The sequence below is a fragment of the Stenotrophomonas sp. C3(2023) genome (assembly GCF_032911385.1).
Classification (GTDB): Bacteria; Pseudomonadota; Gammaproteobacteria; order Xanthomonadales; family Xanthomonadaceae; genus Stenotrophomonas.
On sequence record NZ_JAWJLO010000001.1, the window covers coordinates 1,595,830 to 1,646,278 of the forward strand.

Annotated in this window: 41 protein-coding genes and 2 tRNA genes; 19 read left to right on the plus strand and 24 right to left on the minus strand. The window is 66.9% G+C overall.

What is annotated here, in order from left to right:
* Positions 1-152: 152 nt before the first annotated feature.
* From RZA67_RS06935 to yidD, 3 genes are read right to left on the minus strand one after another with little or no spacing between them, the layout of a single operon-like run.
* The gene (locus RZA67_RS06935; RefSeq protein WP_317211962.1) at positions 153-1,001 is read right to left on the minus strand and encodes a peptidoglycan DD-metalloendopeptidase family protein; all 849 of its coding nucleotides are present in this window, start codon (positions 999-1,001) and stop codon (positions 153-155) included.
* The gene (locus RZA67_RS06940; RefSeq protein ID WP_317211963.1) at positions 1,001-2,347 is read right to left on the minus strand and encodes a dihydroorotase; all 1,347 of its coding nucleotides are present in this window, start codon (positions 2,345-2,347) and stop codon (positions 1,001-1,003) included. Before RZA67_RS06940 ends, RZA67_RS06935 begins: the two co-directional genes overlap by 1 nt.
* 1 nt (position 2,348) lies before the next feature.
* Complete coding sequence (gene yidD, locus RZA67_RS06945; protein WP_317211965.1) at positions 2,349-2,603, minus strand: membrane protein insertion efficiency factor YidD; 255 nt, start codon at positions 2,601-2,603, stop codon at positions 2,349-2,351.
* A 348-nt stretch (positions 2,604-2,951) separates the two neighbouring features.
* Between yidD and dksA the strand changes: the two genes are divergently transcribed.
* Positions 2,952-4,253: an RNA polymerase-binding protein DksA gene (dksA, locus tag RZA67_RS06950; RefSeq protein WP_317211966.1), complete on the plus strand. Its 1,302-nt coding sequence runs from the start codon at positions 2,952-2,954 to the stop codon at positions 4,251-4,253.
* A gap of 120 nt (positions 4,254-4,373) precedes the next feature.
* Here the strand turns inward: dksA and RZA67_RS06955 are convergent, their stop codons facing one another.
* From RZA67_RS06955 to cysS, 3 genes are read right to left on the minus strand one after another with little or no spacing between them, the layout of a single operon-like run.
* Complete coding sequence (locus tag RZA67_RS06955) at positions 4,374-5,621, minus strand: MFS transporter (protein ID WP_317211967.1); 1,248 nt, start codon at positions 5,619-5,621, stop codon at positions 4,374-4,376.
* Positions 5,618-6,070, minus strand: coding sequence for a SufE family protein (locus RZA67_RS06960; RefSeq protein ID WP_317211968.1), 453 nt, complete (start codon positions 6,068-6,070; stop codon positions 5,618-5,620). Before RZA67_RS06960 ends, RZA67_RS06955 begins: the two co-directional genes overlap by 4 nt.
* 55 nt (positions 6,071-6,125) lie before the next feature.
* Positions 6,126-7,502: a cysteine--tRNA ligase gene (gene cysS, locus RZA67_RS06965; RefSeq protein WP_317211969.1), complete on the minus strand. Its 1,377-nt coding sequence runs from the start codon at positions 7,500-7,502 to the stop codon at positions 6,126-6,128.
* Between the two features lie 173 nt (positions 7,503-7,675).
* On the opposite strand from cysS, the gene RZA67_RS06970 reads away from it, so the two are divergent.
* Entirely contained in the window at positions 7,676-8,230 is a 555-nt protein-coding gene (locus RZA67_RS06970) for a hypothetical protein (RefSeq protein WP_317211970.1), read from the plus strand.
* Positions 8,231-8,275: 45 nt separating this feature from the next.
* Here RZA67_RS06970 and RZA67_RS06975 read toward each other — a convergent pair whose 3' ends face one another.
* Entirely contained in the window at positions 8,276-8,548 is a 273-nt protein-coding gene (locus tag RZA67_RS06975; protein WP_317211971.1) for a hypothetical protein, read from the minus strand.
* Between RZA67_RS06975 and RZA67_RS06980 the strand changes: the two genes are divergently transcribed.
* From RZA67_RS06980 to RZA67_RS07020, 9 genes are all read left to right on the plus strand, one after another.
* On the plus strand, positions 8,538-9,548 hold the full coding sequence (locus RZA67_RS06980; RefSeq protein WP_317211972.1) for an N-acetylornithine carbamoyltransferase: 1,011 nt from the start codon (positions 8,538-8,540) through the stop codon (positions 9,546-9,548). The two genes, RZA67_RS06975 and RZA67_RS06980, sit on opposite strands and share 11 nt — an antisense overlap.
* 65 nt (positions 9,549-9,613) lie before the next feature.
* The gene (locus RZA67_RS06985) at positions 9,614-10,807 is read left to right on the plus strand and encodes an argininosuccinate synthase (RefSeq protein ID WP_317211974.1); all 1,194 of its coding nucleotides are present in this window, start codon (positions 9,614-9,616) and stop codon (positions 10,805-10,807) included.
* Between the two features lie 73 nt (positions 10,808-10,880).
* Complete coding sequence (locus RZA67_RS06990; RefSeq protein ID WP_317211975.1) at positions 10,881-11,969, plus strand: acetylornithine deacetylase; 1,089 nt, start codon at positions 10,881-10,883, stop codon at positions 11,967-11,969.
* Between the two features lie 70 nt (positions 11,970-12,039).
* Entirely contained in the window at positions 12,040-13,377 is a 1,338-nt protein-coding gene (locus RZA67_RS06995) for an acetylglutamate kinase (RefSeq protein WP_317211976.1), read from the plus strand.
* Positions 13,374-14,327: an N-acetyl-gamma-glutamyl-phosphate reductase gene (gene argC / locus RZA67_RS07000; RefSeq protein WP_317211978.1), complete on the plus strand. Its 954-nt coding sequence runs from the start codon at positions 13,374-13,376 to the stop codon at positions 14,325-14,327. Before RZA67_RS06995 ends, argC begins: the two co-directional genes overlap by 4 nt.
* A gap of 41 nt (positions 14,328-14,368) precedes the next feature.
* Positions 14,369-15,664, plus strand: a complete 1,296-nt coding sequence (locus RZA67_RS07005; RefSeq protein ID WP_317211979.1) for an argininosuccinate lyase — start codon at positions 14,369-14,371, stop codon at positions 15,662-15,664.
* Entirely contained in the window at positions 15,664-15,927 is a 264-nt protein-coding gene (locus RZA67_RS07010; RefSeq protein ID WP_317211980.1) for a YciI family protein, read from the plus strand. The genes RZA67_RS07005 and RZA67_RS07010 overlap by 1 nt, the downstream gene beginning before the upstream one ends.
* 10 nt (positions 15,928-15,937) lie before the next feature.
* Positions 15,938-17,089 (plus strand): glutamate 5-kinase, encoded by a 1,152-nt coding sequence (proB, locus tag RZA67_RS07015; RefSeq protein ID WP_317211981.1) that lies wholly within the window; start codon positions 15,938-15,940, stop codon positions 17,087-17,089.
* Positions 17,090-17,100: 11 nt separating this feature from the next.
* Positions 17,101-18,348, plus strand: coding sequence for a glutamate-5-semialdehyde dehydrogenase (locus RZA67_RS07020; RefSeq protein ID WP_317211982.1), 1,248 nt, complete (start codon positions 17,101-17,103; stop codon positions 18,346-18,348).
* A gap of 29 nt (positions 18,349-18,377) precedes the next feature.
* Here RZA67_RS07020 and RZA67_RS07025 read toward each other — a convergent pair whose 3' ends face one another.
* Positions 18,378-19,595, minus strand: coding sequence for an MFS transporter (locus RZA67_RS07025; RefSeq protein WP_317211983.1), 1,218 nt, complete (start codon positions 19,593-19,595; stop codon positions 18,378-18,380).
* Positions 19,596-20,009: 414 nt separating this feature from the next.
* Here RZA67_RS07025 and RZA67_RS07030 point away from each other — a divergent pair, with 414 nt between their 5' ends.
* The 5 genes from RZA67_RS07030 to RZA67_RS07050 all read left to right on the plus strand — a co-directional run bounded on the left by RZA67_RS07030 (position 20,010) and on the right by RZA67_RS07050 (position 32,868).
* Complete coding sequence (locus tag RZA67_RS07030; RefSeq protein ID WP_317211984.1) at positions 20,010-21,743, plus strand: ShlB/FhaC/HecB family hemolysin secretion/activation protein; 1,734 nt, start codon at positions 20,010-20,012, stop codon at positions 21,741-21,743.
* 55 nt (positions 21,744-21,798) lie between these two features.
* On the plus strand, positions 21,799-30,159 hold the full coding sequence (locus RZA67_RS07035) for a hemagglutinin repeat-containing protein (RefSeq protein WP_317211985.1): 8,361 nt from the start codon (positions 21,799-21,801) through the stop codon (positions 30,157-30,159).
* Between the two features lie 539 nt (positions 30,160-30,698).
* Entirely contained in the window at positions 30,699-31,202 is a 504-nt protein-coding gene (locus tag RZA67_RS07040) for a hemagglutinin repeat-containing protein (protein WP_317211986.1), read from the plus strand.
* A gap of 46 nt (positions 31,203-31,248) precedes the next feature.
* A protein-coding gene (locus tag RZA67_RS07045) for an IS3 family transposase (RefSeq protein ID WP_317211987.1) occupies positions 31,249-32,381 on the plus strand; the annotation gives its coding sequence in 2 pieces (ribosomal slippage) (positions 31,249-31,504 and positions 31,504-32,381; 1,134 coding nt in all).
* 91 nt (positions 32,382-32,472) lie between these two features.
* A complete protein-coding gene (locus RZA67_RS07050) occupies positions 32,473-32,868 on the plus strand; it encodes a hypothetical protein (protein WP_317211988.1) in 396 nt (131 codons plus the stop codon).
* A 381-nt stretch (positions 32,869-33,249) separates the two neighbouring features.
* On the opposite strand, the gene RZA67_RS07055 is transcribed toward RZA67_RS07050, so the two are convergent.
* From RZA67_RS07055 to RZA67_RS07075, 5 genes are all read right to left on the minus strand, one after another.
* Positions 33,250-33,326, minus strand: a tRNA-Pro gene (locus tag RZA67_RS07055).
* Between the two features lie 140 nt (positions 33,327-33,466).
* Positions 33,467-33,543 (minus strand) — tRNA-Pro (locus tag RZA67_RS07060).
* Positions 33,544-33,604: 61 nt separating this feature from the next.
* On the minus strand, positions 33,605-33,721 hold the full coding sequence (cydX, locus tag RZA67_RS07065; RefSeq protein WP_317211989.1) for a cytochrome bd-I oxidase subunit CydX: 117 nt from the start codon (positions 33,719-33,721) through the stop codon (positions 33,605-33,607).
* 61 nt (positions 33,722-33,782) lie between these two features.
* Positions 33,783-34,937, minus strand: a complete 1,155-nt coding sequence (gene cydB / locus RZA67_RS07070; protein WP_317211990.1) for a cytochrome d ubiquinol oxidase subunit II — start codon at positions 34,935-34,937, stop codon at positions 33,783-33,785.
* A 15-nt stretch (positions 34,938-34,952) separates the two neighbouring features.
* Positions 34,953-36,542, minus strand: coding sequence for a cytochrome ubiquinol oxidase subunit I (locus RZA67_RS07075; RefSeq protein WP_317211991.1), 1,590 nt, complete (start codon positions 36,540-36,542; stop codon positions 34,953-34,955).
* A 227-nt stretch (positions 36,543-36,769) separates the two neighbouring features.
* Between RZA67_RS07075 and cydD the strand changes: the two genes are divergently transcribed.
* The 3 genes from cydD to RZA67_RS07090 all read left to right on the plus strand — a co-directional run bounded on the left by cydD (position 36,770) and on the right by RZA67_RS07090 (position 41,883).
* On the plus strand, positions 36,770-38,494 hold the full coding sequence (cydD, locus tag RZA67_RS07080) for a thiol reductant ABC exporter subunit CydD (protein WP_317211992.1): 1,725 nt from the start codon (positions 36,770-36,772) through the stop codon (positions 38,492-38,494).
* The gene (gene cydC / locus RZA67_RS07085; protein WP_317211993.1) at positions 38,491-40,200 is read left to right on the plus strand and encodes a thiol reductant ABC exporter subunit CydC; all 1,710 of its coding nucleotides are present in this window, start codon (positions 38,491-38,493) and stop codon (positions 40,198-40,200) included. Before cydD ends, cydC begins: the two co-directional genes overlap by 4 nt.
* Before the next feature lie 168 nt (positions 40,201-40,368).
* Entirely contained in the window at positions 40,369-41,883 is a 1,515-nt protein-coding gene (locus tag RZA67_RS07090; RefSeq protein WP_317211995.1) for a S8 family serine peptidase, read from the plus strand.
* 8 nt (positions 41,884-41,891) lie between these two features.
* Here RZA67_RS07090 and RZA67_RS07095 read toward each other — a convergent pair whose 3' ends face one another.
* From RZA67_RS07095 to ccmA, 11 genes are all read right to left on the minus strand, one after another.
* Positions 41,892-42,230 carry a DUF1294 domain-containing protein gene (locus tag RZA67_RS07095; protein WP_317213932.1) on the minus strand — a complete coding sequence of 113 codons (339 nt, stop codon included), beginning with the start codon at positions 42,228-42,230 and terminating at the stop codon, positions 41,892-41,894.
* Between the two features lie 74 nt (positions 42,231-42,304).
* Positions 42,305-43,417 carry a homoserine O-acetyltransferase gene (locus RZA67_RS07100; RefSeq protein ID WP_317211996.1) on the minus strand — a complete coding sequence of 371 codons (1,113 nt, stop codon included), beginning with the start codon at positions 43,415-43,417 and terminating at the stop codon, positions 42,305-42,307.
* A 76-nt stretch (positions 43,418-43,493) separates the two neighbouring features.
* On the minus strand, positions 43,494-44,462 hold the full coding sequence (locus RZA67_RS07105) for a tetratricopeptide repeat protein (RefSeq protein ID WP_317211997.1): 969 nt from the start codon (positions 44,460-44,462) through the stop codon (positions 43,494-43,496).
* The gene (locus RZA67_RS07110) at positions 44,459-44,953 is read right to left on the minus strand and encodes a cytochrome c-type biogenesis protein (RefSeq protein ID WP_317211998.1); all 495 of its coding nucleotides are present in this window, start codon (positions 44,951-44,953) and stop codon (positions 44,459-44,461) included. Before RZA67_RS07110 ends, RZA67_RS07105 begins: the two co-directional genes overlap by 4 nt.
* Positions 44,934-45,551 carry a DsbE family thiol:disulfide interchange protein gene (locus tag RZA67_RS07115; RefSeq protein WP_317211999.1) on the minus strand — a complete coding sequence of 206 codons (618 nt, stop codon included), beginning with the start codon at positions 45,549-45,551 and terminating at the stop codon, positions 44,934-44,936. Before RZA67_RS07115 ends, RZA67_RS07110 begins: the two co-directional genes overlap by 20 nt.
* On the minus strand, positions 45,544-47,481 hold the full coding sequence (locus RZA67_RS07120; RefSeq protein WP_317212000.1) for a heme lyase CcmF/NrfE family subunit: 1,938 nt from the start codon (positions 47,479-47,481) through the stop codon (positions 45,544-45,546). Before RZA67_RS07120 ends, RZA67_RS07115 begins: the two co-directional genes overlap by 8 nt.
* Positions 47,482-47,943 (minus strand): cytochrome c maturation protein CcmE, encoded by a 462-nt coding sequence (ccmE, locus tag RZA67_RS07125; protein ID WP_317212001.1) that lies wholly within the window; start codon positions 47,941-47,943, stop codon positions 47,482-47,484.
* On the minus strand, positions 47,940-48,122 hold the full coding sequence (locus tag RZA67_RS07130; protein WP_317212002.1) for a heme exporter protein CcmD: 183 nt from the start codon (positions 48,120-48,122) through the stop codon (positions 47,940-47,942). The genes ccmE and RZA67_RS07130 overlap by 4 nt, the downstream gene beginning before the upstream one ends.
* A complete protein-coding gene (ccmC, locus tag RZA67_RS07135; RefSeq protein WP_317212003.1) occupies positions 48,119-48,868 on the minus strand; it encodes a heme ABC transporter permease CcmC in 750 nt (249 codons plus the stop codon). Before ccmC ends, RZA67_RS07130 begins: the two co-directional genes overlap by 4 nt.
* A 65-nt stretch (positions 48,869-48,933) precedes the next feature.
* Entirely contained in the window at positions 48,934-49,629 is a 696-nt protein-coding gene (gene ccmB / locus RZA67_RS07140) for a heme exporter protein CcmB (protein WP_317212004.1), read from the minus strand.
* Positions 49,626-50,255: a heme ABC exporter ATP-binding protein CcmA gene (gene ccmA, locus RZA67_RS07145; protein WP_317212005.1), complete on the minus strand. Its 630-nt coding sequence runs from the start codon at positions 50,253-50,255 to the stop codon at positions 49,626-49,628. Before ccmA ends, ccmB begins: the two co-directional genes overlap by 4 nt.
* Between the last annotated feature and the right edge of the window lie 194 nt (positions 50,256-50,449).

Below are 50,449 nucleotides of genomic sequence, written 5' to 3' on the forward strand. Positions count from 1 at the left end.
CTGACCGGAGAGCTGCCATGTAGCGCCGGGCTCTGCCCGGCGAGCGCGTAGCGCGGCTTTACCGCGATCTGACCGGAGAGCTGCCGGGCAGAGCCCGGCACTACGGGGTTGGCCTGATCGGATGCGGCCAACCAGCCCTGGCATCCCGCGCGTCAGCGCGGGCGCTCGAGCACCAGCAGCGGGTCGATGCGGGTACCGAACCAGTTCATGCCCCAATGCAGGTGCGGGCCGGTCGCGCGGCCGGTGGCGCCGACCGCTGCGATCACCTGACCCTGCTCGACACGGTCGCCGACCTTTACGTCGATCCGCGACAGGTGCAGGAAGTTGGAGCTGATCCCGAAACCATGGTCCAGCAGCACGGTGCCGCCGGTCAGGTACAGGTCGGGGTTGGCGAAGGTCACCACGCCGGCCGCAGGGGCTTTGACCGGCGTGCCGGCAGGTACGGCAATGTCCATGCCCGAATGCCCGGCACCCGGCTGACCGTTATACACGCGCGCATTGCCGAACCGGCCACTGATACGGCCCTGAACCGGCCAGATGAAAGCCTGTGCGAAGTCCGCGCGGTTGTCGTCGCGCTCGCGCGCCGCAGTCACCTGGGCCTGTTCGCGCTTGATGCGCTCGGCAATGGCTGCTGGCGGATTGACCGTCTTCGGCGGCACGCCGTTGACCCGCTCGGTGGGCCAGTCGCGCGGCGTGACCGCGATGGTCGCGGTCTCAGCGCCACCGTCCGGACGCTGTACCTGGACCTGCAGAGGTCCGGTCTCGTCGCGACCGATGCCGAACACCACGCTGCCATAGCTGCTCACCCGCAGCTGCCGGCCTGCATAGCGCACGCTGCTGCCCGCCGGTACCTTGCCAACCACCATCGCGCCCTGCGAGGCGCTGGCGGGAAACACGATCCGGGTGTCGGCAGCCTGCGCCACGGCCGACGGCGCAGGCAGCAGCGTGCTGCCGGTGCCGGCAAGGGCCAGCACCATGCACATCACACCGGCGGTGCGCATCAGCGGTTGAAGCCCAGGCGCTGACCGTTGGCGGGGCCGACGATCTGATTGCCGTCCCACGCCAGCTGTCCGTTGATCCAGGTCGAGGCGATGCGCGAATGGAAGGTCGCGCCCTCGAATGGCGACCAGCCACACCTGGACAGCACGTCCTCGCGCTTGACCGTGAACGGCTTGTCCTCGACCAGCACCAGGTCGGCGAAGTAGCCCTCGCGCAGGAAGCCGCGCTCGGCCACATCGAACAGCTGCGCCGGGGCATGGGCGAATTTCTGCACGATGCGGGTGATGTCCATCTTCCCTTCGTGCACCAGTTCCAGGGCTGCGGTGAGCGCGTACTGCACCAGCGGCAGGCCTGACGGTGCCTGTGCATAGGGCTTCTGCTTTTCTTCCCAGGTGTGCGGCGCATGGTCGGTGGCCAGCACGTCGATGATGTCCTCCACCAGCGCGGCCGTCAGCGCCTCGCGGTCAGCCACGTCCTTGATCGCCGGGTTGCACTTGATCAGATTGCCCAGCCGCGCGTAGTCGGTGCGGTCAAAGCGCAGGAAGTGGATGCAGGTTTCGGCGGTGATCTGCTTGCGGCTGCCATCGGCGCGGATCAGCGGCCCCCGCTCGAACAGTGCCATCTCGTCGGCGGTGGAGATATGCAGAACGTGCAGCCGGGTGCCGTGCTTTTTCGCCAGCGAAACAGCCAGCTCCGACGACTTCAGGCAGGCCGCGCGCGAGCGGATGTCCGGATGCTGCTCGGCGCTGAGGGTGTCGCCATACTGGGCCTGGTACTGCTGCATCAACGCGTCGATCATCGGCGTGTCTTCGCAGTGGGTGATGATCGGCGTCGGCGCGTCGCGGAAGATGGCGTCCAGGGTTTCGGGATTGTCCACCAGCATGTTGCCTGTCGAGGCGCCCATGAACACCTTGATGCCTGGCGCGGTCTTCGGGTCCAGGCGCTGGATGTGTTCCAGATTGTCGTTGCTTGCGCCCATGTAGAAGCCGTAGTTGGCGCGCGCACGGCCAGCGGCGGCATCGTACTTGGCCTGCAGCGCCTCGGCATTGAGCGTGGGCGGATTGGTGTTGGGCATGTCCATGAAGGTGGTCAGGCCACCGGCCACCGCCGCGGCCGACTCGGTGGCGATGTCACCTTTGTGGGTCAGGCCCGGCTCGCGGAAATGCACCTGGTCATCGATCATCCCGGGCAGCAGCCAGCGTCCGCCGGCATCGACCACGTGCTCGCCGCCGCGTGCGGCCAACCCGGCGTCGATCCGCGCGATGCGACCGTCTTCGATGCGCAGGTCGGCTTCGGTGACCTTGCCTTCGTTGACGAGGCGCGCGTTGGTGATCAGTGTCGATGACATTTCAGTGTTTTCCTGTGCAGCGGCAAGAAGGATTCGCGGCGCGCGGAGGAACAAGGTCCACGCCGCCGGGGTGGAAGGGGTGACAGCGTCCCAGGCGTCGCGCGGCCAGCCAGCTGCCGCGCAGCGCGCCATGGACGGAGATGGCCTCCATGGCGTATTCCGAGCAGCTGGGCACGAAACGGCAGCGCGGCCCGAGCAACGGGCTGATGAAGCGCTTGTAGAAGCGCAGCAGGGCAATGAGCAGGCGGGGAATCACGGCTCAATAGTAGTGTGTGGCTGTGCCGTTGGGGTGAACCGCGACGCGCCTGCGGTGTCACGGCTGGCGCGCTCAGGCCTGGGCCCCTGCCCGCATGGTTGGCAGCGGCCGATATTTGTCGCAGGATGGGGCACTGACTTTCCTGCAGCGCTCCTGCAGCGGGTCACGTCGGCGCCGACCGGTGCCGGCCAGGTTCCCTGCCGTGCGGGCAGCGCGGCGCGTCCGGCGTAGTGCTGGACCGTCGTTGATGGCCTCTGCACATGGCCGTCACCAGGTTGCCGCTGCAGGTCGGGTAGGCTATAAAGGCCCGCTTTCCCGGGCCCCGGGGAAACCAAGGAAGAGCGTTTCGTGGCTGCTAAAAAAACTGCAAAAAAGGCCGTCAAGGCCGCCAAGAAAACCGCCAAGCCTGTTGTTGAGAAAAAGGCGGCCAGCACCGTAGCCAGGAAGGTGGCCAAGACGGCACCGAAGGCTCCGGCCAAGAAGGCTCCGGCCCCGAAGGCTGCCGCGACCAGGTCGGTGGCCGCGAAGAGCTCGGCTGGCAAGAGCGCTGCGAAGAAGTCCGCAGCGGTCAAGCCGGCTGCCAAAAAGGCCGCGCCGGCCAGGCCGGTTGCGAAAAAGCCGGCGGCCACGACGGCTGCGACCAAGGTGGCCAAGGCCGCGGCGGTCAAATCGGCGCCGAAAGTGACCAGGACGGCGAAGCCGACCAAGGCCACGAAGGTAGCAACAAAGACGCCGGCGTCCAAGCCGGTGACCAGATCGTCCAAGGCCGCTCCGGCGGTCAAGGTTGCCAAGCCATCAACGGGCAAGGCAACCGCAAGCAAGGCGCCGGCAACGCCGTCGCCCAGCAAAGCAGCACCGGCAAAGCCAGTGCTGGCAAAGACCGCAGCCAAGCCGGCATCCCGGCCGGCCGCGGTACCCGTAGTGAAGTCCGCACCGAAGCCGGCCAAGCCGGCGCCGGCCAAGCCTGTCCCGGCTGGCAAGGCAACCGCTGCAGCAGCTGCCCCGGCCTCCGTGCCGGCCAAGCCCGCCGCAGTGAGCGCCAAGCTGGCCCCGCAATCCAAGAATCCCGTGCCCGTTTCGAAATCGCCTGCGAAAAACGTCGTGAAATCCGAATCCGCCCCGAAGACCGTCTCGCGTCCTGTCGGCAAGGTGGCCGTGGCCGTCACCGCCCGCTCGACGGCTCCGGCCCCGCGCAGCAAGTACAAGGTGGTCGAGTACAAGACCGATGAGACCACCGGTCGCCCGATCCTGCCGGAAGGCTACAAGCCGGCCAGCGATGAGGAGTACATGAGCCCGCTGCAGCAGGAGTATTTCCGCCAGCGCCTGCAGAACTGGCGTGCGGACCTGGTCGAGGAGTCCAAGCAGACCATCGAGAATCTGCGTGAGGAAGTGCGTGACATCGGCGATGAAGCCGAACGTGCGACCCGCGAAACCGAGAACTCGCTGGAGCTGCGTACCCGTGACCGCTACCGCAAGCTGATCGGCAAGATCGACAGCACCCTCAAGCGACTGGAAGCCGGCGACTACGGCTACTGTGTCGACACCGGTGAGGAGATCGGTCTGGAGCGTCTGGAGGCGCGCCTGACCGCCGAACGCACCATTGATGCGCAGGAGCGCTGGGAGCACCTGCAGAAGCAGCAGGGCGACTGACCGCCACACCAGCGGCAACAAAAAACCCGGCGTTGGCCGGGTTTTTTGTTATCTGAAGTCGGGCGCTGCCCTGCGCTGCGGGAGGAGCCGGCGCATCGCGCACCCCATCATCCCGCGGCGCTACTGCAGGTCGCGCAGGTTGAGCCGGCGCAGGGTGGGATTCTTCCAGGCGGTGATGCCCGCCACGCTCAGCACGGCGAACCCGCCCAGCACGACCGCCGGTACCAGCCCGAGCAGCCGGGCCATGGTGCCGGCATAGAACGCGCCCAGTTCGTTGGACGAACTGATGAAAATGCCGTTGATCGAGGAGACCCGCCCGCGCATTTCCTCCGGCGTGGCCAGCTGAAGGATGGTCGAGCGGACCACCACCGAGACCCCGTCGAACGCACCATAGAACAGCAGGATCGCGGCCGAAAGCCAGAAGTGGTGTGAGAGCCCGAAACCGATCACGCACAGGCCGAAACCGGCCACCGCAGCCAGAAGCACGGCGCCTGCATGCTGCTGCAGCGGGTGCCGCGCCAGCCACAGCCCGACTACGATGGACCCGACCGCCGGCGCCGCGCGCAACACGCCCAGACCCTCCGGACCGTGGTGCAGGATCTCCTGCAGGAAGGCCGGCAGCATCGCCACCACGCCGCCCAGCAGCACCGAGAACATGTCCAGCGCCATCGCGCCGACCATGATCCGGTTGCCGACCACGAAGCGTGCTCCTTCAGCGATGCTGCGGAAGATCGGCGCCGCCGGCCCCTGATGCACCGGCTCGCTGACCTTGAGCGTGGCCAGGCAGCCGAGGGCCACCAGCGCGAACAGGGTCGCCACCGCGTAGGCCACGCCCTTGCCGCCCCAGCCGACCAGTACGCCGCCCAGGGCAGGGCCGACTACCATGCCGGCCTGGAAGAAAACGCTGCCCAGGCCGGCACCGCGTGCGTATTCTCCGCGCTCCAGCACGCGGGCGAACAACGCGTTGTAGATCGGCGAGAGAAACGCGCGGACCATGCCGGTCAGCGCGATGGCCGCGTAGATCGGCCAGACTCCTTCGAACGGCAGCCAGCCGGTGGCCACGCCGGTCAGGACCAGGGCGGTGGCGATCAATCCGCTGCAGGCGGCCATGCCCAGGCGGCGCCGGGGCAGGTGGTCCACCAGGTAGCCGGCAAACGGCGCCACACAGAAGAAGGGCAGCACTTCGGCCAGTCCGATCAGGCCGAGCGAGAAGGGATTGCGCGTGATTTCGTAGATGTGCCAGCCGACGGTGACGGCAACCACCTGGTAGGACAGCATCGCGAAGATGCGATACGCCAGCAGTCTGGCGAAGCCGGGACGCGCCAGCAGCTGGCGCGCGCTGGCAACGTCGGCGCCCGGCACGCTCACGCGCCGCTGCGCGTCAGCTGCGCCTGCGCCGTCTCGCGGATGAAGGCCAGCATCGCCGCGACACCGTTGCTGCGGGTCGGCGAGAGATGGCGCGCCAGACCGATGTCCTGGATGTAGCTCGGCTCGGTGGCCAGGATCTCGGCCGCCGAGCGTCCCGAATACACCCGCAGGGCAAGGAAGATCAGGCCGGAGACAATCGCCGAATCGCTGATGGCATGGAAGTGGAGGGCGTCGGCATTGCCGTCGGGCACGATCCAGACCATCGACTGGCAGCCGAGCAGGCGATGCTCTTCGTTCTTCCACTCATCGGGGAAGGTGGGCAGCTTGCGGCCCAGGTCAATCAGGTACTGGTAGCGTTCGGACCAGTCGCCAAAGAAGCCGAACTCCTCGGCGATGGCGGTCTGGGCTTCGGCGGCGGTGGCTTCGAGCGGAAACGGGGAAGTAGTCACAGCAGTCTCTGGAGTGGGGGCGGTGGCCGGCAAGGCCAGCCACGGGGCGGGGGACTCAGGCGCGCTTGCGCACCCAGCGCACGCCCTGCGCGGTGTCTTCGAGCACGATGCCCTCGGCGGCCAGCTGGTCGCGGATGGCATCGGCGCGGGCGAAGTCGCGCGCCTGCTTGGCCGCGATGCGCTCGTCGATCAGGGCCTGGATGCGCGCGTCGTCGTCGCCATGGCCGGCTGCGGTGCCGAACCATTGCGCCGGGTCAGCCTGCAGCAGGCCCAGCGCCAGGCCCGCGCCCAGCAGCTCGGCCTTGATCCGCGCTTGTTCGCCCGGGTCGCTGCTGCGCCGCGCGTCTGCGGCAAGCCGCGCCACTTCGGCCAGCGCCAGCGGCGTATTGAGGTCGTCATCCAGCGCCGCCTCGACTGCGGCAGGAATGTGCGGCGTAGCGCTGACCTGCGACAGATCGCGCAATGTGCCGTACAGCCGGTCCAGCGTGCGCACCGACTGCTCGATCAGCGCGTCGGACCAGTCCAGCGGCTGCCGGTAGTGGGCCGACAGCAGCGCCAGGCGCAGCGCCTCGGGCGGGTGCTGGTGCACCAGGTCGTGGACGCGCTCGATGTTGCCAAGCGACTTGCTCATCTTGGCGCCGCCGAAGTTGAGCATGCCGTTGTGCAGCCAGAAACGGGCGAACACCTTGCCGCCATGTGCACACTCGCTCTGCGCGATCTCGTTTTCGTGGTGCGGGAACTGCAGGTCGACGCCGCCGGCATGGATGTCGATGGTCTGGCCCAGGTGCGCGGCAGCCATGGCCGAGCATTCGATATGCCAACCCGGCCGGCCACGGCCCCACGGCGAGTCCCAGCCCGGCAGGTCGTCGCTGGACGGCTTCCACAGCACGAAGTCACCCGCATCACGCTTGTAGGGTGCGACCTCCACCCGAGCGCCGGCGAGCATTTCGTCCGGATCACGACGCGAGAGGTGGCCATAGCGGTCGAACGAGGCGACCGAGAACAGCACGTGACCCTCGGCGGCGTAGGCGTGGCCGCGGCTGATCAGCTGCTCGATCATGCCGATGATCTGCGGCATGTGGGCGGTGACTTCCGGCTCGATATCCGGTGGCACCACGCCCAGCGCGGCCATGTCTTCACGGTAGGCGGCGGCGAACCGGTCTGTGATGGTGCTGATCGGCACGCCCTGCTCACGCGCGGCGGTGTTGATCTTGTCATCCACGTCGGTGATGTTGCGCGCATAGCGCAGCGCGCCGAAGCGACGTCGGAGCAGGTCGGCCAGCACGCCGAACACCACAGGGCCGCGCGCGTTGCCGATGTGCACATAGTTGTAGACCGTCGGGCCGCACACATACAGGGTCGGACAGGCCGGATCGAGCGGAATGAACGGTTCGAGCTGGCGCGTCAGGGTGTTGTGCAGTCGCAGGGTCATGGCGTGAACGGCGGGGGACAAGGAGATGATTCTAGCGCTGCCGGGGGCAGGGGAGTACCGCCGCCGGCGCGGGTGCGGCGCTGCACTGGCCGCCGGACGGGCGGACGGGTAATGTTCAGCCCTTTGCTGCCTGCGCTGCCTACACTAGTGTCGTGCCCGAGTTCATGCCGCCAATGAAATCCGCCCTCCTGCCGCTGCTGGCCCTGCTGCCGGCCGCATCCGTCATGGCGCAGGACGAGGACACCCGCAACCGGGTAGTGATCGTGGAGAACCTCAAGTTCGACTACGCCCAGGTGCTCAATGTCGAGCCGGTGTTCCAGGTGCTGCGGGCCACGCGTACCGAAGAGCATTGCGAGCCGGTGAGCACGCGCACGCTGGCGCCGGTCAACGTCACCGGGGAAGAGCCCACCCAGGAAAAGGGGCGCATCGGCCGGTTCTGGGACTCGGTACGGTCGATCTTCAAGAATGGAGAAGAGCCTGACGAGGCGAGCCAGCCGGCTGCGGCCAGCGATCCGCCGGCATCGGGCGCCGGGCCCATGCTGACCCGCGACTGCCGTATCGTACCGGTGGGCCGCGAGTTCCGGCGGCCGATCGCCTATGACGTCGACTATGTGTACAAAGGCACCAAGTACCGCTCGCGCCTGCCCGAGGACCCGGGCAACCGGGTTAAGATCCGCGTTTCGATCACCCCTTGGGTGGGCCAGGACGCCGAAACGTCCACACCCTGACTGGTCCGCTGCGGGTGTTGCGCGCCCGCCACAGGCATGGCAGGATTACGGGCCAATGAACGCCACCGACTTCCAGCACGACAGCAGCGCCGCCCGCCAGGCCACTGGCATGACGTCGCGTGCCCGTCGACCGGAACCCCACATTTCCGCTGGGTAACCGGAGCTTTCTGCTGTTCGTCCGATGAAAACCCAGCCGACCGGCTGGGTTTTTTCGTTCTGGTGTTCTGAAAGTTTCAGTTGCAGCTTTTTCGCCCTCCACCGTGCACCTTCCCGCTTCGCGCAGGTGCCGACCACGCAAGGAATGATGATGTCCCCCAAGCACTTCCTGAACACCCAGGACTGGAGCCGCACCGAACTTGACGCGCTGCTGACCCAGGCCGCGCTGTTCAAGACCAACAAGCTCGGCGAGCAGCTCAAGGGCAAGTCGGTCGCGCTGGTGTTCTTCAACCCGTCCATGCGTACGCGCACCAGTTTTGAACTGGGCGCCTTCCAGCTCGGCGCACATGCCGTGGTGCTGCAGCCGGGCAAGGACGCGTGGCCGATCGAGTTCGACCTGGGCACGGTGATGGACGGTGACACCGAAGAGCACATCGCCGAGGTGGCCAGGGTCCTGGGCCGCTACTGCGACATCATCGCGGTGCGTGCCTTCCCCAAATTCATCGACTGGTCTCTGGACCGCCAGGACAAGGTGCTCAACGCCTTCGCCCGGTATTCGCCGGTGCCGGTGATCAACATGGAAACCATCACCCACCCGTGCCAGGAACTGGCCCATGTGATGGCGCTGCAGGAGCATTTCGGCACCCAGGACCTGCGCGGCAGGAAGTACGTGCTGACCTGGACCTACCACCCCAAGCCGCTGAACACGGCCGTGGCCAACTCGGCACTGACCATCGCCACCCGCATGGGCATGGACGTGACGCTGCTGTGCCCCACGCCGGACTACATCCTCGATGAGCGCTACATGGGCTGGGCCGAGCAGAACGTCGCCGAGAGCGGCGGTTCGCTGCAGGTCAGCCATGACATCGACAGTGCCTACGCCGGCGCCGACGTCGTCTATGCCAAGAGCTGGGGCGCGCTGCCGTTCTTCGGCAACTGGGAACCGGAAAAGCCGATCCGTGATGAGTTCAAGCACTTCATCGTGGACGAACGCAAGATGGCGCTGACCAACAACGGCGTCTTCAGCCACTGTCTGCCGCTGCGCCGCAACGTCAAGGCCACCGACGCGGTGATGGATTCGCCGCAGTGCATCGCCATCAACGAGGCCGAGAACCGCCTGCACGTGCAGAAGGCCATCATGGCCGCTGTCGCCGGTCGCTGAGTTTCTTCCCGCAACCCATCCGCCGGCTCACCCCGGTGTCATGACCCCAACCTGGATCTGCCCCCATGAGCAACAAAGACGTCGTCCTCGCCTTCTCCGGCGGCCTTGATACCAGCTTCTGCGTGCCCTACCTGCAGGAGCGTGGCTACAACGTGCACACCGTGTTCGCCGACACCGGCGGCGTGGATGCCGAAGAGCGTGATTTCATCGAGAAGCGTGCAGCCGAGCTGGACGTGACCAGCCATGTCACCGTTGATGGCGGCCCGGCCATCTGGTCCGGCTTCGTCAAGCCGTTCGTCTGGGCGGGTGAGGGTTACCAGGGGCAGTACCCGCTGCTGGTGTCGGACCGCTACCTGATCGTTGATGCCGCACTCAAGCGCGCTGCCGAGCTGGGCACCAACATCATCGCCCACGGCTGCACCGGCATGGGCAACGACCAGGTCCGCTTCGACCTGGCGGTCAAGGCGTTGGGTGACTTCCAGATCATTGCCCCGATCCGCGAGATCCAGAAGGAGCACACTCAGACCCGCGCCTACGAGCAGAAGTACCTGGAAGAGCGTGGCTTCGGCGTGCGCGCCAAGCAGCAGGCCTACACCATCAACGAGAACCTGCTGGGCCTGACCATGTCCGGCGGCGAGATCGACCGTTGGGAAGCCCCGGGCGAAGGTGCCCGTGGCTGGTGCGCCACCCGTGAGCAGTGGCCGGCCGAGCCGCTGAAGGTCACGCTGAAGTTCGTCGAAGGCGAAGCCGTCGAACTGGATGGCAAAGCGCTGCCGGGTGAGCAGATCCTGGCCCAGCTCAACAAGCAGTTCGCGGCGTACGGCGTTGGCCGTGGCGTCTACACCGGTGACACCGTGATCGGTCTGAAGGGCCGCATCGTGTTCGAAGCGCCGGGCCTGGTGTCGCTGCTCACCGCTCATCGCGCGCTGGAAGACGCGGTGTTGACCAAGCAGCAGAACCGCTTCAAGCCGGACGTGGCACGCAAGTGGGTGGAGCTGGTGTACGAAGGTTTCTACCACGATCCGTTGAAGGGTGACCTGGAGGCGTTCCTGCAGTCGTCTCAGGCCAAGGTCAACGGTGAAGTCGTATTGGAAACCCGCGGTGGCCGCGTCGACGCGGTGGCCGTGCGTTCACCGCACCTGCTCAACACCAAGGGCGCCACCTATGCGCAGTCGGCCGATTGGGGTGTCGAGGAGGCCGAGGGCTTCATCAAGCTGTTCGGCATGAGCTCGACGCTGTACGCACAGGTCAATCGCTGAGGCAATTGCCCTGCCAGGTGTTTTCGACCTCAACCGCGCAATGCCAATCACGCAGCACAGGACACCTTGATTCATGCTGGAACAGACACTCGATCATCTGCAGGCGCTGGTGGGATTTGACACCCGCAACCCGCCGCGTGCGATCACCACCGGTGGCATCTTCGACTACCTGCGCGCCCACCTGCCTGGTTTCACCGTCGAGGTGATCGACCATGGTGACGGTGCGGTCAGCCTGTATGCGGTGCGCGGTACGCCGAAGTATCTGTTCAACGTGCATCTGGATACCGTCCCGGACTCGCCACACTGGAGCGCCGACCCGCATGTGATGCGCCGCCTGGAGGATCGGGTGGTCGGCCTTGGTGTGTGTGACATCAAGGGCGCGGCGGCGGCGCTGGTCGCCGCCGCGAATGCCAGCACGGGTGATGCCGCCTTCCTGTTTTCCAGCGACGAGGAAGCCAACGATCCGCGCTGCATCGCCGCCTTCCTCGCTCGTGGGCTGCGTTATGAGGCCGTGCTGGTCGCCGAGCCGACCATGAGCGAGGCGGTGCTGGCCCACCGTGGCATCAGCTCGGTACTGATGCAGTTCGCCGGCCGGGCAGGGCACGCGTCCGGACGCCAGGATGCGGCAGCCAGCGCGCTGCACCAGGCCATGCGCTGGGGCGGCCGCGCACTGGATCATGTGGAATCCTTGTCGTCGGCACGGTTCGGTGGCCTCACCGGTCTGCGCTTCAACATCGGCCGGGTCGAAGGTGGGATCAAGGCCAACATGATCGCCCCGGCCGCCGAGCTGCGATTTGGTTTTCGTCCGTTGCCGTCGATGGACATCGACGCGCTGCTGGCGACCTTTGCCGGGTTTGCCGAGCCGGAGGCCGCGCTGTTCACCGAGACCTTCCGCGGGCCCAGCCTGCCAGCCGGCGACATCGCCGAGGCCGAACACCGCCGCCTTCTGGCGCGCGACGTCGCCGACGCGCTGGAGCTGCCCATCGGCAATGCGGTGGATTTCTGGACCGAAGCCTCTTTGTTCTCCGCTGCCGGCTACACCACCCTGGTCTATGGCCCGGGCGATATCGCCCAGGCCCATACCGCCGACGAATTCGTGACGCTGGAGCAGCTGGACCGCTACAGCCAGAGCGTGCACCGGATCATCAGCGCCGGCGCCTGAGCCCCTCCATGACGCCCGGCGATGTCGGGCGCCCCTGCAACGCGGCCTCTGCCGCCTGTGAACACACCCCATGTCTCCTGCACTCCAGCCACACCGCCAGACCCGCCAGACCATCGTGCGCCTGCTCTCCAGCATGGCCAGCGCGAAGGAGATCAGCCAGTACCTCAAGCGCTTCTCGCAGCTGGACGCCAAACGTTTTGCCGTGGTCAAAGTGGGCGGTGCCGTCCTGCGCGACGATCTTGACGCGCTGACCTCCTCGCTGTCCTTCCTGCAGGAAGTCGGGCTGACCCCGATCGTTCTGCACGGTGCCGGCCCGCAGCTGGACGCTGAACTTGCAGCGGCAGGCATCGAGAAACAGACGGTCAACGGGCTGCGTGTCACCTCGCCGGAGGCGCTGGCCATCGTGCGGCGGGTGTTCCAGCAGTCGAACCTGCGCCTGGTCGAGGCGCTGCAGCAGAACGGCGCGCGCGCGACCTCGATCACCGGAGGCGTGTTCGAGGCTGAGTACCTGGACCAGGCGACCTACGGTCTGGTGGGTGAGGTGAAGCAGGTCAATCTCGCCCCGATCGAGGCCAGCCTGCGCGCCGGCTCGATTCCGGTGATCACCAGCCTGGGTGAGACCCGCAGCGGGCAGATCCTCAACGTCAATGCCGATTTCGCTGCCAATGAGCTGGTGCAGGAGCTGCAGCCCTACAAGATCATCTTCCTCACCGGCACTGGTGGCCTGCTCGATGAGCAGGGCAAGGTGATCGACTCGATCAACCTGTCCACCGAGTACGATCACCTGATGAGCCAGCCATGGATTCACGGTGGCATGAAGGTCAAGATCGAACAGATCAAGGACCTGCTTGACCGCCTGCCGTTGGAGTCGTCGGTGTCGATCACCCGCCCGGCAGACCTGGCCAAGGAACTGTTCACCCACAAGGGCTCGGGTACCCTGGTGCGGCGCGGTGAAAAGGTGCTGCGCGCCACCGCCTGGAATGAACTGGATCTGCCGCGGCTGAAGGAACTGATCGAGTCGAGCTTTGGCCGCACCCTGGTGCCGGGGTACTTCGAGAACACGCGCCTGCTGCGCGCCTATGTCAGCGAGAACTATCGCACGGCCGTGATCCTCACCGACGAGGCCGAGGGTGTATACCTGGACAAGTTCGCCGTGCTCGACGACGCGCAGGGCGAAGGACTGGGGCGCGCGGTCTGGAACGTGATGCTGGAGGAGACGCCGCAGCTGTTCTGGCGCTCGCGCAACGGCAATCCGATCAACCACTTCTACTATGCCGAGTCCGACGGCTGCTACAAGCAGGGCAACTGGAAAGTCTTCTGGTACGGCGCTGACGGCTTCGAGCGGATCAAACCCTATGTCGACCACTCTGCGGCGCGTGCGCCGAGCCTGACGGACGCTACCGCATGAGCAGCACGATCTTCACGTTGGGCATCATCGGTGCCCGTGGCCACACCGGCGCCGAGCTGATCAAGCTGGTGGCCGCCCATCCCCAGCTGCAGCTGGCCTTCGTGTCTTCGCGCGAGCGCGCCGGCCAGCGTCTGGCCGACCATCATCCGCAGATCGAGGGCGAGCTGTGCTATGAGAACCTCGATGCCGACGCGGCCGCGGCCAAGGGCGTCGATGCGGTGATCCTGGCGCTGCCCAACGGGCTGGCCGCCCCGTTCGTGGCGGCCATCAGCGCTGCGCGCGCCGACACCGTGATCGTCGATCTGTCGGCCGATTATCGCTTCGAGGGCAGCTGGTACTACGGACTGCCCGAGTTGACCCGCGAGCGTTATCAGGGCCAGAAACACATCAGCAATCCCGGCTGCTACGCCACAGCGATGCAGCTGGCGATCGCGCCGCTGCTGGACCTGCTGGCCGGACCGCCGCAGTGCTTCGGCGTCTCCGGTTACTCCGGCGCCGGTACCACGCCGTCGGACAAGAACAATCCGGAACTGCTTGCTGACAACCTGATGCCCTACGCGCTGACCAACCACGTGCACGAGCGCGAAGTATCGGCCCACCTCCGGGTGCCGGTGGAGTTCATGCCGCACGTGGCACCCCATTTCCGCGGCATCACCCTCACCGCGAACCTGTGGTTGAACCAGGTACAGACCCGCGAACAGATCCAGGCGCGCTATCAGCAGGCCTATGCCAACGAGCCGCTGATCGAGGTGGTGGACGAGGCACCGTGGGTCAGCCGCATCGCCGGGCGCCATGGCGCGCAGGTCGGCGCCTTCACACTTGCCCCGGGAGGCAAGCGGGTGGTGGTGGTGGCCACGCTGGACAACCTGCTCAAGGGCGCGGCCACCCAGGCCATGCAGAACCTCAACCTGGCGCTGGGCCTGGACGAACTGACCGCGATCCCGCACTGATCCACGCAATGGGCGGCCCACGCCGCCGACGGAGTTACCCCATGGCAGACCTTTTGTGGCAGAAGCCGGGCGTCGCGGTTGACGCTCAGATCCAGACCTTCCTCGCCGGCGATGATGTGATCCTCGACCGCGAGTTCTTCCTGCATGACGTAGCCGCCAGCGCCGCCCATGCGCAGGGTCTGCAGCACATCGGCATCATCAGCGCCGACGAGCTGGACGGCCTGCTGCGCGAACTGCAGGTGCTGGCCGAGGACTTCAGCGCCGGCCGCTTCGTGCTCGACGCGCAGTACGAGGACTGCCACTCGGCCATCGAGGCGCGCCTGACCGAGCGCCTCGGCGATGCCGGGAGGCGTATCCACACCGGCCGCAGCCGCAACGACCAGATTCTTGTCGCCACGCGGCTTTGGCTGAAGGAAAAACTGCAGCGCGTCAGCGCGCTCAGTCTGGACATCGCCAGGGTCGCGCTGGACCGCGCGGCTGCGGAGAAGGACCTGCCGCTGCCGGGCTACACCCACATCCAGCGCGCCGTGGTGTCCTCGGCCGGCATGTGGTGGGCGGGTTGGGCCGAAGCATTCATCGACAATGCCGTCCGCGCGCGCGATACGCACACGATGATCGACGCCAATCCACTGGGTACGGCGGCAGGCTACGGCGTGAACCTGCCGCTGGACCGTGCCCACACCACCGCCGTGCTGGGCTTTGCCCGCATGCAGGTCTCGCCCATCTACGCACAGCTGTCGCGTGGCAAGTTCGAGCTGGCTGCGCTGGAAGCGCTGGGTGGCGCCACGCTGGATCTGCGGCGCATCGCCTGGGATCTTTCACTGTTCACCAGCGCCGAGTTCGGCTTCGTCGCCCTGCCGGCGCAGTACACCACCGGCAGCTCGATCATGCCGAACAAACGCAACCCGGATGTGATCGAACTGATGCGCGCGGCCCACGCCAGCATCGCGGCAGCGCGCACCGAGATCGAACAGCTGCTGTCGCTGCCCTCCGGCTACCACCGCGATCTGCAGTCGTCCAAGGGGGCCATCGTGCACGGCTTCGGCCGTGGCCTGGCGGCGCTGGAGCTGCTGCCGGCGCTGCTCTCCAACCTGGAATGGCGTCAGGACAACATCGAGGCGGCGATCGACTCGGGCATGTATGCCACTGATGTGGCGGTGGAAGCGGCCGTGGCCGGCGTGCCGTTCCGTGACGCCTACCGCGCCGCTGCGGCCAGTGCCGGTTCGGCCGGGCAGGGGCGCAGCCCGCAGAGCAGTCTGGCCGCACGCGTCTCGCCCGGCGCGGCAGCCGATCTGCGGCTGGACGAACTGCAGGCACGCTGGCAGGCACTGGTCTGATGTCGGCCACCCTTTACCTGGTGCTGGCCATGCGTCGCCCGCAGTTCGACAGCGCTGCGGTGCAGCCGCATCTGGCGTTCCTCGATGCGCTGCGCGCCGAAGGCCGGCTGCACCTCACCGGCGGCTTTGCCGACGGCAGCGGCGGGGCGTACGTGCTGTGCAACCTGGACAGTCTTGAGCAGGCCCAGACCATCGTTGCCAACGATCCGCTGGTGACGATGGGTGCATCGGATCTCGCCGTGCACCAATGGAACACCCGCTGAGGCCAACGTGATGAGCCACACCGCCCCGACCGCATCGCCGTTTCCTGTTCAAGCGTTGCCGTCGTGGCGGCGTGCCGTGCTCAAGGTGGGCAGCAGCCTGCTGGCAGCCGATGGCGGTGGGCTTTCCCCACGGCACGCGCTGGGCCTGGCGCAGTTCGTCTCCGCCCATGTCCAGACCGGTCGGGAAATCGTCATCGTGTCCTCCGGTGCGGTGGCCGCAGGCCGGGCGATCGTGCCGCGCGCGGCCGAGGCCGGGGCTGCCATGGCCGCGCGACAGGCCCTTGCCGCACTCGGCCAGGCGCAGCTGATCGCGCTGTGGCAGCGGTTCTTCGAGCGGCCGGTGGCGCAGGTTCTGCTGACCCACGACGACCTGCGCAACCGCCGACGCTATCTCAACGCGCGCGCCACGCTGGGCGAGCTGCTGCGGCTGGGCGCGCTGCCGGTGGTCAACGAGAACGACACGGTATCGGTGGACGAACTCAAGCTGGGCGACAACGATAATCTGGCCGCCACGGTTGCCGCGCTGGTCGACGCCGAGGCGTTGTTCATCGCCACCGACATCGACGGGCTCTACAGCGCCGACCCGCGCACCGACCCATCCGCGCTGCCGATCGCCGAGGTGCCCGAACTCACCGCGCAGGTGCTGGCAATGGCTGGAGGCAGCGGTTCGGCAGCCGGTACCGGCGGGATGCGGACCAAGCTGGAGGCTGCTGCGAAGGCGGGTCGGCTGGGCATCGAGACCTTCCTGTTCAACGGGCGCAACGCCGAGGTAGTGCGCGCGCTGGCACGCGACCAGCTGTACGGCACGCGGTTGCGTGCGGCCCAGAGCCGCGACGCGGCGCGCAAGTACTGGCTGCGGCATGCCCCACTGGAGCCGGGGGTTATCCGCATCGATGCCGGTGCGGTGCAGGCCATGCGCGGCAACGGTGCCTCGCTGCTGCCCGGCGGCGTGGTCGACGCTGAAGGCGGCTTCCGACGCGGCGACATGGTCGAAATCCGCTGCCGCGAACAGGCAGATGTGCTGATCGCACGCGGCATCACCCAGTACGCGGCCAACGACATCCGCCGTATTGCCGGTTGTCACTCCCGTGATATCGAAGGGTTGCTCGGCTACAACTACGGCGGCAACGTCGTCCATCGAGATGATCTGGTACTGGTATGAAGGACGAAGCGATGCATTCCATTGAACCGCAGGTGCGCGCCTGCCGTGATGCCGCCACGGCGGTGGCGGCGCTGGACAGCGCCAAGCGTCAGACCCTGCTGAAGGCAATGTCGGCGGCCCTGCTGGCCAACGCCGGGGCCATCCTGGCGGCCAATGCCCGCGACGTGGCTGCCGCCAAGGACAAGGGCGTCAGCTCGGCGATGCTCGACCGCCTCGCGCTGGACCCGGCGCGTCTGCTGGCCATGGCCGATGCGGTGGCCGAGGTGGCCGCACTCGACGACCCGCTGGGGCAGGTGACGCGCGACGACATGCGCCCCAACGGCATCCGCGTGCAGAAGGTGCGCATCCCGCTGGGCGTCATCGCGATGATCTACGAAGCGCGGCCGAATGTGACCGCCGAAGCGGCCGCATTGTGTCTGAAGGCGGGCAACGCGGTGGTGCTGCGTGGCGGTTCGGAAGCGCTGCACTCCAATACGGCCATCGCACAGGTGCTGGGCGATGCATTGCGCGGACAGGGCGTACCTGAGGCAGCGGTGACCGTGCTTGCCGACCAGCGCCGCGAAGCGATGCTTGAGCTGCTGCAACTGCATGAACTGATCGATCTGGCCATCCCGCGCGGCGGCGAGGGGCTGATCCGTTTCGTGGCCGAACACGCACGGGTACCGGTGATCAAACACTATAAGGGGGTCTGCCACCTGTACGTCGACCGTGCCGCCGACATGGCGCAGGCGCTTGCGCTGCTCGTGGACGGCAAGTGCAGCCGGCCGGCGGCGTGCAACGCACTGGAGACGCTGCTGGTGCACGCCGAGCTGGCCGATGCGTTCCTGCCGCAGGCCGCGCGGGTGCTGGCCGAGCGTGGCGTGCAGGTACGCGCCGACCCGCGTGCCCAGGGCTTGATGCCTGGCAGCACGGCCGCCAGCGACGAGGACTACGCAGCCGAGTTCCTTGACCTGGTGATCGCCGTAAAGGTGGTCGACGATCTTGAACACGGCATCGCGCACATCCAGCGGTACACCTCCGACCACACCGAGGTCATCGCCAGTGCTGACCCGCAGGCGTGCATGCGCTTTGTGCAGGCGCTGCGCTCGGCGGTGGTGATGGTCAATACGTCCTCACGTTTCTCCGATGGCGGCCAACTCGGGCTGGGCAGTGAGATCGGCATCTCGACCACACGCCTGCATGCTTACGGCCCGATGGGACTGGAGGCACTGACCATCGAGCGCTTCGTGGTCAGCGGAGCAGGCCAGGTACGCGGCTGACTCCGCACGACAGTGACGGGCCATGCCCGTCACGCGTGCCAGAGGTCTTCAAGCTTGCGCGGCCTGCACGCGAACCAGGCCGCGATGAGCATGACCAGCGCGCACAGGAACAGGAAACCAAACGGCACGGCCCAGTTGCCGCTGAGGTCATGCAGCCAGCCGACCAGGAATGGCCCCAGACAGCTGAAGCTGTAGCCCACGCCTTGCATGAAGCCTGACAAGGCCGCCGAACCGGTGGCCGTGCGGGTACGCAGATTGATCAGCGTCAACGCCAGCGGGAAGGTGGACGGGCCCAGGCCGAGCAGACAGGCCCACAGCAAGGGCGCCTGCATCGGCGCCAGCAGCAGCCCGGCGAAGGCGGTGGTGAAGCAGGTGAAGCCGATCACCGCCAGTGCGAACGGATTGGGCATGCGCACCGCCAGCGCCGGCATCACCAGCGAGGGCAGCAGACCCAGCGCCGAGAACATCGCCACCATCACCCCGCCGAAGGCCGGGGCGGCACCGGCTTCAACCACGATGCGCGGCAGCCAAGTGAACATCGAATAGGTCATCAGCGAGGTCATGCCGAACATCAAGGTCATGCCCCAGCCCAGTGAGGTCTTCCAGACCTTGCCGTGCGGCTGCGCGGCCGGGTCGGCGGTGGCGGTGATCGCATCGTGCGCAGGCGCGCGGCGCACCATCAGCAGCCACGGCAATGCGGCGGCCACTGCCAGCAGTGCCCACATTCCCAATGACACACGCCAGCCGGCAGCATGGGCCACCGGCACAGCCAGCAGCGCGGGCAGCATCGTGCCCAATTGCAGAACGCTGATGTACAGCGTGCTCATCGCGCCGACCTTGTTGGCGAAGTAGCGCTTGACCAGCGGCGGCACCACCACGTTGCCAATGCCCATACCCGCCAGCGCGACGATGGACCCCAGCAGCAGGGTACCCACGCCCACCGCCGACGAGCGCAGCAGCAGGCCCAGCGCGGCCAGGCCCATCGCCAGCAAGGTGGCACGCTCCAGACCGATCCTGCGCGCAAGCGCCGGTGTGCTGACACCAAACAGGGCGAAGGCGGCGGTCGGCAGCATGCCGAACACGCCGGTCATGGTGGTACCAAAGCCGAAGGTGGTGCCCAGCACATCCAGCAGCGGAGTAACCGAGGTCACCGCAGTACGCAGATTGGCCGCTGCCAGCAGGATCGCCGCAAACGCCAGCAGGCGCCCGTGCAGCAGGGAGGGAGAGGGGGCGTTGGAGTGGGGCACGAAGCTTCCTGGGCAGGTGGCGCATCACCACGGCGGGCAGATGCAGGCACAACGGCAGCAGCCGGCCGGGGGCCGGTTCTGCGGGATAGGGGACAGCGCCGGGTGCGGAGATCGACAGACGCTACCGCCCATTGTACGGCTTCAGGCAAGTCGGGATCGAGTCGTGGTCAATGGGATAAGCGTGAAAAAGTCTTCACATGAGTGCGTGTTTTCAGGCATCTCATGTGAACTCCGTCAAAAAAATGACGGATTCAGAAAAACCCTACATCCGTATGGAGGGGGCCATCAGTAGGTTGGGTCCGCCAATCAAAGCCCTCCATTCAGCAAGCCGGGAGTAACGCCGGTCTTTAGATGGCGCCGTATCGCATGCGCTGCGCCAGCCCACGTTTGAGTCCGTACATGCCAAGTGATGCAATGATTTTCCCGAACCGCGCCGGTGTGCATGGCGCCTGTCCCCGCGTGAGGTTGCTGGCGCCCCTTACCGTTGCACTGGTCGCGCTCTGTCTGCCGGCCCATGCACAACAGATACCCGCGCCGGATCAGCAGTTGCTACGGCAACAGGAACGCGAGCGTGCACTGCGTGATCAACTGGAAGCGCGGCCGGATGCGCGTCTACAGAGCGAAGCGGATATCGAACCGGAGCACCTGCCACGCGATGAAACCCCGTGCTTTGTGATCAACCATATCACCCTGGGCGGCGAGCAGGCCGAGCGTTTCCAGTGGGCCCTGCAGGCGGTTAACCGCCGTGGTGATCCCGCGCTGGGTCGTTGCCTGGGTACCGGCGGCATCAATGTGGTGATGACGCGGGTGCAGAACGCGATCATCGAACGCGGTTTTGTGACGACCCGCGTGCTTGCACAGCCACAGGATCTCACCACCGGCACGCTGGAGCTGACCTTGGTGCCGGGTACCTTGCGCAACATCCACTTCGCCGATGGGACCCATCGCGATGCCACGCTGTGGAATGCCATTCCAGCGCGCAGCGGCGATCTGCTCAATCTGCGTGACATCGAGCAGGGCCTGGAAAACTTCAAGCGCGTACCCACTGCCGAAGCCGACATCCAGATCAGTCCCGCCGAAGGTGACGGCGCTGCACCCGGGCAGAGCGATCTGGTCGTGCAATGGTCACAGCAGCGATTGGTGCGCTTCAACCTGGGGCTCGACGACGCAGGCAGCAAGGCCACCGGCAGGACCCAGGCCAACGCGACGGTGTCGTTGGACCATGCGCTGCGCCAGAACGACCTGTTCTACGTCAATCTCAGCCACGATGCGTTCAGTGGCGGCAAGCGCGGCACCCGTGGCTTTACCTTCCATTATTCGATACCGGTCGGTTACTGGCTGTTCGGGGCTACCCGCAGCGGCTATGAGTACCAGCAGACCGTGGCCGGCAATCAACAGTCCTATCTGTACAGCGGTGACAGCCACAACGCCGAGGTGCGTGCCACGCGGCTGCTGTTCCGCAATGCCAGCAGCAAGACCAGCATGTACCTGCGTGGCTGGGAGCGCGATTCGCGCAACTACATCGACGACACCGAAATCCTGGTGCAACGCCGACGCATGGGCGGCTGGGAGCTGGGCCTCAACCACCGGCACTTCATCGGCCAGGCGACCTTTGATGGCACCTTCGGGTTCCGCCGTGGCACCGGTGCGTTCGGCTCGATCGCCGCGCCTGAGGAGGCCTTTGGCGAGGCGACTTCGCATCCCAGGATCTATTTCGCAGACGCGCAGCTGAGCGTGCCTTTCCAGTGGGGGCAGCAGCGCCTGCGTTACACCGGCAGCTGGCGCGCGCAGTGGAACCGGGGGGGACTGGTGCCGCAGGACCGCTTCGCCATCGGTGGTCGCTACACCGTGCGCGGTTTCGACGGCGAGATGTCGCTGATGGGTGAACGTGGCTGGCTGCTGCGCAACGACATCGGTCTGGCACTGGGCGGCGGGCAGGAGTTCTACATCGGCGCCGACTACGGCCATGTCGGCGGCAGCGCAACCCAATGGCAGATCGGCAATGAACTGGCCGGTGCCGTGCTCGGGCTGCGCGGCGGCTATCGCGGCCTGTACTGGGATGCCTTTGTCGGTGCGCCGCTGCACAAACCTACCGGCTTCCAGAACGCATACACGGTCACCGGCTTCAACCTGGGTTGGTCGTTCTGATCACAGCGCTGGCGCCACTGCGCCGCGCCGATCACCTGCATATCAAGGAGTTGTCATGAACAAGCATCTTTACCGGCTCGTCTTCAACCACGCACTCAAGCTCTGGCAGGTGGCAGCGGAGATCACCCCGCGCCCCGCAGGTGCCGGTGGCGGGGCGGACGGGCAGCGCACCGCCGCCCTGCGGCCGATGGCATTCGCGCTGTGGCTGATGCTGGGCTGGGTCGGCATGAGCGGCATGGCGGCAGCGCAGGTGGTGGCTGATCCCAGCGCGCCGGGCAACCAGCGCCCGACCGTGCTGGACGCGGCCAACGGCACACCGCTGGTCAACATCCAGACTCCGAGTGCCGCGGGCGTCTCACGCAATACCTACCAGCGCTTCGACGTCGACGCACAGGGTGTGATCCTCAACAACGCGCGAACCAACACCCAGTCGCAGCTGGGCGGCTGGGTGCAGGGCAACCCGTGGTTGGCCACCGGCACCGCGCGGGTGATCCTCAACGAGGTCAACGGTGCCAATCCCAGCCAGCTGCGTGGCTATGTCGAAGTGGCCGGTGACCGTGCGCAGGTGGTGATCGCCAATCCGGCAGGTATTGATTGCGATGGCTGTGGCTTCATCAACGCCAACCGCATCACCCTGACCACCGGCACGCCACTGTTCACTGGTGGTGCGCTGGAAGGCTACCGCGTGCAAAGCGGGGCGATCCGCATCTTTGGTGCCGGCATGGATGCCAGCCGGATCGACTACACGGACCTGATCGCGCGTTCGGTCGAGCTCAATGCGGGTCTGTGGGCGCAGCAGCTGCAGTTCACTACCGGCAGCAACACAGTCAGTGCCGACCAGAGCCGCGTGCAGGCGCAGGATGCCGTTGGCGCCGCGCCACAGTACGCGCTGGATGTGGCTCAGCTGGGTGGCATGTATGCCAACAAGATTCTGCTGATGGGCACCGAACATGGTGTGGGCGTGCGCAACGCCGGTACGCTCGGCGCGCAGACCGGCGAACTGGTGGTGACCGTTGACGGCCGGCTGGAGAACAGCGGCAAGCTGCAGGCCCGTGATGACACCCGCATTGCCGCCACCGGCGGCGTGCGCAATGAAGGGCTGATCAGCGCCGGGCGTGAACTGAACCTGCGCACCGGCCAGGACCTGGACAACCAGGGCGGGCAGCTCAATGCCACCCGGCTGGACCTGGAAGCAGCAGCGCTGCGCAACCGCGAAGGCAGCATCGAACAGGCCGGCGTGCAGGCGCTGGCGGTGGAAAGTGCCAGCCTGCGCAACCGCGACAAGGGCAGCATCGGTGCCTTGGCCCAGCAGGACGGCGGCACCCCGACCACACCGGGTACCGGTGAAGGCGGCGGCAACAGCGGTGGCGGTGACGGTAGCAGTGGTGGCAACAACGGCGGGGGTGAAAGCGGTGGTGGCACGCAGCCGCCGCTGACCGCGCCGCTGGCCGACGGCCGGGTGGTGATTGCCGGGCTGCTCGACAACGACGGCGGCGCGCTGCTGGCCGGTGGCGAGATCGACGTGCGCACAGCTGCGCTGGACAACGACGGTGGCCGCATCGGCGTGCGTGACCTTGCGGTCGACGGGGGCGTGCTCTCCAACCAGTCCGGTGAGCTCACCACTCAGGGCACTCTGCGGGTGCAGGGGCAGGCGCTGCACAACGACCGTGGCGTGTTGAATGTGGCCGGTGCGCTGGACCTGCGTACCGCCGAACTGTCCAACCGCGCGGGGCAGATCGCCCACAGCGGCAGCGCGGCGACCCACGTCCAGGTGCAGGGCACACTGGACAACACCGAAGGCAGCATTGCCAGCAACGCCGCATCGCTGGCGTTGGACAGCGCGGTGCTGGTCAACACCGATGGCAGTCTGGTGCATGCGGGCACCGATGGACTGCAGATCACCACCACCACGCTGGACGGCCAGCGCGGTGCAATCGCCACGGCGGGTGCGCTGGGTCTGCGTGCCGGCCAGGTGGATCACCGCCAGGCAGAGCTGCAGGCCGCTACCCTGGATGTCCAGGTGGATGCGCTCGACAACCGTGATGGCCAACTGCTGGCCACCGGCAGCAGCGGCAACCGCATCGTCGCCACCACCCAGCTGGACAACCGTGGCGGCACGCTGGCCAGCAACGCCGATCTGGCCATTGCTACAGCGCGTCTGGACAATCGCGGCGGTGAGGTGCAGCAGGCTGGCAGCGGTCAGCTGCAGATCGATGCAGACACCCTGGCGGGCAGCAACGGCAAGCTGCTGAGCAATGGTCGCCTGCAGCTGCGCGGTGAGTCGATCGACGTTTCCGACGGCATCACGTCGGCACAGCAGATGCAGATCGAGGCCGGGCAACTGGCCAATCGTGGCGGTGAGCTGGTCGCCACCGGCAACGATGCACTGGCGCTGCAGGTGCGTGGCGCACTGGACAACGACGGTGGCCAGATCATCGGCAACGGCGCGTTGGCGGTGCAGGCGGGCAGTCTCTCCAACCGTGAGGGGCGTGTGCTGGCAGCAGGTGCTGCAGCGTCCACCGTGCAGGTCAGCGGCCTGCTCGACAACCAGCGCGGCACCGTGGCCGGTGCCGGTGACCTCGCCGCGGCGGCCGCGCAGCTGGACAACCGTGGTGGCACGCTGCAGGCCGCTGGGCAGCGTGCGCTGCAGCTGAGTGTGGACGGCCTGCTGGACAACCGCGAGGGCGGGCTGGTCGCTGCCGGTGGCACCCAGCAGGTGCGCGCCGGCAGCGTGGACAACCGTGGCGGTACGCTCAATGCCGGTGACACCCTTGAGCTCGAGGTCGCCCAGACGCTGGACAACAGCGCTGGCACGGTCGCCGCCAACAACACCGTGAGCGTGCAGGCCGGCAGTATCGCCAACCGTGATGGCGGCACGCTGGCGTCGGTGCACGGCGATGTGGCGCTGACCAGCGACGATGCCATCGACAACAGCGCCGGTGTGATCCAGGCCGAGCGCGCGCTGTCGTTGCGTGGCCAGCGGCTGCTCAACAGCGCTGGCACGCTGGCGGCGGGGGCGGTGCAGATCGACACCGGCGAAGGCAATGTGGACAACAGCGACGGCATCATTGCGGCCACCGACGGTACGCTGGTGCTTGCCAGTGGCGCGCTGGACAACCGCGGCGGCCTGCTGCAGTCCAGTGCGGCGATGTCCATCGACACCCATGGCCAGCGCCTGGACAACAGCAACGGCGGCAGCACCGGCGGCATCATCAGCGGCGGTGGCCTGAGCCTGCGTGCAGGCGAGTTGGACAACCGCGCGGGTGTGGTGCAAGCACAGGCTGCGCTGGACGCGCGGCTGGCCAGCTTGAACAACCGCGACGCCGGCCAGTTCGGCAGTGGCGATGCGCTGCTGCTGCAGGCGCAGCGCGTGGACAACAGCGGTGGCCGGATGCAGGCCGCACAGGATCTGCAGTTGGTGCTGGAACAGGAGCTGCTTAACCAGGGCGGGCTTGTGGTGGCTGGCGGCGCGCTGTCCGTTGCGGCAGCGCGCATCGACAACCGTGACACCCGTGCCGAGGGCACCGCACTGGGTCTGCAGGGCAACAGCGTGACGCTGAGCGGAGCGGAGCTGGACAACCGCAGTGGCATGATCGCTGCCGATCAGCAGATTGCCGTGCAGATCGCCGGTACGCTGGCCAATCAGCAGGGCATGCTGTCCTCCGCTGATGCGCTGGACATCCAGGCGGGCCAGGTCAGCAATACCGATGGCACCCTGCTGTCCGGCGGTGACCAGACCCTGCGTGCCGCCACGCTGGATGGCACCGGTCAGGTGCTCTCGCAGGGCGACCTGGTGCTGGCGTTGCAGCAGGCGCACCACAATGACGGTCAGATCATCGCCAATGGCAAGGCCAGCGTGTCCAGCGCGGGCGGCTGGACCAATGCCGGTAAGCTGCAGGCCGGCGACCTGGAGCTGCACGCCGCGCAGATCGACAATCTTGCCAGTGGCGAGATCAGTGGCATCCGCACCCAGCTACGCGCCGATGGCCTGGTTGCCAACCGCGGCCTGATCGACGGCGTGGACACCCGTATCGACGCCGCCGAGCTGCATAATCTCGGCACTGGCCGGATCTATGGCGATCATCTGTCGATCGGCGCCGGTACGGTGCTCAATGGCGAGGAGAGTGTGGATGGGGTTATCCATGCCGCCACCCTGGCCGCTCGCCAGCGTCTGGACATCGGTGCCGGTACGCTGATCAACCGCGAGCAGGCCCTGATCTTCAGCGCCGGTGGAGGCGATGACGCGCTCAACATCGGCGGTGCGCTCGATGCGCAGGGGCAGGCAGTGGGGCGTGCCGGGCAGGTACTCAACGCCAGTGCGACCATCGAATCGCTCGGTGGCCTGACCCTGGATGCCGCCCATCTGCTCAACGGCAACGCACATTTCGCCACCACCGAGGTGATGGTGCTCGGCCCGACCGGCAAGATGTATATCCAGCCCAAGGGAACCCCGGGCATGCACGATGCCAGCGAGTTCACCTGGGGCAGCTGGAGTCGTGCCGGCCGCTACTGGTGGAACAATGGCAGCGGTGATGTCAAAGCCTGGACCCAGTACGAAGTAACCCGTACCGAGTACGAAACCCAGGTAGCCTCCAGCGCACCGGGCCGGATCATTTCCGGCGGCAACATGACCCTGCGCGGCGATGAGCTGATCAACGACAAGAGCCAGATCCTGGCCGGCGGCGCACTGCTGGGTGACCTTGGCAACCTGCACAACGTCGAAGCCTTCGGCCAGTACCGCGTGCATGAGGAAGGCACCAGTCAGTACACCTACAGCCGCTGGCGCGGTGGCTTCAGGCGTTACCACGAGCGCAAATGGGATGGAAAGATCGCCTACCGTCCTGCCGACGAGGTCTACACCATCAACCTCGGCGTGACCCGCACCGCCGCGCATACCCGTGACGGTGGCAGCGGCTTCCAGGTGGACGGCCGCAGTGGCGGCACGGTGGAGGGCCAGGTTGCCGGTGCGACCGATGCCGGCGCACTCGGCGGCCAGCGCCAGGTGACCGAGGTCAGCGCTACCGTGGCCTCGTTGGCCGGGCCGGGCAGCAGCGCCGGCAACGACGCCGAACAGGCCGGCGGCAACCAGCCGACGGTAGTGCGCACCTTCGGCGTGAACGCCGAACTGCCGGGCAGCAGCCTGTTCCAGAACGGGCCGGGCGCTGGACAGTATCTGGTGGAAACCGATCCGCGCTTTGCCGACTACCGCAGCTGGCTGGGGTCGGATTATCTGCTGCAGAAGCTCGGCATGGACCCGGCCAACACACAGAAGCGGCTGGGCGACGGCTTCTACGAGCAGACGCTGGTACGCGACCAGATCGCCCAGCTGACCGGTCGTCGCTTCCTCGATGGCTATGCCGACGACGAAGCGCAGTACCGCGCGCTGCTGGACAATGCTGCCACCATTGCCGACGCATGGGGGCTGCGCCCGGGCGTGGCGCTGACCCCGGCGCAGATGGCCCAGCTCACCAGTGACATCGTCTGGCTGGTCGAGCAGCCGGTGACCCTGGCCGATGGCAGCACCAGCACGGCACTGGTGCCGCAGGTCTATGTGCGGGTCCGCCCGGGTGATATCGACGGCACGGGTACCCTGCTGGCCGGCCGCTCGGTGGAACTGAACCTGCGCGGTGATCTGGTCAACAGCGGCACCATCGCCGGGCGCACGGCGGTGAAGATCGACGCGCAGAACCTGCGCAACCTGGATGGCCGGATCAATGGCGATACGGTCAGCGTCAACGCGCGCACCGATCTGGACAACCTGGGCGGCCTGATCGATGCACGCAGCGTGCTGGTGGCCAGCGCCGGGCGTGATCTCAACCTGATTACGACCACCCGCAGCGGGCACAACAGCGCTGGCCTGAGTGATTTCAGCCGCACCAATATCGACCGTGTTGCCGGTCTGTTCGTCAGTGAGCAGGGCGCCACCCTGCTGGCCAAGGCCGGGCGTGACCTGCATGCCCAGGGCGCGCAGATCATCAACAGCGGGACCGATGGCCAGACCCTGCTGGCAGCGGGCCGCGACCTGTCGCTGGGCACGGTGACCGAAGCGCGCCAGGAGAACAATGTCCGCAACAACGAGAACTATCTGCGCCAGGGCTATACGCGCGAGGTTGGTACGTTGATCGATGCCGCCGGCGCGGTGCAGCTGCAGGCCGGGAATGATGTGGCGCTGCGTGCGGCACAGGTCCACAGCAGCGACGGTGCGATCTCGGTGGTGGCCGAAAACGATGTCGACATCAGCAGCGGGCAGATGCAGACCAACTGGGACGAAGGCCGCAAGCACACCCATCGCGGCATGCTGAAGTCCACGACCACCACCACCCGCGACAGCCTGGAACAGACCCAGGCCATCGCCAGCACGCTCAGTGGCCATCAGGTTGCAGTGCGTGGCAACAACATCACGGTCACCGGCAGCAACGTGGTCTCCGATGCCGGCACCGTGCTGCTGGCGGACAACGACCTCACCGTACAGGCGGCCACCAACACGCAGAGCGAAAGCCATTACCAGCGCAAGGACGAGAGCGGCTTCCTGTACAACGGCGGGGTCGCGTTCACGGTGGGCTCGCAGATGCAGAGCCGCGACGCCAAGGACGTGAGCACCAGCGCCGCAGCGTCGACCATCGGCTCCACCGACGGCAATGTGGTGCTGGTGGCCGGCAATGATTACCGCCAGGTCGGCAGCCATGTGCTCGCGCCCGAGGGCGACGTGGACATCCACGCACGCCGGGTGGAGATCGTGGAAGCGCGCGAGACCGGTGTGGCGACCCAGGAAGACAAGTTCCGTCAGGCCGGCCTGACCGTTGCCTTGACCGCGCCGGTGATCTCGGCGATCCAGAGTGCCGAGCAGATGAAGCGCGCGTCCAGCCAGACCGACGACAGCCGGGTCAAGGCACTGGCGGCTGCCACCACGGTGCTCAACACCGCAGCGGCGGTGGGCGCGGTGCAGGCCGACCCCGGCGCTGCGGGTGGTATCAACATCTCGATCACCGTGGGCGGTGCACGCAGTGACAGCAGGACCACCAGCACGCACGACACGGCCGCCGGCTCCAGCGTCACCGCTGGCGGTGATGTGCGCATCAGCGCCACCGGCGCGGGTGCCGATTCAAACCTGACCGTGGTGGGCAGCGACATCAATGCCGGCAACAACGCCTATCTGCGCGCCGACGGCGATATCGCGCTGCTGGCCGCGCAGAACATCCAGGACACGCAGCGCAACAGCAGTGCTGCCAGCGGTGGCGTCGGTGTGGCGATCAGCATCGGCTCCGGCGGTATGGCAGCAGGCATCACTGCCAATGCCAGCGGCGCGCGTGGCAAGGGCGAGGGTACCGACGTGAGCTGGACCAACAGCCATGTCAACGCAGGCAACACGCTGGTGCTTGAATCCGGGGGTGACACCACGCTGCGCGGTGCGGTGGCCAGTGGCCGCCAGGTGATCGCCGAGGTCGGTGGTGATCTGAACATCGAGAGCCTGCAGGACACCTCCACCTTCCACAGCAAGGACACCAGTGCCGGTGGCAGTGTGACGGTGGGCGTTGGTTTCTCCGGCAGCGCCAGTTTTGCCAATACCAAGGTGGACGGCGACTTCGCCAGCGTGGTCGAGCAGAGTGGCTTGAAGGCCGGCGAAGACGGCTTCCAGGTACACGTGGGCGGCAACACCGATCTGGTCGGCGGCGTGATCGCCTCGAGCCAGCAGGCCATCGCCGATGGCCGCAACCAGCTGGTCACCAGCACGCTGAGCGTGCGTGATCTGGAGAACCGCAGCGACTACAAGGCCAGCAGCCTGAGTCTGTCCGGCGGCTTCAGCAATAGCGGCAGTGGTGGGCCTTCCGGTGCCGGCAACAGTGCGCTGGGCAACGACGGCACCCCGGGCGCGGGTGGCGCGGCCGGGCAGGGCAGCAGCTGGGCGTGGCAGAACCATGGCAACGACGCCAGCCTGGCCGCGCCCGGCTACGCCAGTGACAAGGGCAGCGATGCCAGCACCACGCGCAGTGGCATCAGCGAAGGTGCACTGACCGTCACCGATGTCAACGCGCAGGTGGCCAGCACCGGCAAGAATGTCGAGCAGACGCTGGCCGGGCTGGAGCGTGGTGTGCTCAGCAGTGACGATGCCAATGGGCTGGTACGCACCTGGGATCCGGTGGCGCTGGCGGCGAAGGTGCAGGCTGAAGCACAGATCACGGCGGCCGCCTCCCAGCAGGCGCACGCTGCGGTTGGCAGCTATGTGGCCAGCCGCTCGGCCAGCATCAAGGAGCGCTGGGACCAGGCCACGCCGGAAGAACGCGTGGCACTGCAGGCCGAGGCCGATGACCTGCGCACGCAGGAGAAGATGCTCAACATCCTGATCGGTGCGGTGACCGGCTCAGCCACCAGTGCGATCTCCAAGGAAGCACTGGCGCTGGCGACCTGGCCCCTGTAGAGTTTGAACGGCGCTATGCGCAAAGCGGCTCATGAGTGTCTACGGAAGTCTGGCCGGTCCAGTCAGGCCCGATCAGAATGATGTGATATGGCCATGCTTTGTCCATTCGCGATTCGGGCGCTGATGTTGGGAATTCGTGTGTCCACACTGCTGTTCTCTGTGTCGGTGCTGTGTGGCTGCACTACTGGCAACTGGAACATTTGTGGTCCTCAGACGCCAAGGGCCTATTGCGATAAGGAGGCTTATCAAAAGCTCTTTCATCCAACGCCTTTAAGGGACGAATGGCAGCATTCCTCCCGCTCACAAGCCGAACACCAACAGGACTGGATTTCGTGTGGCGGTGCGAGCAATGGTAGCTACAGCGACCCCTCAGGAAGCACGGGAGCAGAGACGGTAAGGCTGTCTCGTGAGAAGCACCATCAAATTCAGCGCTGCATGATGAGCAAGGGATACCAGTACACCGGTACCTGCGAAGGCGATATCCCTGGTCGCTTCCCTGCCTGTCAAGCTAAATCAAACTGATCTGAGGCGTCCATGATTTGTGCATTCGTGAGCATGGCGCCGCCGGCTCCAGCGTCACCGCTGGCGGTGATGTGCGCATCAGCGCTACCGGTGCCGGTGCGGACTCCAACCTGACCGTGGTGGGCAGCGACATCAATGCCGGCAACAATGCCTATCTGCGCGCCGACGGCGATATCGCGCTGCTGGCCGCGCAGGACATCCAGGACACGCAGCGCAACAGCAGTGCTGCCAGTGGCGGCGTCGGTGTGGCGATCAGCATCGGCTCCGGTGGCGCCAGCGCGGGCATCACCGCAATGCCTACCTGCGGGCTGACGGTGATATCGCGCTGCTGGCCGCATCGGTTGATCGAGTTCTTCGCTGGCCCGCACGATTACATCGGCGGGCAGTCAGTTGCGCTCTATGATGATCAGGGAAATGCCGTGCGCAATCGTTCGCCTGCTCTGCAGAATGTTCACAACAGCTGGAGCGTTGTGGCAATTCCCGCGGCCGCTCCATTCGCCATGGTGACCTGCCCCCGCTGAGCCGTACCACACGATGCTGTAAAGTCCGTCAACCACGAGGACGGACATGAAGAAGAGTCGTTTCACCACCGAGCAGATCATCGGGTTCATCAAACAAGCCGACGCCGGAATGGCGGTGTCCGAACTGGCCCGGCAGAATGGCTTCAGCCCCGCCAGCTTCTATGCTTGGCGGGCCAAGTACGGTGGCATGGAAGCCGAAGATGCCAAGCGCCTGAAAGAACTGGAGTCCGAGAACGGTCGGCTCAAGCGTTTGCTGGCCGAGGCGCACCTGGACATCGAAGCGCTCAAAGTCGGCTTCGGCGTAAAACGCTAGCCCCGCAACGCAAGCGCGAGGCAATCCGGCGCATGTGCGAGCTGACGTCAATCAGCGAGCGCCGGGCTTGCCGCCTTGCGGGGCTGTCACGCGACGCATTCCGCCACGAACCGGTGCCGACACTGGACACGCAGCGGCTCTCGGCGCGGCTGTTCGAACTGGCGCAGGTACGTCGTAGGTTCGGCTATCGCCGTCTGCACGATCTGCTCAATACAGAGTTTCCGAACGTGAACCACAAGCGGATTTACCGTCTTTACCGCGAGGCGAAGCTGGGCGTGCGCCGGCGGCGCAAAGCCAAGCGCGTGGTCGGCGAACGCCAGAAGCTGGTGGCAGCGGCAATGCCCAATGACACCTGGAGCATGGACTTCGTTTTCGATGCTTTGGCCAATGGCCGCCGTATCAAAACGTTGACCGTTGTCGACGACTTCACCTGGGAGAGTGTAGATATCGCGGTGGATCATGGCATCAGCGGCGAGTACGTCACGCGACTGCTTGATCAGGCCGCCTGCTTCCGTGGCTACCCCCGTGCCGTACGGACGGACAATGGCCCCGAGTTCACCAGCCGTGCCTTCCTCGCTTGGGCGCAGCGGCAGGGGATCGAACACATCCTGATCGAACCGGGCTGTCCGACGCAGAACGGCTACATCGAAAGCTTCAACGGCAAGTTCCGCGATGAGTGCCTCAACGAGCATTGGTTCACCTCGCTGGCCCAGGCCCGCGACGTGATCGCCGACTGGCGACGCGACTACAACGAAGTCCGCCCGCATAGCAGTTGCGGACGCATACCCCCTTCACAGTTCGCAGCCAACCACCGCACACAGCAAGCCAACAACGCAGTAACCTTCAACCCCGGGCTTTATCAGTAACGACTGGTACGGCCAGCGGGGGCAGGTCAATGGCAAAAGGCCTCCCGCCAGGCGCCTGGCAGGCCATCACCAAGTTCATCGAGGCTGCCCCATGAAGACCCACCTTGCCAGAATCGCACTGTTGTTGATGCCGATCGGATTGACGGGCTGCTTGATCGGCAATGGACGTATCTGTGGCCCGCAAACGCCGATGGCCTACTGCGATAAAGAGACCTATCAAAAGCTCGTTCATCCGACTCCTCTGAGAGACAAATGGCAGCATCCCTCGCGTTCGCAGGCCGAGCAGCAACGAGATTGGATTGCCTGCGGCGGAATGGACAATGGTGGCTATGCCGGCGTGTCAGGAAGCACGGGGGCAGAGACGGCGAGGCTGTCTGGCGAGAAGTTCGATCAAATCCAGCGCTGCATGATGAGCAAGCGCTACCAGTACAACGGTACATGCGAAGGTGCTATCCCCAGTCGCTATCCCGCCTGTCAGGGGAGATAAGGGATCGTGCAAGCAGTGCGCACGTGCTGCGGCGTCGGGGACTGTGTCGGGGATGCTGGCTGCCGCGCGGTGTTTGTAGCGCCAGGCTCTGCCCGGCGAGCGCGCAGCGCGGCCGTTTGCATTGAGCGGGCGGGGTAGGTGACGACCGTTGGTCGTCACGCTCCAGCGGCGCAGCCGTGCGGTGCTGCTGGGTGCGGCGGCAACAGCGTGACGACCAACGGTCGTCACCTACCGGCGCGCGGTGTTTGTAGCGCCGGTCTCTGCCCGGCGAGCGCGCAGCGCGGCCGTTCGCTCATTGATCGGGGAGCGGTCCGCTGTCCGCAGGCACAAAAAAACCCGGAGGACAGTGACGTCTTCCAGGCTTCTTGGTGACCACCAGAGTGGTCGGGGAGACAGGATTCGAACCTGCGACCTCTACGTCCCGAACGTAGCGCTCTACCAGACTGAGCTACACCCCGAAGGGAGCCGCCTATTCTAGCCACTTCCCCCGATGGCGGCAAGGGGGAGAGCCGTACTGCGATGCCGATGGGCCGGCATCTCTCCTGACGGGGACAAAAAAACCTGGACGACTTCTCCAGGCTTTCTGTGACCACCGAAGTGGTCGGGGAGACAGGATTCGAACCTGCGACCTCTACGTCCCGAACGTAGCGCTCTACCAGACTGAGCTACACCCCGAAGGAGCCGCCTAAGATACCGTGTGAAGGCCAAGGCGGCAACTGTTTTTTACGCATTTACATCATGGGTCGATGCCGTTCCTGTGTGCGGCGGCCTCGCGGGCTTCGAACCACATGCCGTTGAGGATGGCCACGGCCGATGCCAGGCCGGTGCCGAGAATCCAGGCGAAATACCACATGGTCGATCTCCTTGTATCAGCTGTTCTGCGCCCTGCCGGCCGGGGCCGACAGGGCAGGGGGTCAGTACGCGTTGGGGTTGTCGCCCATCTCTTCGACGGTGGTCTTGCCCTTGAGCACGCGGTACACCCACGTGGTGTAGGCGATGATGATCGGCAGGAAGATCGCCGTGGCCAGCAGCATTATGCCCAGGGTGAGATGGCTGGAGGATGCGTCCCAGACGGTCAGGCTGGCCGAGGGCTGGCTGGACGAAGGCAGGAAGAACGGGAAGATCGCAAAGCCGACGGTCAGGATGATGCCGGCAATGGAGGCGCCCGAAGCCAGGAAGGCCAGCCCACCGCGACGGGCGCGCAGCAGGACTGCCGCGGCCAGTGCACCGACCAGACCGGCAATGGGTGCCAGCGCGGTCAGCGGCATGCTGCTGTAGTTGCGCAGCCAGCCACCGGCGACCGTTCCCAGTTCGGCGGTCTTGAGCAGTGGGTTGCTCGGGCCGTCGGTCACCACCTGGGAGGTGATCTGGTAGCCGGGCAGGCCGAAGGCCACCCACAGGCCGGCCAGGCCGAACAGCAGGAAGCTGGCCACCGCTGCCACGCTGCCGTAGCGCGCAGCCCGCTCGGCCACCGGGCCGTCGGTCTTGAGCACCAGCATCGATGCGCCGTGGGCCACCAGCATGGCCACGCTGATCAGGCCGGCCACCAGTGCGAACGGGTTGAGCAGGCCGAAGAACGAGCCCGTGTAGAAGATGCGCATGCTGTCATCGAAGTGATACGGCACGCCCAGCAGCACATTGCCGACTGCGACGCCGGCAATCAGGCCCGGCAGCAGACCGCCGACGAACAGTACACGGTCCCAGTTGTCGCGCCAGCGCTGGCTCGGCATCTTGCTGCGGTACTTGAAGCCGACCGGGCGCAGGATGAGTCCGAACAGCATCGCAAACACCGCGAGGTAGAAACCCGAGAAGCTCACCGCGTACAGCGGCGGCCAGGCGGCGAAGATCGCGCCGCCGCCGAGCACCAGCCACACCTGGTTGCCCTCCCACACCGGGCCGACGGTGTTGATCACCAGCCGGCGTTCTTCATCGTTGCGTGCGACGAACGGCAGCAGGGTGCCCACGCCGAGGTCGAAGCCGTCCATCACGGCCCAGCCCACCAGCAGGATGCCCAGCAGCAGCCACCAGATCACGCGCAGGGTGGTGTAATCAAGTCCAAGGAATTCCATTGTCGTTCTCCTTGCTCAGGCCTGGCTGGACGCGGGTGCGGTGGCACCAGGGTCGAGTGGCTTCGGCGGTGATTGCAGCGTCGGCAGGATGTCATCCGGGCCCTTGCGGATGGCCTTGAGCATCAGCTTGATCTCGATGATCAGCAGCACGGTGTACAGGCCCACGAAGACTGCCAGTGTGGTCAGGATTTCATGCAGGGCCAGGCCCGAAGCTGCATAGAAGGTTGGCAGCACGCCGTCCACGGCCCACGGCTGGCGACCATACTCGGCCACGAACCAGCCGCACTCGATGGCAATCCACGGCGCCGGCAGCGTCCACACGGCCAGCCTGAGGAACCAGCGCTTGTCCTGGAAGTTGTGGCGGCAGGAGAAGTAGAAGGCCAGCGCGAAGAAGGCGATCAGGTAGAAGCCCAGCGCGGCCATGATGCGGAAGGTCCAGAACAGCGGTGCTACACGGGGCACGGTGTCCAGGGCGGCCTTGGCGATCTCCTCCTGGGTGGCGTTGCCGATGTCCTCGCGGTAGCGCTTGAGCAGCAGGCCATGGCCGAGGTCCTGCCAGTGGCGGTCGAACATCTGGCGTGCTTCCACGTCGTTCTTGTCGGCGCGCACGCGCTGCAGCGCGCCGTAGGCGATCTGGCCGCCGCGGATGCGGTGCTCTGCACGTTCAACCAGTTCCAGGATGCCGGGGATCGGCTGGTTGGTCGAGCGGGTGGCGATCAGGCCCATCAGGTACGGGATCTTGATTGCGTAGTCGTTGGTGTGGGTCTGCTGGTTGGGAATGCCGAAGGCGGTGAAGTCGGCCGGCGCACGCTCGGTCTCCCACATGGCTTCGATGGCGGCCAGCTTCATCTTCTGGTGTTCGCTGGCGGCGTAACCGCTTTCGTCACCGAGCACCACCACCGACAGCGAGGACAGCAGGCCGAAGGCTGCAGCCACCGCGAACGAGCGGCGGGCCATGTCGCGATGCTTGTTGCGCAGCAGATAGAAGGCGCTGATGGCCATCACGAACACCGCACCGGTCACGTAGCCGGCACTGACGGTGTGCACGAACTTGGCCTGGGCCACCGGGTTGAGCAGCACGGCGGCGAAATCCACCACTTCCATGCGCATGGTTTCCGGGTTGAACACCGCACCCACCGGGTACTGCATCCAGCCGTTGGCGATCAGGATCCACACCGCCGACAGGTTGGTGCCCAGCGCCATCAGCCAGGTCACCGTGAGGTGCTTGACCGGGGTGAGGCGGTTCCAGCCAAAGAAGAACAGGCCGATGAAGGTGGCTTCCAGGAAGAAGGCCATCAGGCCCTCGATGGCCAGCGGCGCACCGAAGATATCGCCGACGTAGTGGCTGTAGTAGGACCAGTTCATGCCGAACTGGAACTCCATCACCAGGCCGGTTGCTACACCGATGGCGAAGTTGATGCCGAACAGGGCGCCCCAGAACAGGGTCATCTGGCGCCAGACCTGCTTGCGGGTCATCACGTACACGCTCTCCATGATGGCCACCATGAAGGACAGGCCAAGGGTGAGGGGTACAAACAGGAAATGGTACATCGCGGTCAGGGCGAATTGCAGCCGTGACAGTTCTACAACTGTCGAATCGATCATGGCCTGGCTACCTCGTTGGGTGGTGCACTGGTGGCGGAGAGGGGGTCTGGGTTCAGATGATGTGACGAACATCTGAAGAAAGCCTTGATCCAGATCAAAGTATGAACATGTGATGTAGTCCACCGTAGCCACACGCCGTGACAGGTGCGACCGTCGGCCGCAGTCGTGCCCACGGCCACCCGTACAATGCGGACCGTACCCCGTATTCCTTCGCCCGCCGAGTTGCAGTGAGCCAGCCAGACCCTTCCTACCTGCACGAAGCCGCACAGCGAAAGGCCCGCCAGGCCTGGCTGGACGAGCTGCCGTCGACCGCCCGGGCGCGCCAGCGGCTGGCCGCCCTGGCGACCTGTGCCTCCGGTGCGCTGATGATCGTGCAGGCCGGGTGTATCGCCTGGCTGGTGCAGCACGTGCTTGTCGAAAAGCAGCCGCTGGCTGAGAGCACGACCGCGCTGGTCACGCTGGGCGCCGTGCTGCTGCTGCGCGCAGGGCTGTCCAGTCTGGTGCAGGCAGCGGCCGGGGAGGTGGCCGACGCGGCCAAGCTGGCGCTGCGCGGGCGCGTGTACCGGCAGTTGCTGGCGCGCGGCCCGCTGTGGCTGCGCCAGCAGCGCAGCGGCGAACTGGGCGAGCTGATGCTCAGCCACGCCGAGGCCATCGAGAACTACTACAGCGGCTTCCAGCCAGTGCGGGTGGAGGTGGTGGTGGTACCTCTGCTGATGGCCGCCGCGGTGGCCTGGGTGGACTGGGTGGTGGCGGTGATCCTGGTGCTGACCGCGCCGCTGGTGCCGTTTTTCATGATGCTGGTGGGCTGGGGTGCCGAGGCGGCCGGGCGCGCGCAGCTGGGTGAGCTGGCGCGCATGAGCGGCCATTTTGCTGACCGCATCAAGGGGCTGGGTCTGTTGCGCCTCTATGGCCGCGGCCAGGCCGAGCTTGATGGTGTGGCGCAGGCGGCTGAAGGCGTGCGCGTGCGCACGATGAAGGTGCTGCGCATTGCCTTTCTCTCCTCCACCGTGCTGGAGTTCTTCGCTTCGGTCAGCGTGGCCATGGTGGCCTTGTACCTGGGGCTGAGCTATCTGGGGCTGATGTCCTTGCACAGCACAGTGCCGACCTTGGGCGCGGGTCTGTTCTGCCTGCTGCTGGCGCCGGAGTTCTACGCGCCCCTGCGGCGGCTGGCGGCGCATTACCACGACCGCGCCAACGCTCTGGCCGCCGCCGCCGAAGTCGAGCGGCTCCTCGGTGGCCTTCCTGGCGTGGCAGATGTCCCGGCCACTGCGCCTGCCGCCGTAGCCGAGCCGCTGCAGTTGCATGCGCCGCCGGTGCAGGTGCGAGGACTGGCCCTGCGACCGCTGGGCGCGCACCATGATGTGCTGCGCGACCTTTCTTTCCAGATCCAGTCGCGCCAGCGCATCGCGCTGGTCGGCCCCAGCGGCAGCGGCAAGAGCACGCTGCTCGAGGCGCTGGCCGGCTGGCTGCCGCCGCGCGAAGGCGAGATCGTGCTGCAGGCGGGTCAGGACGCAGGCTATGCCGGGCAGCGGCCCTACCTGTTCCACGGCACCATCGCCGACAACCTGCGCCTGGCCGATCCCACCGCCAGCGACGCAACGCTGCGGGCGGCGGCAGAGACGGCCCAGGTCATGCGTTTTGCTGCGCAGCTGCCGCAGGGGCTGGATACGGTGATCGGCGAGCGGGGGTTTGGCCTGTCCGGCGGCGAGGCGCGGCGCATCGGCCTGGCGCGGCTGCTGCTGCGCAATCCTTCAATCCTGCTGCTGGACGAGCCGACCGCATTTCTTGATGCGCAGACCGAAGCGGCACTGCTGCGTGCGCTGGCGGTGCATGCACGCGGCAGAACGCTGCTGGTGGCCACCCACAGTCCTGCAGTGATGGCCTGGGCGGACCGTTGCCTGCATCTTCCCGACGGCCGCATGCAGGACATCCGTCCGGAGAGCTGCGTATGAACAGGCCGCCATCCTCGCGTGCCAAGCCCGCTGATACCCTCAAGGCGGTGTTCGCCCGACATCGCCCGCGGCTGGTGCTGGCGGTCGTGCTGCTGTGGACCACGATGCTGGCCGGTACCGCCCTGCTCGGACTCTCCGGCGGCTTCCTCACTGCTGCGGCGCTGGCCGGTGCGGCCGGTATCGGTAACGGCTTCAACTTTTTCACACCGTCGGCCGGCATCCGCGGCCTGACCATGGCGCGCATCGTTTCGCGCTATTTCGAGAAACTGGTGGGGCACGATGTGACCCTGCGCATCGCCCGTGACGCACGCGTGTGGTTCTTCCGTCGCGCCTTGCCGCTGGCCCCGGCACGGCTTGGCTCGCAGCGCACCGGCGAACTGCTGGCGCGCCTGCTGGGCGACATCGGCGAGCTCGATGGCCTGTGGGTGCGTGCGCTGGGGCCTTTGCTGGCCCTGCTGGCGATGACGGTGGTGGCGATCGGCGCAGCAGCGCTTATCCTGCCGACGGCTGCACTGCTGCTGGCCGCGCTTGCCCTGCTGATCGGTGTGGGCGTGCCGTGGCTGGGCGTGCACGGCCGCCAGGCCGAGGAAACCGACCGAGCCGCACACCGTGCCGCCCTGCGTAACCTGTCCTTCGAAGGCATCGAGGGCGCTGCCGATCTTGCTTCGCTGCAGGCCACCGACCATTGGCGCGGTGGCGTGGAGATCGCAGCGCGGCAGCTGCGTGCACGTGATCGTCGACGCCGCTGGCGGCTGGTGTCGGCTACGGCCCTGCATGGCGGCTGCACCGGAGCTGGCGTGCTGGCCATGCTGGTGCTGGCGCTGCACGCCCACGAGCAGGCCCGTATCGATGCACCGATGGCCGCGGCCCTGGTGTTCCTTACGGTGGCCCTGGTTGAACTCTGGGCCGGGCTCGGACTGGCGTGGCAGTCGCTGCAGTCCGGTCACATCGCCACCGCGCGGCTGCAGGCGATCGTCGAGCAGGCACCGGCGACGCAGGACCCGCCGCAGCCGCACCCACTGCCCGGCGGTGTGCAGGCGCTGTGCTGGCACGATGTGCGCTTTGCCTGGAACGAGGGCGGGCGCGCGGTGCTCGACGGACTGCAGCTGACCCTGGCGCCCGGCGAACGCATCGCCATCACCGGTGACAGCGGCTGTGGCAAGACCACCTTGTCCAGCCTTGCGCTGCGGCTGTGGGATCCGCTGCAGGGCGCTGTCAGCTGGGGCGGGGTGGATCTGCGCGCGCTGGCGCAGGATGACTGGCATCGCCAACTGGCATGGCTGCCACAGAACGCGCCGGTGTTTGCCGGCAGCGTGGCTGACAACCTGCGTCTGGGTGACCCGCAGGCCACCGACGCCGACCTGTGGGCGATGCTCGAACGCGTGCGCCTTGGTGAGTGGGCGCGCGCCGTGGGTGGCCTGCAGGGGTGGGTGGGCGAAAATGGCGCCACCTTGTCCGCCGGACAGGCGCGCAGGCTGGCGCTTGCCCGCGCCCTGCTGCGCGGCGCACCGCTGCTGGTGCTGGACGAACCGACCGAAGGGTTGGATGTGGACACTGCGCACGCGCTGCTCAATGACCTGCCCGGTCTGCTCGACGGGCGCAGCCTGCTGATGATCACCCACGACGCTCTGCCCACCGGCGTGGTGGACCGTGTCTACCGGCTGCAGCAGGGCCGCCTGCAGGACATCACGGCGCAAGCAGGCTGACAGCGCCATCGCGTCCGGCGGTCAGTGCCTGACAGTCTGCTGGGGCAATCCGACAGCGACAGCCAGTCGTCCCTGATGGCGCATGCAACTACGTCTGCGAGCATGGAATCGTGACATCGGGTGCTGCATCTGCATCCGACCCGCTGTTTCCAACGCAGAGGAGCCATCATGTCCAGTCCACGCGCGCGCGCCTGCCACGTACTCCTGCTGGCTTTGGCGCTTCCGGCCACCACCGTTGCGGCCGCCTTCGCACCGCAGTTCCGCGATGTCGAAAAGCCGCTGCACACGGTCATCGGGCGCTTCGATGCCCGCGACCAGGTGGAGGTCAAGTTCCGCAGCGATGACACACTGCAGCGCTCTGCAGGAGGCTGGCACGCTGCGCGCGCCGGCGCACTGCCGGCACTGGACCGCCTGCTGGTCGATGGCGGTCCGGTGCTCGACATGCAGCCGCTGTTCGACGTGGATCTGGTGCGCACGCTCACCGCCGCCGACCAGCCCGCGCTGCATCAGTGGTATCGCCTGCAGCTGCGCGAGGGCGTGGACATCACCGGCGTGGTCGATGCGCTCAACGCCATGGACGCGGTCGAGTTGGCGTATGCGGCGCCGCTGCCCGTGGACCCGGGTGCCGGCAGCAGCAGCGGCGGGCTGCCGGCCCTGCCTGCGGCATGGACGATGGCTACACCGACGTTCGAAGCCCGCCAGATTCCCGCATTGCCCGCGGCACAGGGTGGAATCGACGCTGCGTATGCGCGGACCGTGCCCGGTGGCGACGGCCGTGGCATCCGCGTGGTGGATGTGGAGTTCGGCTGGAACTGGCGGCACGAGGATCTGACCAAGCTGCGCGTACCGGGCACGTGGATACCGCAGGGCGGCGGGATGGTCGAGCAGTTCCAGGATCACGGCACCGCGGTCATGGGGCAGATGATCGGCGACAACAACGGCATCGGCGTGCGCGGGCTGGTGGACGGCGCGACGCCGCACTATGTCAATGTGGTTGGCCGTCAGTCGGGCTTCAACCCGGCCAATGCGATCCTGCTGGCTGCCGGCAGGCTCTCTGCCGGGGATGTCATCCTGATGGAGATACAGGTCGGTGGTCCTAACGGCTGCAGCGGCTACGTGCCGGGTGAGTGGGTGGGGTCGGTGTATGACGCGGTGGTGTCGGCGGTACGGCGTGGCATCCACGTGGTGCAGGCTGCGGGCAATGGCAACATGAATCTCGACAATGCACGCTGCTTCGGCCGCAGCTTCCCGCGCGGTCTGCCGGACTCGGGTGCGATCATGGTCGGCGCCGGTGCTCATTGGCCCAGCCGCTGGTGCGGTACCCGCCAGCAGCCGCGTTCGCGACTGGGTTTCTCAACCTATGGTCGCCGGGTGAACGTGCAGGGCGTGGGCAGCTGCGTGACCACCACCGGCTATGGCGACATCTGGCGCGCCACCAATGCGACCTATACCGGTACCTTCAGCGGCACGTCCAGCTCATCGCCGATCGTGGCCAGCGCGGTGATCGCGCTTTCCGGCATCGCCAAGGCGCGGGGCATCACGCTCACCCCAGCGAGGATGCGTCAGCTGTTGATCGAGACCGGCTCGGCCCAGGTCGGTGCCAATGGACATATCGGTCCCTTGCCCAATCTTCGCGCGGCAGTGGGCCAGCTGCAGGCCACCGCTTTGGCTGCACAGCCGTAACCAGGCACTCATCCGGCGAGCGCGAACTGCCGGATCAACAGCAGCACGCAGGCCACATTGGCAATGACGCACAGAAGGAACACCCACTGGAAATCCGCCTTGCGATGTTTGTGCCGCAGGGCGGCCTGGGCCAGCAGGGCGCCGGGCCAGCCGCCGGCCAGTGCCAGCAGCTGCAGGCTGCGCTCGGGCGTGCGCCAGCGCTGCGTTCGTGCAGCGCGCTTGTCGTGCCAGTACAGCAGGAACGTGACCGCGCTGCACACTGCGTACCAGGCCAGCAGCCAGCCCGGCAGGCCGCCACCGGCCCAGGCGCCCAGCAGCGCGCCGCAGCCGGCCAGGCCGAACAGCAGACGCCTCGAGGCGCTGTCGTGGACTACTGCCCGCGTTGGCTGAGCCCTGCGGGTAGCACGGGTGGGGCGACGGCTCACAGAGCGGCGAGGAAATTCGACACAGCCGGTCCGAAGCGCTGGAAATCGACCAGGAAGGCGTCGTGGCCCTGGGGCGAGTCCAAGCCGATGAACGCGGCCTCGGCGCCGCCGGCACGCAGGCCATCGGCGATCTGCTGCTGTTGCTGCACCGGGAACAGGATGTCGGTATTGGCGCCGATGGCCAGTGCCTTTTCAACCTTGATCCTGGACAGGCCGGCGAGCACGTCGCCGTCGGCATACTCGGCCAGGTCGAACCAGTCCATCGAACGGCTCAGGTAGAGATAGCAGTTGGGATCGAAGAAACGCACGAAGCGGCGCGCATGACCTTCCAGGTAACTCTCGACTTGGAACTCCAGGCCGAACGGGTCATCGTCCACCTGGTCCGAGTCCAACCGGACGCGGCCAAAGCGTCCGTCCCATTCCAGGGCCGAACGATAGGTGATCACCCCCAGCTTGCGCGCCATGCGCATGCCTGATTCGGGGTAGTGCGCGTCATCGTAGGCACCGCCGTTCCATTGCGGGTCCAGCCGGATGGCTTCGCGCTGCAGCGAACGGATCGCGATGGAGAACGGCAGCGCCTGCGCACTGCCGGAAATGTTGATATGGCTGCGGGCAATGCCCGGTTCCAGCATCAGCAGCGCCAGGGCCGTCATGCCGCCCATGGAGTTGCCCAGCACGCAGGCCAACCGCGCGATGCCCAGCGCACGGACGACCTCAATCGCCGCGCGTGCGCCGTCTTCGACGGACAGCTCGGGAAACGTCAAACGGTAGGGTTCACCCGTGGCCGGGTTGATCGAGGCCGGCCCGGTCGAACCTTTGCAGCTGCCCAGCGAATTGACGCAGATCACAAACCAGCGGTCGGTATCGACCGGTCTGCCGGGGCCGACCATCGCCTCCCACCAGCCCGGTGCGGGATTGTCCGCGTTGGAAGCGGCATGCGCATCGGGCGAAAGGCCGGTGACGATGAGCACGGCATTGTCGGCCTGTGTGTTGAGCTGGCCCCAGGTCTCATAGGCGACGCGGCCGCCATGCAGGGCGCCGCCGCGTTTGAACGAAAAGGGCGAAGGCAGCGGATGAAAGCGGCTGCCGGGCGGTATGAATTCGGTCATGCGCTCATTCTAGCGGCGGTTCCCGTGCAGCAGGCGAGACGACGTTTTCCGCCAACGTGCAGGCACTGCCGGCAGCTCAGCGCAGTGTCAGTTCGATGATCTGCCGATGGGGAAGTCCGACGGCGATCGCCTCGCTCTCAAGATCATGGGCACGGCGGTTGGCGTCGCCCTCGCGGGAGAGTCGGGCCAGCACTTTCACGCGGGTCTGCGACGACAGGGGGGCAGCAGGCATCGGGCTGTCGGCATCGCTGAGCGTGATCAGTCCGCCAGCCCTGGCCTCGGCGACGGTGAGGCGGCGCACTGCCACCGGCATCGGTGAGCCATCGGACGCACGCGCCAGTACGAACACGCGCGCCTGATCCGGCAGCTGCAGTCCACTGGGAAGCCTCACCCGCACCTGCAGCAACGCCGCACCGGCGGGCGCGCTGCCTTGGTCCGCCTCGCGCGCGCGCTCGATCTGTACCTGCAGCGCCTGCGCTGCGTCGGGCTGCAGCCGTGGCAGCAGCTCGCTCCACACCTGTACGGCCTCGGCATTGCGGCCGCGCTGGCGCAAGGCGATACCGAGCAGCCAGCCGGCGCGCTCGGCGCTGGGCTCGCGTTGCCGCGCCTGCTCCAGCCACGCCAGTGCGGTGTCGTCAAACCGCCTGTCGGGGGCTGCCTGCGCGCGCGCCTGGGCCGCCTCCACCAGCAGCAGGGGCTCGTCGGGCGACAATGCCACAGCGCGGTCGAAGGCCGCTGACGCCTGCGCGGGTTGCCCCAGCTCGGTCAGTGCGCGGCCCAGCAGCATCAATCCTTCCGGCTGGGCCGGGTCACGCTGCAGCGAGCGCTGCAATGCCTGTACGCCGCGCTGCAGGTCGGCGGTGGGATCGCTGCGCTGCTGCGCCGTGTCGGGCTGGCCGACCAGCAGATACAGGCAGCTGCTGGCGATGGCCAGGCTCAGGCAGCCGGCGATGAAGCCGCTGCGGCTTTGCCGACGCAGCGGCCATAAGACCACGGCGGCCAACGCGGCGCCGGCCAGTGCCGCCATGATCGGCAGGCCGGTCATCGCGGCAAATCCCCGTCCACGGTTTGATCGTCAATGGGCTCAAGGCCGTGACTGCGTCGCCGTACCTGCCAGCCCAGCACCAGTGCACCCGCTGCCAGGAACACGACGGGCCCGCCCCAGAGCAGCCACGTCGAGGGTTGCAGCGGGGGCTGGTACAGGACGAACTCGCCATAGCGCTGCACCAGGAACTGCTTGATCCAGTCGTCATCGTGACCCTGCTGGATCAGGTGCAGGACTTCGCGGCGCAGGTCCTGGGCGATCTGCGCGTTGGAATCGGCCAGTGACTGGTTCTGGCACTGCACACAGCGCAGCTGCGCGGCCAGCGCATGGAAGCGCGCCTCCTCGGCGGCACTGGCAAACCTCAGCGGGCGCGCGTCGTGCAACGGCTGACCCGGCGCTGCCGATACCGCGCCTGCAATGAGCCACAGCGCGAGCAGTGCGGCGCTGGCGATGCGCCGAACCGGCGGCGGTTCAGCGCGTGGTGGAGGCATGGCCGGCCGCATCGCCCTGGGTCGTCTCCAGTTTCTCCAGCGCGGGAAGCAACTGCTGGTCGATGACCTGCTGGGTCATCGCGCCGCTGTATTTCCAGCGCACCACGCCGCTGCCATCGACCAGGAACGTTTCCGGTGCCGCGGTCACACCCCAGTCGATGGCGGTGCGGCCTTCGACATCGCTCAGCACCACCATGAAAGGATTGCCGAGCTGCTCCAGCCAGCGCAGCGCATCGGCCGGGTCGTCCTTCCAGTTGTAACCGATCACCGGCAGGCGCTTGCTCTCGGCAAAGCGGGTCAGCACGGGGTGCTCCAGACGGCACGCCGCGCACCAGCTGCCCCATACGTTCAGAAGATAGGGCGCACCACGCAGCTCCTGGCTGCGCACCACCATGTCCGGGTCATGCAGCACCGGCAGGCTGAACGCCGGTGCGGGCTTGCCGATCAATGCCGAGGGCAGGACATCGCGCTGCGGATCACCGCTTTTCATCACCCCGTACAGCATCAGGCCGAGCAGGCCGAAGAAGAACAGCACACCGATGACGATGGCAACCGGCGGCAGCGGACGGGAAGAGCGGGGCGAAGAGGGTTCAGGCACGGCGGGACTCCAGGGAACGGCGGAAGCGGCGGTCGGCAGCGGTGATGAACCCACCCAGCGCCATCAACAGGGCGCCGAGCCAGATCCAGCGCACGAACGGCTTGATGTGCACGCGCACCGCCCATGCATTGTTGCCCAGCGCCTCGCCCAATGCCACGTAGACATCGCCACGCAGGCGTGCGTCGATGCCCGCTTCGGTCATCACCTGGCCGCCGCTGGCGTACTGGCGTTTTTCAGGATGCAGCAGGGCGATCGGTTGATCATCGCGGAACACCCGCAGATGCCCACGGTCGGCGCTGTAGTTCGGGCCTTGTCGATGATCGACACCTTCAAACCGGATCTCGTGCCGGCCGATCACCACGCTGCTGCCCGGGGTGAGCGCCACTTCGCGCTGCACGTTCAGCGCTTCCACCAGCAGTGCGCCGACCAGGAACACCGCCACACCGGCATGGCCGACCAGCATGCCGACGGTCTCGGCATTGAGCCGTCCGTTGCCGCGCAGGCGCTGCCAGGCAAAGCGCGCCGTGCCCAGCGCAACCCAGACCGCACCGGCGATGCCAAGACCCACTTTCCAGCCGTTCTGCGGTGCCTGCCACCACGCCAGCAGGCCCAGCGCGGCGGCCAGCGCGGCCCACGGCGCGAGCATGGCCACGGCGCGGCGGGGCTGATCGCGTTGCCACTTGAGCAGCGGGCCGAACGGGAGCAGCAGAACCAGCGGCATCATCAACAGCAGGAACAGGCTGCCGAAGTAGGGCGGACCCACCGACAGCTTGCCCAGACCGAGCGCATCGGCCAGCAGCGGGTACAGCGTGCCCAGCAGCACCATCGCGCAGGCACTGGCCAGCAGCAGATTGTTGGCCAGCAGGAAAGTCTCGCGCGAGACCAGCACGAAACCACGGCGCGGGTCGCTGGCCTGCGCGTCCAAGCGCCCGGCGCGCAGCACATAGAGCAGCAGCGCCGCGCCGATCAACACGGCCAGGAAGATGAGGATGAACATGCCGCGCGATGGATCGGCGGCGAACGCATGCACGCTGGTCAGCACACCCGAACGCACCAGAAAGGCGCCGAGCAGGGACAACGCAAACGCCGCGATGGCCAGCAGCAGGGTCCAGTTGGCGAAGCTGCCGCGTTTTTCGGTGACCGCCTGCGAGTGGATCAGGGCCGCACCGGCCAGCCACGGCATGAAGCTGGCATTCTCCACCGGGTCCCAGAACCACCAGCCGCCCCAGCCCAGCTCGTAGTACGCCCACCAGCTGCCCAGCGCGATGCCGAGGGTCAAAAAACCCCACGCAACGTTGCTCCACGGCCGCGTCCAGCGTACCCAGCGGCTGTCCACCCGGCCCTCGAGCAGCGCCGCCACGGCAAACGCGAACGGCACGGCGAAGCCGACGTAGCCCAGGTACAGCATCGGGGGATGGATGATCAGTCCCGGGTCCTGCAGCAGGGGGTTGAGGTCGCGGCCTTCCATCGGCGCCGGCAGCAGGCGGGCGAACGGATTGGAGGTGAACAGCATGAAGGCCAGAAAGCCGCTGCTGACCAGCCCCATCACCGCCAGCACGCGGGCACGCACGGTGGCAGGCAGGGCGCCGCTGGCCAGCGCCAGCGCACCGCCCCAGCCGGCGAGTACCAGCGTCCACAGCAGCAGCGAGCCCTCGTGGGCCCCCCATACCGCTGACCAGCGGTAGACCATCGGCAGCAGCGTGTTGGCGTTCTGCGCCACGTAGGCGACCGAGAAATCGAGCCGGATGAAGGCGAGGGTGAGCACGCCGAACGCGCCCACGACCAGCGCTAGCTGGGCCAACGCCGCTGGCCGTGCCACCTGCATCCAGCTGTCGACTCCGCGCTGCGCGCCGAGCAGTGGCAGCACGGCCTGCAGCAGGGCGGCCAGCAGCGCGCAGCACAGCAGAATCTGTCCCAGTTCGGGCAGCACTCAGTTGGCTCCCGGTGCCGGGGCCGGCACATCGTGTTTGACGTGCGCCTTGCCCATTTTTTCGGCCACTTCGCGTGGCATGTAGGTTTCATCGTGCTTGGCCAGCACTTCCTCGGCCACGAACTGATCCCCCTGGCGACGGCCGGTGACCACCACCGCCTGGCCTTCGCGGAACAGGTCAGGCAGCAGCTGGTTGCTGAGCACGGTCATCTGCGCATCGCCATCGGTCACCACGAAGCGCGCCTTGAGCGAACCCGGCTCACGCTGCAGCGAGCCACTGGCGACCATGCCGCCCAGACGGAAGCGCTCGGCATGGCCGGCATCGCCACGCAACACCTCGGCGGGTGTGTACAGATAGGCCACGTTGCGCTGCAGCGCCAGTGCCACGAGCGCCGTGGCCAGCGCCGAGGCGGCCAGCAGCAGCAGCACCCACAGCAGGCGGCGGCGACGCTGCGGGTTCATCGGCTCAGCTCGCCGGTGGCCTGGGTCAGTGTGGCCGCCCGGCGCGCGTCAAGCCGCTGCTGCTGCAGCAGCGCCACGCGCCGGGCCGCACGCAGGCGCAGCGCGGAGCCGGCCGCATCCACCAGCAGCACCACGATGAACACCGCGTAGGCGGCGACCACATAACCGAGATAGCTCATGGCTGCTCCTGCAGATGGCGACGTACCCAGTCCTTGCCGGCTTCACGCTGCAGGTTGTCGGCGCGTGCCTTGGCCAGCAGGGAACCAAAGAACCAGAGTTTGGTGGCCAACACCATCAGCCACAACGGCAGCTGCATGCTGGCATCGAGCGTGGTCGGCCCGAACAGGCGGATGCTCTGGCCCTGGTGCAGGCTGTCCCACCAGTCCACCGAATAGCGGATCACCGGCAGCAGGGCCAGCCCGACAATGGACAGCAGGCCGGCCGCGCGTGCCGCGTTGCGACGATCTTCAATGGCCGCGTAGAGGCCGATGATGCCAACATAGAGGAACAGCAGGATCAGCTCGCTGGTCAGTCGCGGATCCCAGTCCCACCACGTGCCCCACATCGGCCGGCCCCAGATGCTGCCGGTGAGCAGGGTGATCAGGGTGAAGCCCGCCCCGAGCGGCGCGCAGGCCATGGCCAGGATCTCGCACAGTTTGATCCGCCAGACCAGTGCGATGGCCGAATACAGCGCCATCAGCGCGAACACGAACAGGCTCATCCATGCACTGGGCACGTGCACGAACAGAATACGGAAACTGTCGCCCTGCTGGTAGTCGGCCGGTACCACCAGCAGTGCCTGCCAGAGCCCGAGCGCCAGCACGGGCAACGCGGCCAGATGCAGCACCCAGGACCAGCGGCGGGCGAAACGGTCGAACGTGGGGGGCGAGCCGAGTTGGTGGAACCAGCGGACGATCGGTTGCATGAGGGTGGCGGCTATCCCGTGGTGGCGGTGTGGCTCGAAACCGGGCGCGTCGAGCCGTGAGGCTGTCAGCTGAGCGAAATGCGGATGGCCGCGGCAGTGGCCAGCGGTGCCAGCACCAGCGCCAGAACCAGCCCGGCGCCCAGCATCAGCAGCGCGCCCAGCGGGTCCTGTCCGCGTGCCGCCGCAGCCACACTGCCGGCGCCGAACACCAGCACCGGCACGTACAGCGGCAGCGACAGCAGCGCCACGAGGATACCAGAGCGTCGCAGCCCCACTGTCAGGGCGGCGACCACGCCGCCGAGCAGGCTCAGCAGCGGTGTCCCCAGCAGCAACGATGCCAGCACCATCGGCAGCTGGTCATGTGGCAGATGCAGCATTTCGGCCAGCAGGGGTGTCACCACGATCAGCGGCAGCGCGGTGGTCGCCCAGTGCAGGGTCACGCGCACCAGCACCAGCCAGGCCAGCGGTACCGGCGCCAGCAGCCATTGTTCCAGTGAGCCGTCATCGGCGTCGGCGCGGAACAGCGCATCCTGCGCCAGCTGGCCGGCAAGCAGCACCGCCAGCCACAGCACGGCCACCGCGTCGGCGGCCAGACGCTCCGGTTCGCGGCCCAGTGCCAGGGCGAACAGCACCACCACCAGCAGCGCGAACAGCACTGGCTGCAGCGCGTCACCGCGGCGACGCCACAGCAGGCGCAGGTCGCGGGCCAGCAGGGCGCGGCCGGTCTGCCACAGGCCGGGTTCGGTGCCGGGCGCGATCACGCGGCCACCTGGAGCTGCAGTTCGCGGGTGCGTACGGGTGGGGCGGCATAGGCACCGTGGGTGGTCACCAGGGCGGCGCCGCCGCTGCGCAGGTGGGCCGAGATCATCCGGTTGACCAGGGTGATGCCCTCCAGGTCGAGATTGGCATAAGGCTCGTCGAGCAGCCACAGCGGTGCCGGCGACAGCCACAGGCGCGCCAGCGCCAGGCGCCGTTTCTGCCCGGCCGACAGCTGGCGGACCAATGTGTTTTCATGTCCGGCCAGGCCGACCACGGCCAGTGCGTTGCCCGGCATCTGGCGCGCGCGGCGGCCATGCAGGCCGCACAGGAAATGCAGGTTCTCCAGCGTGTCCAGGTCGGCCTTCAGGCCTGGCAGGTGGCCCAGGTAGGCGACGTAGCGGGCACGCTCGGTGGCGGTGGCCGGGCGCCCATCCAGCTGGAGCTGGCCACGGCCGGGGCGCAGCAGCCCTGCCAGCACGCGCAGCAACGTGGTCTTGCCGGCGCCGTTGTCGCCGCGCACCAGCAGGGCCTCGCCGGCGTCGACGTGGAAATCCAGCGGGCCGAACACCGGCTCGTCATTGCGGGAGAAACCAAGGCCGGCAGCGGCCAGCAACGGCGGGGTAGTCAAGGGGCGCGGATCGTGGTTCGAAGTAGGCGCTGATTGTACCTGCGAACGGCACGGCCCCTCGCGGGTGGCAGGCGCATGATGCGAGGTCTTCGCGGAGGGCCGGGCGGGCTGGATGTGTGGGGGACGGCAAAAACTGCATCCATGCGTGCCTTGTTTCGCGCCATCCCTGGCGCTCGACACCCCCACACATCCAG

What these genes read in the sequence shown, in the direction of transcription:
- RZA67_RS06935 (WP_317211962.1), bottom strand. Translation starts at nt 1,001, where the DNA reads ATGCGCACCGCCGGTGTGATGTGCATGGTGCTGGCCCTTGCCGGCACC.
- RZA67_RS06940 (WP_317211963.1), bottom strand. Translation starts at nt 2,347, where the DNA reads ATGTCATCGACACTGATCACCAACGCGCGCCTCGTCAACGAAGGCAAG.
- cysS (WP_317211969.1), bottom strand. Translation starts at nt 7,502, where the DNA reads ATGACCCTGCGACTGCACAACACCCTGACGCGCCAGCTCGAACCGTTC.
- RZA67_RS06970 (WP_317211970.1), top strand. Translation starts at nt 7,676, where the DNA reads ATGAAATCCGCCCTCCTGCCGCTGCTGGCCCTGCTGCCGGCCGCATCC.
- RZA67_RS06980 (WP_317211972.1), top strand. Translation starts at nt 8,538, where the DNA reads ATGTCCCCCAAGCACTTCCTGAACACCCAGGACTGGAGCCGCACCGAA.
- RZA67_RS06985 (WP_317211974.1), top strand. Translation starts at nt 9,614, where the DNA reads ATGAGCAACAAAGACGTCGTCCTCGCCTTCTCCGGCGGCCTTGATACC.
- RZA67_RS06990 (WP_317211975.1), top strand. Translation starts at nt 10,881, where the DNA reads ATGCTGGAACAGACACTCGATCATCTGCAGGCGCTGGTGGGATTTGAC.
- RZA67_RS06995 (WP_317211976.1), top strand. Translation starts at nt 12,040, where the DNA reads ATGTCTCCTGCACTCCAGCCACACCGCCAGACCCGCCAGACCATCGTG.
- argC (WP_317211978.1), top strand. Translation starts at nt 13,374, where the DNA reads ATGAGCAGCACGATCTTCACGTTGGGCATCATCGGTGCCCGTGGCCAC.
- RZA67_RS07005 (WP_317211979.1), top strand. Translation starts at nt 14,369, where the DNA reads ATGGCAGACCTTTTGTGGCAGAAGCCGGGCGTCGCGGTTGACGCTCAG.
- RZA67_RS07010 (WP_317211980.1), top strand. Translation starts at nt 15,664, where the DNA reads ATGTCGGCCACCCTTTACCTGGTGCTGGCCATGCGTCGCCCGCAGTTC.
- proB (WP_317211981.1), top strand. Translation starts at nt 15,938, where the DNA reads ATGAGCCACACCGCCCCGACCGCATCGCCGTTTCCTGTTCAAGCGTTG.
- RZA67_RS07020 (WP_317211982.1), top strand. Translation starts at nt 17,101, where the DNA reads ATGCATTCCATTGAACCGCAGGTGCGCGCCTGCCGTGATGCCGCCACG.
- RZA67_RS07030 (WP_317211984.1), top strand. Translation starts at nt 20,010, where the DNA reads ATGATTTTCCCGAACCGCGCCGGTGTGCATGGCGCCTGTCCCCGCGTG.
- RZA67_RS07035 (WP_317211985.1), top strand. Translation starts at nt 21,799, where the DNA reads ATGAACAAGCATCTTTACCGGCTCGTCTTCAACCACGCACTCAAGCTC.
- RZA67_RS07050 (WP_317211988.1), top strand. Translation starts at nt 32,473, where the DNA reads ATGAAGACCCACCTTGCCAGAATCGCACTGTTGTTGATGCCGATCGGA.
- cydX (WP_317211989.1), bottom strand. Translation starts at nt 33,721, where the DNA reads ATGTGGTATTTCGCCTGGATTCTCGGCACCGGCCTGGCATCGGCCGTG.
- cydB (WP_317211990.1), bottom strand. Translation starts at nt 34,937, where the DNA reads ATGGAATTCCTTGGACTTGATTACACCACCCTGCGCGTGATCTGGTGG.
- RZA67_RS07075 (WP_317211991.1), bottom strand. Translation starts at nt 36,542, where the DNA reads ATGATCGATTCGACAGTTGTAGAACTGTCACGGCTGCAATTCGCCCTG.
- cydC (WP_317211993.1), top strand. Translation starts at nt 38,491, where the DNA reads ATGAACAGGCCGCCATCCTCGCGTGCCAAGCCCGCTGATACCCTCAAG.
- RZA67_RS07090 (WP_317211995.1), top strand. Translation starts at nt 40,369, where the DNA reads ATGTCCAGTCCACGCGCGCGCGCCTGCCACGTACTCCTGCTGGCTTTG.
- RZA67_RS07100 (WP_317211996.1), bottom strand. Translation starts at nt 43,417, where the DNA reads ATGACCGAATTCATACCGCCCGGCAGCCGCTTTCATCCGCTGCCTTCG.
- RZA67_RS07105 (WP_317211997.1), bottom strand. Translation starts at nt 44,462, where the DNA reads ATGACCGGCCTGCCGATCATGGCGGCACTGGCCGGCGCCGCGTTGGCC.
- RZA67_RS07110 (WP_317211998.1), bottom strand. Translation starts at nt 44,953, where the DNA reads ATGCCTCCACCACGCGCTGAACCGCCGCCGGTTCGGCGCATCGCCAGC.
- ccmE (WP_317212001.1), bottom strand. Translation starts at nt 47,943, where the DNA reads ATGAACCCGCAGCGTCGCCGCCGCCTGCTGTGGGTGCTGCTGCTGCTG.
- RZA67_RS07130 (WP_317212002.1), bottom strand. Translation starts at nt 48,122, where the DNA reads ATGAGCTATCTCGGTTATGTGGTCGCCGCCTACGCGGTGTTCATCGTG.
- ccmC (WP_317212003.1), bottom strand. Translation starts at nt 48,868, where the DNA reads ATGCAACCGATCGTCCGCTGGTTCCACCAACTCGGCTCGCCCCCCACG.